General features: G+C 71.5%; 49 protein-coding genes and 1 pseudogene (2 of these 50 only partly in view). 27 read left to right on the top strand and 23 right to left on the bottom strand.

The genetic code is table 11. From position 1 onward, the window contains the following. The 3 genes in view from ACFY36_RS14390 to ACFY36_RS14380 are tightly spaced (each overlapping or abutting the next) and all read right to left on the bottom strand, a layout consistent with a single transcriptional unit that may run on beyond the window. A protein-coding gene (locus ACFY36_RS14390) for an ABC transporter permease (protein WP_499746402.1) crosses the window boundary here: on the bottom strand, nt 1-324 show its 5' end (the start). It extends 681 nt beyond the left edge of the window; the window shows 324 of its 1,005 coding nt (coding positions 1-324); it begins with the start codon at nt 322-324; its stop codon lies off the left edge, out of view. Continuing rightward, on the bottom strand, nt 311-1,834 hold the full coding sequence (locus ACFY36_RS14385; RefSeq protein ID WP_499746401.1) for a sugar ABC transporter ATP-binding protein: 1,524 nt from the start codon (nt 1,832-1,834) through the stop codon (nt 311-313). Before ACFY36_RS14385 ends, ACFY36_RS14390 begins: the two co-directional genes overlap by 14 nt. Next, the gene (locus tag ACFY36_RS14380; RefSeq protein ID WP_499746400.1) at nt 1,834-2,973 is read right to left on the bottom strand and encodes a sugar ABC transporter substrate-binding protein; all 1,140 of its coding nucleotides are present in this window, start codon (nt 2,971-2,973) and stop codon (nt 1,834-1,836) included. The genes ACFY36_RS14385 and ACFY36_RS14380 overlap by 1 nt, the downstream gene beginning before the upstream one ends. A 158-nt stretch (nt 2,974-3,131) precedes the next feature. Between ACFY36_RS14380 and ACFY36_RS14375 the strand changes: the two genes are divergently transcribed. Continuing rightward, on the top strand, nt 3,132-4,265 hold the full coding sequence (locus tag ACFY36_RS14375; RefSeq protein ID WP_499746399.1) for an FAD-dependent monooxygenase: 1,134 nt from the start codon (nt 3,132-3,134) through the stop codon (nt 4,263-4,265). Here the strand turns inward: ACFY36_RS14375 and ACFY36_RS14370 are convergent. Beyond that, the gene (locus tag ACFY36_RS14370; protein WP_499746398.1) at nt 4,225-5,169 is read right to left on the bottom strand and encodes a LysR family transcriptional regulator; all 945 of its coding nucleotides are present in this window, start codon (nt 5,167-5,169) and stop codon (nt 4,225-4,227) included. The genes ACFY36_RS14375 and ACFY36_RS14370 overlap by 41 nt on opposite strands. Before the next feature lie 43 nt (nt 5,170-5,212). Here ACFY36_RS14370 and ACFY36_RS14365 point away from each other — a divergent pair, with 43 nt between their 5' ends. Together ACFY36_RS14365 and ACFY36_RS14360 are read left to right on the top strand one after the other, a co-directional pair. After that, complete coding sequence (locus tag ACFY36_RS14365; protein ID WP_499746397.1) at nt 5,213-6,169, top strand: LysR substrate-binding domain-containing protein; 957 nt, start codon at nt 5,213-5,215, stop codon at nt 6,167-6,169. Between the two features lie 58 nt (nt 6,170-6,227). Continuing rightward, entirely contained in the window at nt 6,228-6,755 is a 528-nt protein-coding gene (locus tag ACFY36_RS14360) for a cupin domain-containing protein (RefSeq protein ID WP_499746396.1), read from the top strand. On the opposite strand, the gene ACFY36_RS14355 is transcribed toward ACFY36_RS14360, so the two are convergent. Together ACFY36_RS14355 and ACFY36_RS14350 are read right to left on the bottom strand one after the other, a co-directional pair. Beyond that, nucleotides 6,752-7,429: a response regulator gene (locus ACFY36_RS14355; protein ID WP_499746395.1), complete on the bottom strand. Its 678-nt coding sequence runs from the start codon at nt 7,427-7,429 to the stop codon at nt 6,752-6,754. The two genes, ACFY36_RS14360 and ACFY36_RS14355, sit on opposite strands and share 4 nt — an antisense overlap. Then, nucleotides 7,426-8,577, bottom strand: a complete 1,152-nt coding sequence (locus ACFY36_RS14350) for a sensor histidine kinase (protein ID WP_499746394.1) — start codon at nt 8,575-8,577, stop codon at nt 7,426-7,428. Before ACFY36_RS14350 ends, ACFY36_RS14355 begins: the two co-directional genes overlap by 4 nt. 215 nt (nt 8,578-8,792) lie before the next feature. Here ACFY36_RS14350 and ACFY36_RS14345 point away from each other — a divergent pair, with 215 nt between their 5' ends. The 4 genes from ACFY36_RS14345 (at nt 8,793) to ACFY36_RS14330 (ending at nt 12,507) form a co-directional block, all read left to right on the top strand. Then, nucleotides 8,793-9,644, top strand: a complete 852-nt coding sequence (locus tag ACFY36_RS14345; protein ID WP_499746393.1) for a polyphosphate polymerase domain-containing protein — start codon at nt 8,793-8,795, stop codon at nt 9,642-9,644. Nucleotides 9,645-9,649: 5 nt separating this feature from the next. Continuing rightward, on the top strand, nt 9,650-10,327 hold the full coding sequence (locus ACFY36_RS14340; protein WP_499746392.1) for a DUF4956 domain-containing protein: 678 nt from the start codon (nt 9,650-9,652) through the stop codon (nt 10,325-10,327). Further along, nucleotides 10,324-11,928 (top strand): CotH kinase family protein, encoded by a 1,605-nt coding sequence (locus ACFY36_RS14335; RefSeq protein ID WP_499746391.1) that lies wholly within the window; start codon nt 10,324-10,326, stop codon nt 11,926-11,928. The genes ACFY36_RS14340 and ACFY36_RS14335 overlap by 4 nt, the downstream gene beginning before the upstream one ends. Nucleotides 11,929-12,078: 150 nt before the next feature. Then, nucleotides 12,079-12,507 (top strand): aminotransferase class V-fold PLP-dependent enzyme, encoded by a 429-nt coding sequence (locus ACFY36_RS14330; protein ID WP_499746390.1) that lies wholly within the window; start codon nt 12,079-12,081, stop codon nt 12,505-12,507. 55 nt (nt 12,508-12,562) lie between these two features. Here ACFY36_RS14330 and ACFY36_RS14325 read toward each other — a convergent pair whose 3' ends face one another. Then, on the bottom strand, nt 12,563-13,345 hold the full coding sequence (locus ACFY36_RS14325) for an SDR family NAD(P)-dependent oxidoreductase (protein WP_499746389.1): 783 nt from the start codon (nt 13,343-13,345) through the stop codon (nt 12,563-12,565). Nucleotides 13,346-13,464: 119 nt separating this feature from the next. Here ACFY36_RS14325 and ACFY36_RS14320 point away from each other — a divergent pair, with 119 nt between their 5' ends. Further along, entirely contained in the window at nt 13,465-14,181 is a 717-nt protein-coding gene (locus tag ACFY36_RS14320) for an SDR family NAD(P)-dependent oxidoreductase (protein ID WP_499746388.1), read from the top strand. Between the two features lie 97 nt (nt 14,182-14,278). Continuing rightward, the gene (locus ACFY36_RS14315) at nt 14,279-15,112 is read left to right on the top strand and encodes an NADPH-dependent F420 reductase (protein WP_499746387.1); all 834 of its coding nucleotides are present in this window, start codon (nt 14,279-14,281) and stop codon (nt 15,110-15,112) included. 158 nt (nt 15,113-15,270) lie between these two features. On the opposite strand, the gene ACFY36_RS14310 is transcribed toward ACFY36_RS14315, so the two are convergent. After that, nucleotides 15,271-16,101 (bottom strand): SDR family NAD(P)-dependent oxidoreductase, encoded by an 831-nt coding sequence (locus ACFY36_RS14310; RefSeq protein ID WP_499746386.1) that lies wholly within the window; start codon nt 16,099-16,101, stop codon nt 15,271-15,273. Between the two features lie 245 nt (nt 16,102-16,346). Between ACFY36_RS14310 and ACFY36_RS14305 the strand changes: the two genes are divergently transcribed. Further along, nucleotides 16,347-17,585 (top strand): reverse transcriptase family protein, encoded by a 1,239-nt coding sequence (locus ACFY36_RS14305; protein WP_499746385.1) that lies wholly within the window; start codon nt 16,347-16,349, stop codon nt 17,583-17,585. A 105-nt stretch (nt 17,586-17,690) separates the two neighbouring features. Next, entirely contained in the window at nt 17,691-18,638 is a 948-nt protein-coding gene (locus tag ACFY36_RS14300; protein ID WP_499746384.1) for a hypothetical protein, read from the top strand. A 40-nt stretch (nt 18,639-18,678) separates the two neighbouring features. Here the strand turns inward: ACFY36_RS14300 and ACFY36_RS14295 are convergent, their stop codons facing one another. Continuing rightward, a complete protein-coding gene (locus ACFY36_RS14295; RefSeq protein ID WP_499746383.1) occupies nt 18,679-19,155 on the bottom strand; it encodes an FBP domain-containing protein in 477 nt (158 codons plus the stop codon). 75 nt (nt 19,156-19,230) lie between these two features. Here ACFY36_RS14295 and ACFY36_RS14290 point away from each other — a divergent pair, with 75 nt between their 5' ends. Further along, nucleotides 19,231-19,818, top strand: coding sequence for a TetR/AcrR family transcriptional regulator (locus ACFY36_RS14290; protein ID WP_499746382.1), 588 nt, complete (start codon nt 19,231-19,233; stop codon nt 19,816-19,818). Here ACFY36_RS14290 and ACFY36_RS14285 read toward each other — a convergent pair. Beyond that, entirely contained in the window at nt 19,811-20,218 is a 408-nt protein-coding gene (locus tag ACFY36_RS14285; protein ID WP_499746381.1) for a RidA family protein, read from the bottom strand. The genes ACFY36_RS14290 and ACFY36_RS14285 overlap by 8 nt on opposite strands. Nucleotides 20,219-20,345: 127 nt before the next feature. Between ACFY36_RS14285 and ACFY36_RS14280 the strand changes: the two genes are divergently transcribed. Continuing rightward, nucleotides 20,346-20,990: a GOLPH3/VPS74 family protein gene (locus tag ACFY36_RS14280; protein WP_499746380.1), complete on the top strand. Its 645-nt coding sequence runs from the start codon at nt 20,346-20,348 to the stop codon at nt 20,988-20,990. A gap of 10 nt (nt 20,991-21,000) precedes the next feature. Here ACFY36_RS14280 and ACFY36_RS14275 read toward each other — a convergent pair whose 3' ends face one another. Continuing rightward, nucleotides 21,001-21,753, bottom strand: a complete 753-nt coding sequence (locus ACFY36_RS14275) for a class I SAM-dependent methyltransferase (protein ID WP_499746379.1) — start codon at nt 21,751-21,753, stop codon at nt 21,001-21,003. Between the two features lie 312 nt (nt 21,754-22,065). Between ACFY36_RS14275 and ACFY36_RS14270 the strand changes: the two genes are divergently transcribed. Further along, nucleotides 22,066-23,286, top strand: a complete 1,221-nt coding sequence (locus ACFY36_RS14270) for a lycopene cyclase family protein (protein ID WP_499746378.1) — start codon at nt 22,066-22,068, stop codon at nt 23,284-23,286. Here the strand turns inward: ACFY36_RS14270 and ACFY36_RS14265 are convergent. Then, entirely contained in the window at nt 23,231-24,466 is a 1,236-nt protein-coding gene (locus ACFY36_RS14265) for a vanadium-dependent haloperoxidase (protein ID WP_499746377.1), read from the bottom strand. The genes ACFY36_RS14270 and ACFY36_RS14265 overlap by 56 nt on opposite strands. A 107-nt stretch (nt 24,467-24,573) precedes the next feature. On the opposite strand from ACFY36_RS14265, the gene ACFY36_RS14260 reads away from it, so the two are divergent. Both ACFY36_RS14260 and ACFY36_RS14255 read left to right on the top strand, forming a co-directional pair. Next, the gene (locus ACFY36_RS14260; RefSeq protein WP_499746376.1) at nt 24,574-25,239 is read left to right on the top strand and encodes a GntR family transcriptional regulator; all 666 of its coding nucleotides are present in this window, start codon (nt 24,574-24,576) and stop codon (nt 25,237-25,239) included. Further along, complete coding sequence (locus ACFY36_RS14255; RefSeq protein WP_499746375.1) at nt 25,236-26,015, top strand: NAD(P)-dependent oxidoreductase; 780 nt, start codon at nt 25,236-25,238, stop codon at nt 26,013-26,015. Before ACFY36_RS14260 ends, ACFY36_RS14255 begins: the two co-directional genes overlap by 4 nt. Here ACFY36_RS14255 and ACFY36_RS14250 read toward each other — a convergent pair. Genes ACFY36_RS14250 through ACFY36_RS14230 form a run of 5 tightly spaced genes read right to left on the bottom strand, consistent with a single transcriptional unit; the run spans nt 26,004 to nt 30,429 of the window. Then, nucleotides 26,004-27,380, bottom strand: coding sequence for a HAMP domain-containing sensor histidine kinase (locus tag ACFY36_RS14250; protein WP_499746374.1), 1,377 nt, complete (start codon nt 27,378-27,380; stop codon nt 26,004-26,006). The genes ACFY36_RS14255 and ACFY36_RS14250 overlap by 12 nt on opposite strands. Then, the gene (locus tag ACFY36_RS14245) at nt 27,377-28,069 is read right to left on the bottom strand and encodes a response regulator transcription factor (RefSeq protein WP_499746373.1); all 693 of its coding nucleotides are present in this window, start codon (nt 28,067-28,069) and stop codon (nt 27,377-27,379) included. The genes ACFY36_RS14250 and ACFY36_RS14245 overlap by 4 nt, the downstream gene beginning before the upstream one ends. A gap of 12 nt (nt 28,070-28,081) precedes the next feature. Further along, complete coding sequence (locus ACFY36_RS14240; protein WP_499746372.1) at nt 28,082-28,504, bottom strand: FMN-binding protein; 423 nt, start codon at nt 28,502-28,504, stop codon at nt 28,082-28,084. A gap of 10 nt (nt 28,505-28,514) precedes the next feature. Next, nucleotides 28,515-29,921: a ferredoxin reductase family protein gene (locus tag ACFY36_RS14235; protein ID WP_499746371.1), complete on the bottom strand. Its 1,407-nt coding sequence runs from the start codon at nt 29,919-29,921 to the stop codon at nt 28,515-28,517. A 55-nt stretch (nt 29,922-29,976) separates the two neighbouring features. After that, the gene (locus ACFY36_RS14230) at nt 29,977-30,429 is read right to left on the bottom strand and encodes a MarR family winged helix-turn-helix transcriptional regulator (protein ID WP_499746370.1); all 453 of its coding nucleotides are present in this window, start codon (nt 30,427-30,429) and stop codon (nt 29,977-29,979) included. Between the two features lie 94 nt (nt 30,430-30,523). Between ACFY36_RS14230 and ACFY36_RS14225 the strand changes: the two genes are divergently transcribed. Then, nucleotides 30,524-30,742 carry a hypothetical protein gene (locus ACFY36_RS14225; protein ID WP_499746369.1) on the top strand — a complete coding sequence of 73 codons (219 nt, stop codon included), beginning with the start codon at nt 30,524-30,526 and terminating at the stop codon, nt 30,740-30,742. Nucleotides 30,743-30,763: 21 nt separating this feature from the next. On the opposite strand, the gene ACFY36_RS14220 is transcribed toward ACFY36_RS14225, so the two are convergent. Beyond that, on the bottom strand, nt 30,764-32,035 hold the full coding sequence (locus tag ACFY36_RS14220; protein WP_499746368.1) for a sensor histidine kinase: 1,272 nt from the start codon (nt 32,033-32,035) through the stop codon (nt 30,764-30,766). After that, the gene (locus ACFY36_RS14215) at nt 32,032-32,706 is read right to left on the bottom strand and encodes a response regulator transcription factor (protein WP_499746367.1); all 675 of its coding nucleotides are present in this window, start codon (nt 32,704-32,706) and stop codon (nt 32,032-32,034) included. Before ACFY36_RS14215 ends, ACFY36_RS14220 begins: the two co-directional genes overlap by 4 nt. Nucleotides 32,707-32,889: 183 nt before the next feature. Here ACFY36_RS14215 and ACFY36_RS14210 point away from each other — a divergent pair, with 183 nt between their 5' ends. The 4 genes from ACFY36_RS14210 (at nt 32,890) to ACFY36_RS14195 (ending at nt 36,502) form a co-directional block, all read left to right on the top strand. Beyond that, nucleotides 32,890-33,807 carry a S66 peptidase family protein gene (locus tag ACFY36_RS14210; RefSeq protein ID WP_499746366.1) on the top strand — a complete coding sequence of 306 codons (918 nt, stop codon included), beginning with the start codon at nt 32,890-32,892 and terminating at the stop codon, nt 33,805-33,807. Nucleotides 33,808-33,968: 161 nt separating this feature from the next. Next, the gene (locus ACFY36_RS14205; RefSeq protein ID WP_499746365.1) at nt 33,969-34,439 is read left to right on the top strand and encodes a MarR family winged helix-turn-helix transcriptional regulator; all 471 of its coding nucleotides are present in this window, start codon (nt 33,969-33,971) and stop codon (nt 34,437-34,439) included. Continuing rightward, nucleotides 34,436-35,197, top strand: a complete 762-nt coding sequence (locus ACFY36_RS14200; RefSeq protein ID WP_499746364.1) for an SDR family oxidoreductase — start codon at nt 34,436-34,438, stop codon at nt 35,195-35,197. The genes ACFY36_RS14205 and ACFY36_RS14200 overlap by 4 nt, the downstream gene beginning before the upstream one ends. A gap of 36 nt (nt 35,198-35,233) precedes the next feature. Then, nucleotides 35,234-36,502, top strand: a complete 1,269-nt coding sequence (locus ACFY36_RS14195; RefSeq protein ID WP_499746363.1) for an FAD-binding oxidoreductase — start codon at nt 35,234-35,236, stop codon at nt 36,500-36,502. A gap of 33 nt (nt 36,503-36,535) precedes the next feature. Here the strand turns inward: ACFY36_RS14195 and ACFY36_RS14190 are convergent. The 4 genes and pseudogenes from ACFY36_RS14190 to ACFY36_RS14175 all read right to left on the bottom strand — a co-directional run. Next, nucleotides 36,536-37,537: pseudogene (locus ACFY36_RS14190) on the bottom strand (acyltransferase family protein); the annotation flags it as partial. A gap of 148 nt (nt 37,538-37,685) precedes the next feature. Then, nucleotides 37,686-38,600, bottom strand: coding sequence for an ABC transporter ATP-binding protein (locus ACFY36_RS14185; protein ID WP_499746362.1), 915 nt, complete (start codon nt 38,598-38,600; stop codon nt 37,686-37,688). Nucleotides 38,601-38,628: 28 nt separating this feature from the next. Then, on the bottom strand, nt 38,629-39,600 hold the full coding sequence (locus tag ACFY36_RS14180; protein WP_499746361.1) for a FecCD family ABC transporter permease: 972 nt from the start codon (nt 39,598-39,600) through the stop codon (nt 38,629-38,631). A 104-nt stretch (nt 39,601-39,704) separates the two neighbouring features. Beyond that, entirely contained in the window at nt 39,705-40,727 is a 1,023-nt protein-coding gene (locus ACFY36_RS14175) for a FecCD family ABC transporter permease (protein ID WP_499746360.1), read from the bottom strand. Between the two features lie 174 nt (nt 40,728-40,901). On the opposite strand from ACFY36_RS14175, the gene ACFY36_RS14170 reads away from it, so the two are divergent. The 6 genes from ACFY36_RS14170 to ACFY36_RS14145 form a co-directional block, all read left to right on the top strand. Beyond that, nucleotides 40,902-41,912 (top strand): ABC transporter substrate-binding protein, encoded by a 1,011-nt coding sequence (locus ACFY36_RS14170; protein ID WP_499746359.1) that lies wholly within the window; start codon nt 40,902-40,904, stop codon nt 41,910-41,912. Further along, a complete protein-coding gene (locus ACFY36_RS14165) occupies nt 41,913-42,512 on the top strand; it encodes a GNAT family N-acetyltransferase (protein ID WP_499746358.1) in 600 nt (199 codons plus the stop codon). Between the two features lie 65 nt (nt 42,513-42,577). Further along, complete coding sequence (locus tag ACFY36_RS14160) at nt 42,578-42,811, top strand: phosphopantetheine-binding protein (RefSeq protein ID WP_498686479.1); 234 nt, start codon at nt 42,578-42,580, stop codon at nt 42,809-42,811. After that, nucleotides 42,808-44,304 carry a tryptophan 7-halogenase gene (locus tag ACFY36_RS14155; protein ID WP_499746357.1) on the top strand — a complete coding sequence of 499 codons (1,497 nt, stop codon included), beginning with the start codon at nt 42,808-42,810 and terminating at the stop codon, nt 44,302-44,304. Before ACFY36_RS14160 ends, ACFY36_RS14155 begins: the two co-directional genes overlap by 4 nt. Then, on the top strand, nt 44,301-44,516 hold the full coding sequence (locus ACFY36_RS14150) for an MbtH family protein (RefSeq protein ID WP_360258146.1): 216 nt from the start codon (nt 44,301-44,303) through the stop codon (nt 44,514-44,516). The genes ACFY36_RS14155 and ACFY36_RS14150 overlap by 4 nt, the downstream gene beginning before the upstream one ends. A 90-nt stretch (nt 44,517-44,606) precedes the next feature. Continuing rightward, on the top strand, nt 44,607-57,671 hold the 5' portion of the coding sequence (locus ACFY36_RS14145; RefSeq protein WP_499746356.1) for an amino acid adenylation domain-containing protein. It continues 1,569 nt past the right edge of the window; only the first 13,065 of its 14,634 coding nucleotides appear in the window; its start codon is at nt 44,607-44,609; its stop codon lies beyond the right edge, outside the window.

Genomic DNA, 57,671 nt, shown 5'->3' with positions numbered 1-57,671 from the left:
CGGCACCAGCGGCAGGCCGTGCCGCGACATCAACCCGGCCGCGAGCACCATCGTGGTGGCCGCCGTCGATCCCAGCGAGAAGTCCATCCGGCCGGTGGCCAGGGGGAAAATGGCCGCGATCGCGACCATCGCGACCGCGGTCTGGCCGCGCAGCACCGCGTTGATGTTCGTGAGTGAGCCGAACACGTCACCGCTGGCCGGGTTGACCGTGAACGCCACGCAGATCAGCACCAACAGGCCCAGCAGGGCGTAGCGTTCCGCGAAGCCCAGCAGCCGGCGCGGGCTGACCGCACTGGCGACTTCGGTCTGCTCAACGGTTGTCATCGGTCCTCCGGGCACGCAGCAGCTTGCGGGTCAGTTCGTCGGGGTCCAGTCCCTCGGCGGCCAGGTCCTCGTCCACCCGGCCTTCCCGGAGGATCAGAATGCGATCGCAGAGGGCGATCAGTTCGCTCTCGTCCGAGGAGGCGACCAGGACAGCGCTTCCGCGCCGGGCCGCTTCCCGGACCGTGCGGTAGATGTCCACCCGCGACATCACGTCGACGCCCTGAGTCGGCTCGTCGAGCAGCAGCAGGACCGGGTCGCGTTGCAGCCAGCGGGCCAGGATCACCTTCTGCTGGTTGCCGCCGGACATCGACGTGAACGGCGCGGACGGGTTGGCGGCCTTGACCCGGAACGCGCCGATCAGCTCCCGGCTGACCGACTGTTCCGCGCGGGTGTCCATGCCACGCCACGACCAGAAGCTGCCCAGCTTGGTCACGGTCAGGTTGTCGGCGATGCTGAGGTCGGCGAACGCGGCCTCACCGCCCCGATCCTCCGGGACCAGGGCGGCCCCACGGCTCATCGCGTCCGCGACGTCGGCCGGGGCGTAGGGCTCGCCGTCCAGCGTGACCCGGCCCGACGCCGGTCGAAGGTCGCCGAAGAGCATGCGCAGCAGGGTCGAGCGCCCCGATCCGGCCAGTCCCGCGATGCCGACGATCTCACCCTCGCGAGCTTCGAGATCGGCCCCGGTGAGCGGTCCTCCGGACAGATTCTCGACCTTCAGCCGTACGGCGGTGCCGGCGCTCGTGGCAGCGACCGGGCGCAACGCGTCCACCGCCCGGCCGGCCATCAGCTCGACGAGCTCGTCCTCGGTCGGTTCGGCGTCCACCAGGGCTGCCACGCTGCGCCCGTCGCGGAAGACGGTGAAGTCGTCGGCGACCGAGAGAACCTCGGTCATCCGGTGACTGACCAGCACGACGGTCTGGCCTTGGTCGGCCAGCCGCCGGATCCGGCGCAGCAGCAGGGCGGACTCGTGGTGCGGCAGCGAGGCGGTCGGCTCGTCGAGCACGAGGACGAGCTGTTCCTGGTCGGGGTCGCTGAGCGCTCGGGCGATCGCCACCATGGTCCGGTCCGCGGGCCGCAGCTCGTTGATCGGCGTACGCGGGTCGGGGTGCAGTTCGTATTCGCCGAGGACCGCGGACACCTTCCGGCGCAGGTGGCGCCACCGGATCCGGGTGCCGGTGTGCAGCGGGTAGCCGGCGCACAGCGCGAAGTTCTCCTCGATCGAGAGCCCGTCGAACAGTCCCAGGTCCTGGTGGACGAAACGCAGTCCGGCGGTGTGGGCGCCGGCCGCCGTCCAGGCGCTGAGCTGGTGCTCCCGGCCGCCCGCGGACAGCCGGCCGGCGTCGGCACGGACCACCCCGGCCAACGTCTTGATCAACGTGCTCTTACCGGAACCGTTGCCGCCGAGCAGGGCGTGCACGGTGCCGGGCCGCACGGTGAGGGTGGTGTCGTCCAGGGCCAGCGTGGCGCCGAAACGCTTGGTCAGACCCTGGACGGTGAGAGCGGAGGTCACTAGCCGATGCCCCACAGCGCGCGGTACTTGGTCTTGAAGTCGACGTCGCCACCGATGTAGTCGCCGGAGGCCGGCATGTTGGTCTTGGCGTCGACCACTTGGAAACCGTCGCCCTCGACGACCGGCTTCTCCCCGTTGAGAACGCGGATCGCCTCGTCGACCGAGCCGTAGGACCCCCACTCGGTGGCATATCCGAGGACGGCGTTGAGCCCGTCGTTGTTGCGGACCAGATCCAGCGCCGAGGCGTCACCGAAGCCGGACGCGACGACCAGGCTGCTCGCCCGGCCGGAAGCCTTGACCGCGGCGGCGAAGCCGGTGCTCATCCATCCGCCCACCGGCACGTAGACGGCGTTGGCGTCGGTGAACTTCTGCAGGGCGGCGGAGAACTTGTCGGTCCCGGCCGAGCTGCCCAGGTCGGCGTTGGCGATGTCCAGCGTGCCGACGATCTTGCAGGTGGAGCAGGTCGCGATCTGCGCCTCGAAGCCCTGGCTCAGCCACGGCCCCCAGACCGGGTCGGTGAACTTGAGCTCCAGCACGTTCGCCTTGCCGTCGGTGGAGCCGATCAGATAGTTCGCGACGGCAGCGCCGGCCTTCTTCCAGTACTCGTCGATGGCGACCCCGTCGAGCTGCAGGCGTTCGGTGGCGAAGACCGCGGTCCCGCCGGTCGCGGTGCAGTCGGAGCCGCCCGCCCCGATGATCTTCACGCCGGCTTTGGCCGCGGCCTCGAACGGCGCCTTGACGCTGGCGCAGTCGATCCCGACCGGGAAGACGACGTCGGCCTTGGCCGTGGCGGCCTGGTCCACGCAGCTGCCCCAGCCGTCCGGGCTGAGCTTGCCGTCGCAGACGTTGACCTCCCAGCCGATCGCCTTGGCCGCCTCGACGATGCCGTTGGTCGGCGTGGTACACGAGGGCAACTGCTGCCCGCACGACACCACCCAGGCCTTGACGCCCTTCTTCGGGGTGGTGCTCGCCGTGGGCGGAACTCCGGTGGCCCCGGTGTAGGCCGCCTGCAGCGCCTGCTTCGCCGCGTCGCTGGTAGCGCCCTGTGCGGCCGAGTTCTCCGCACTGCCGCTGGAACAGCCGGCCGCCGTGACTGCCAGTACCGCTGCCATGGTCGCCAGCCAGGATTTATGTCTCATTGACAGCTCCCTCATGTGGTCGTCATCACCACGAAGCCTGGCCGAAACATGACCCAGCGAGAAAATGCCGTCACAAATGCCTGGCATAGGTGCGAGCAGAGTTCCGGAGTTGCCCGCGCAAGGGTTTCCTGTGAGCGACGGCACACTCAGGAGGAGAAATGTCCCAGAATCGGGCGCGGCGCGTCCTCATCGTCGGCGGCGGGATCACCGGAGGAGTGCTGTCGCTCGCCCTGACTCAGCGCGGCGCGGAGGTTGTACTGGTCGACCTGCGCACCTCCCTGCGCGGCGTCGGCCACGGCATCACGCTGCAGGGCAACGCCCTCAAGGCGTTCCACGAGGTCGGCATCTACGAGCGGCTCGCGCAGCGGGCGTACGGCTTCGACAAGGTTCGCCTGCGCACCGCCGACGGCGGCCTGATCACCGAGATCGAGGCCCCGCCGATGGGCGGCCCCGGGCTGCCTTCGACCATGGGCGCGCGCCGCTCGGACATCGCCGATCTGCTCGCCGACGACCTGCTCAGGGCCGGTGTCGACGTCCGGCTGGGTACCACGGTCACCCGCATCGACGACCACGGCGACGGCGTCACCGCGACGCTGTCGGACGGCACGACCGAACGGGTCGACCTGCTCGTGGGCGCCGATGGCATCCACTCCAAGGTGCGCTCGATGATCGGCATCGAGACGCAGCCGTTCCCGATCGGCATCAGCATCTGGCGCACCGTCGCGCCGCGGCCGGACGGGATGGACTGCTCCGAGTTGTACTACGGCGGACCGAAATACAAGGCCGGCTACACGCCGATCTCCGAGGAACTCTGTTACGCCTACCTGATGGAGGCCAATCTGGACCGCTCGTTCATCGGCGAGGGCCCCCATGGCGCGCTGCTCAAGGACCGGGGCCAGGGGTACGGCGGCACCTGGGGCCGGGTCCGCGACGGGATCGCCGACGACGCGATCGTCAACTACCAGTGGATCGAGGCGATCCGCGTCGACTCTCCCTGGTACCGCGGCCGGACGATCATCCTGGGCGACGCCGCGCACGGCTGCCCGCCGTTGATCGCCCAGGGCGCGGCGATGTGCGCCGAGGACGCGGTGATCCTGGCTGAGATGATCACGGCCGGAGACAAGATCGACGACGTGCTGCCGGCCTTCATGGAGCGCCGCTGTCCCCGGGTCACGATGGTGCTCGACACGAGCCTCACCCTGGCCGAGTGGGAGATCCACCCGCGGACGCCGGGCGCCGACCCCGGCAAGCTCATGGGTGAGACGCTGAACGCCCTGGTGACGCCCGCCTGAGCACGGCGCCCAGCGCATCGAGCCGGCCGAACAGCCACCGGTCGGCCGGGTCGGAGAGCCGGTCCTCGGCGTACCAGTAGCCCTCGGCCAGCAAAGACTGCGGGAACGGCGGTTCGATCATGAGCAGCGGCCCGCCGTCCCGCACGTGCATGCGGGCCAGCATCTCCGGCACGACCGCCACCATGTCGGTGCCCTCGATGACATAGGCCAACGGCAGGTAGCCGAACACCTGCAACGCGACCCGCCGGTCGACGTGCAGGTCGCCGAAGATCCGGTCGGCGTGCGTGATCACGCCGGGGCCGAAGGTGGCCGCCGCGTGCGGCAGCGCGGCGAGGTCGTCGAGGGTGAGCCGGCCGTCGGTCACCCGTGGATTGTCCCGGTCGGCGAGCACCACCATGCGGTCCGCCCACAGGGCCCGCGATGTGCCCGGGAAGCCGAAGCCCATCGGGGCGACGACCGCGTCGTTGTCGACCAGGATCCGGTCCGAGCTGTTCGAGTCCGGCCCGAGGTGGTCGACGACCAGGCGTACGCCCGGCGCCTCGGCCTCGAGCTGCTGGACCAGCGGCTCGTGCAGGATCGCGATGGCGTAATCGCTCATCGTCAGCCGAAAAATCCGCTGGCTGGTAACGGGGTCGAACTCGTCCTCCAGATTCAGCGCCGCGCCGACGAGCCGCGCCGCGTGCTGCACCTCAGGGAGCAGGTCACGCGCGAATGGCGTCAGCTCGTAGTCGCGGCCGGACCGGACCAGCAACTCGTCATCGAACTTACGGCGCAGCCGGGCCAGAGCGGCGCTCATCGCGGGCTGGCTGAGCGACAGGCGCTGGCCGGCCCGGGTGACGTTGCCCTCTTCGAGCAGCACCTTCAGCAGGAGAAGCAGGTTCAGATCGGTACCGCCGAGCGCCATTGCCCGCTGCCTCCTGATCGTTAGGATCGACACGATCGCTGCCATGTTCACACACAAGCAACATTCCCGGGAACGGCTTCGGGAGGTCGACGCCAACCTCCTGCTGGCCCTGCACGCCCTGCTCGAGGAACGCAACCTCACGCTGGCCGGCGAGCGGATGACGATGACCCAGGCGGCGATGAGCGGTGCGCTGGGCCGGCTGCGCCGGCACTTCGACGATGACCTGCTGGTCCGTTCCGGCCGCGGCTTCGAGCTGAGTCCCTTCGCGGAGGGTCTGCGGCCGCTGGTGGTCCAGGCGGTCGAGGCCGCTGACGCGTTGCTCGGCAACCGCCGGGAGTTCGACGCGGGCACCAGCGCCAAGCGGTTCACGTTGAGCATGTCGGAGTACGCGATGACCGTGCTCGCCGCCCCCTTGACTCGCCTGCTGGCGGAGCGTGCGCCCGGATGCACCGTCGCCTTGGACCCGCTCGACCTGACCGGCGACCGGGTCGAGGGCCAGCTGATGCGCCGCGATCTGGTCATCGCCCCGCTCGGCTTCGACTTCCCGGGCCACCAGCAGCCGGTCTTCACCGACAAGCTGGCGTGTCTGGTCGCCCGCAACCACCCGATGCTCGACGACAACGGGGCGCTGGGCCTGGACGACCTACGGCGCATGCCGCACGCGGTGGCCGAGTTCCTGCCGGCCGGACAGCAGCGACGCCCGCTGGAACTCGAACTGGAGCGCAGCGGGCTGGCCGACCGCACCGTCCTGGTCCGGGTGACCAGCCTGCTCACCCTGCCGTACGCGGTGGCCGGCACCGACATGTGCGCGTTCGTGCCCGCCCGTCTCGCCCGGCGCTGCCTCGACGTGCTCGACCTGGTCATCGCCCCTACCCCGCTGAGCCCGGTCGGGATCATCGAGTCGGCGCACTGGCACCCGCGCCGGCAGAAGGACCCGGCCGTCGTCTGGTTGCGGCGCCTGCTCTACGACCTGGCCGTCACCATCTCGGACGACGACTGATACCAGGCATCGGCACGAGCACGTTGCCGCCCGTGGCGCCGTCTGGCTGACTCGGCGCATGACCTTCACCGCGCCGCGCCGTGTCGTGACCGGCCACACTCCCGACGGCGTCTCCGTAGTCGTCTCCGACGGTCCCGTGCCGGTCACCCGGCAGATTCCGGCCGACGGTGTCGCCTTCCACGAGATCTGGAACACCGAGGGAGCACCGGCCCGCATCACCGCGGCCGAACCAGGCGAACCCACCGAGCGGGAACTGACCGTCCCGCCCCCGCCGCGCGGTACCCGGATCCGGATCAACGAGTTCGCACCCGGTCACCTGGACGAGCGCGGCCTGCAATCCCCGGTGCACCGAACCGCCTCGATCGACTACGGCATCGTGCTCGAAGGCGAGATCACGCTCGTGCTCGACGACTCCCAGGTCACCCTGCGCGCCGGCGACGTGGTCGTCCAGCGCGGCACCGACCACGCCTGGGCCAACCGTGGCACGGTCACTGCCAGAGTCGCCTTCGTCCTGGTCGACGGCGAGTTCGACGAGCAACTGGCGGCCTTCGCCGCGGGCCTGATGCTTGGCGGCCCGCGGGATTAGGGTGGCGGGTCGCCGGCGCGCACGAGCCCGCTCTGATAGGCGATGACGACCAGTTGAGCGCGGTCGCGCACACCGAGCTTGGTCATCGCCCGGTTCACATGGGTCTTCGCCGTCAGGGGAGACAGGTGGAGTCGCTGGGCGATCTCCTCGTTCGACCGGCCGTGCGCGACCATCGTCAGCACCTCACGCTCGCGGTCGGTCAGCCCCTGGATCGGATGGGCTTCCGGCAGCGGCGCCAGCTCCGGATGACTGAGGAACCGGCTGATCAGGACCTGCGTGGCGCGCGGCGACAGCAGGGACTCGCCGGCCGCGATGGTCTTCACGGCGCGTACCAGGTCGGGTGGATCGACGTTCTTGCCGAGGAAACCGCCGGCTCCGGCCCGCAGCGCACGCACCACGTTGTCGTCGTTCTCGAACGTGGTGAGGATCAGGATCCGTACGCCGGAGAGGCTGTCGTCCTCGGCGATGAGCTGTGTCGCCTCCAGGCCGTCCAGATCCGGCATCCCGATGTCCATCAGCACCACATCGGCGCGGCTGCTGCGGGCGAGATCGACCGCGTCGCGGCCGTTGGACGCCTCGCCCACCACCTCGATGTCGGGCTCGCCGTCGAGGATGAGCTTGAAACCGCCCCGGATGAGGGCCTGGTCATCGGCGAGCAGCACGCGAATCGTCACAGTTGGTCTTTCGTCTTCGGGGCGGGTAGGACGGCACGCAGCCGGAACTCATCGCCGGAGCGATGTCGTGCTTCCAGCGTGCCCCCGGCGGCGGTGACCCGTTCCCGCATGCCGATCAGACCGTAACCGCTGCCGGTACCGGCCGTCCCGATCGGATTCACCACTTCCAGCACCACCTCGCGCGGGGTGTAACTGACCGTGAGACACGCGGTTCCGGTGCCGTGTTTCTGCGCGTTCGTGAGCGCCTCCTGCACGATGCGGAACGCGGCCAGGTCGACCACGACCGGCAGCGCACGTGCCTCGCCGTGCTGCTGGTGGCCGACTTTCAGGCCGGCGGCGGCGACCGTGTCGAGCAGCGCCGGCAGCCGGGCCAGCCCCCGGACCGGTTCGGTGCCAGGCTCCAGATCACCGGCCTGCCGCAGCACACCGACGATGGAACCGAGTTCTCGCAGCACGGTGTCCGAGGCGTGCCGGATGTGTTCCAGCGCCGAGTCGGCGGCAGCCGGCTGCCGGCGCATGACGTGCCGGGCGGCGCCGGCCTGCACGTTGATCACGGCGATGTGGTGGCTGACCACGTCGTGCAGTTCCCGCGCGATCCGGATGCGCTCCTCGAAGACCCGGCGGCGGGCCTCGTCGTCGCGCGACTGCTCGGCCCGCCGGGCGCGCTCCTCCACTTCGGCGACGTAGGCGCGGCGGCTGCTGGTGGCGTCGCCGACCGCGGTGGCCATCCCGACTCCGGCGAGCGTGGTGATGTTCTGGGGCGCCCACCAGCTCGCGTCGGAAGTGGCGACCAGCGCGAGGTAGAGCGGCAACGCGATGGCCGCGGCGATCAGCCACATCCGCTGTCGCTCGGTGCGGGTGGCCACGGTGTACACGCACACCAGCAGCGCGATCATCAACTCCGGGCCACGCCAGTCGGCGACGAGCGTCTGCACGATCGTCGCGGTAGCGGTCACCGCGAGGACCGGGGCCGGCCACCGTCGGCGAACTGCCACTGCCAGGCAGGCGAGGACGGCGACGATCCGCGCCGCCGGCGCCTCACCGATCGCCATCGCGGGCCCCGCCAGCGCCAGGCCCAGGACCGCGTCGAGCAGCAGCGGATGCCGTACGGCCGTGTCACGGAATCGCTGCACAGCGGGGTTGAACATGCATAGAAGGTAGGCCGTCGGACCGTTCCCGGCGTCGTCCCCTCGTGGGCTGTGTGCCGGCTGTGCAATACCACGGTCGTAGTAGGGATTCGGGCATCACTGACTACCGCTGGAGGACGCGGCGAACCTCGACAGTGGTCCATCGTTGGGCTGCTTCTCGTAAACCTTGTGTTCATGCTTCATTCCCCCGCTCGTCAATCAGATTGGCCCTTCTCATGCGACTGCCGTTCCGCCGTCGTACGGCTGAGGAACCCGCGCCACCAACGGCGGAGGTTCCCGAGCCGGACGCCGATGTCGGCCACGCGCTGCGCGCTCCCAGCAAGCTGCACGCGTTCAACCGGTTCGAGATCAAATACCTGCTTCCCAGTACGGAGGTAGCCCGGCTCCGCACCGTGCTGGAGTCCCGCCTCGACCGTGACAGCCACAGCGGCGACGGTGGCTACGGCGTGTGGAGCACCTACTACGACACCCGTGACCTGCGCTTCTACTGGGAGAAGATCGAGGGCCTGAAGTTCCGTCGCAAACTGCGGGTACGTCACTACGGCGACCGCTTCAGCGTGGACGACGACACCGACGTCCACGTGGAGATCAAGCAACGGGTCAACCGGGTCACCCAGAAGCGGCGCGTCGCCATGCCGTACCACCTGGCCCGTGACCTGTGCGATCGCCGGATCCTGGTCGAGCGCAGCCCGTTCGTCGAGGAGGTCCTCGGACTCGTCTCGGTGCTCGATCTGCGGCCGGTGGCAATGACCGGTTATCAGCGAGAGGCCTACATGGGCCGGGACGCCGACACCGGGCTGCGCGTCACGATCGACAGTCGTCTGCGCGGCCGGGACCGCGATTTTGCCTTCGGAGCCGACGCGGAGAACCGGCTGATCATTCCGGCCCAGCTCTCGGTGGTCGAGTTCAAGGCCAACGAGCGGGTCCCGTACTGGCTCACCGACCTGGCCGCCGAGATGAACATGTCGGTCGTGCGGGTCTCCAAGTACTGCCAGAGCGTCGAGGCCTTCGGCCGCGCTCCTCGTTCGATCTTCCACGTCCCCGACCACGAACTCAGCGAGGCCTGATTCCCATGCAATTCGACGTTCAAGATCTGTCCGGCACATTCAGCGTCGGCGACATCGCCATCGCGCTGCTGCTGTCGTTCGTGCTCAGCACGATGATTGCTTGGGTCTACCGGTTCACCCACCGAAATGTTTCCTACAGCCAGTCCTATGTGCAGACGCTGATCATTCTCGGCATGCTGATCTCGCTGATCATGCTGGTTGTCGGGTCGAACATCGCCCGTGCCTTCGCGTTGGTCGGCGCCTTGTCCGTGGTGCGGTTCCGCAATGCGATCAAGGAGACCCGTGACGTCGGGTTCATCTTCCTGGTGATGGGCGTCGGCATGGCCGCCGGCACCCGCTTCTACACCCTCGCCGTGGTGGCCGCGGTCACGATCAGCCTGATCATCGTGGTGATGTTCCGGTTCAACTGGTTCGCGGCGAACGTGCAGCGGCAGGTCGTCAAGGTGCAGGTCCCGCCGGAGGGCAACTACACCGACGGCATCCAGGACGTGCTGATCGCGCACACCAGCGAGTTCGAGCTGATCAGCATCGAGTCGATCCGCGGCGGGGCGCTCACCGAGCTGATGTACACCGTGCGCCTGAAGAAGGGTCACGAGCCCGGCCAGCTGATCTCCGCGCTCGGCGAGCGGACCGGCGGGCAGCGGGTGACGGTCCTGACCGGATACGACCAGGCGGACCTGTGACCCGCCTGAAGTACCGGATCCCGGTGCGGATCCGGCACTACTGGAAGCTGCTCGCGACCTGCGCGACGGTGGCGCTCACCCTCGTGGTGGTGTTCAGCACCGTTCGCGTCGCGCCGCTGGTGACCAGCTCCAGCGACAACGACGGTGACCAGATCACCCAGGACATCACCGGCACGAAGGACCTGTTCGACGCGACCGTCGCGCACAGCATCAAGCTGACGTTCCGGGACGACGCGTACGAGCGATTGCTCGACTCGTTCTGGAAGGACGGCGAGAAGGAATTCCTGGAGGCCGACCTGACGATCGACGGCACCACTGTCGCGAGCGTCGGGATCCGGCTCAAAGGCAACTCCACCCTGTCCGGTCTGACCCGCAACGGTGAGTCCAATCCGAACGGCTTCGGCGGTGCCGGGCGAGGCCGCGACACCGGGCGAGACGGCGGCGCGCAAGGCGGCGGCTTCCCGGCCGGCGGCTTCCCCGGTGCCGGTGCTCAAGGCGGAGGTCTTCCCGGCGGTGGTGGCTTCGGCGGCATGTCCTCGCTCAAGGCCGAAGAGCCGGAAACCCTGCCCTGGCTGATCCGCTTCGACGAGTTCGTCGAGGGTCGCCGCTACCAGGGGCACCGGGAGATCGCGGTCCGGGTCGCCGGCATGGGTGGCGGCAGCACGGTCCTCAACGAGGCGGTGTCCCTCGACGTGCTCGCCGCCGCGGGTGAGACGGCCCAGCGCTACGCCTACAGCAGCTTCACCGTCAACGACCGCCCGACCACCGCCCGGCTGGTCGTGGAGCACCCCGACGAGAACTTCGCCGACGACATCGACGGCAAGGGCGTGCTCTACAAGAGCCTGGCGACCAGCGAGTTCACCGACCAGGGCGACGACCAGACCGACTACGCCGACGACTTCAAGCAGATCAACAAGAAGGGCAGCCAGGATCTGCAGCCGGTCATCGACCTGGTCAAGTGGGTGAACAACGCCAGTGATGCCGAGTTCGGCGCGCACCTCGGCGACCACGTCGACGTGCAGGCGTTCGCCCGCTACGTGGCGGTGCAGAACCTGCTGCTCAACTCCGACGACATGGCCGGACCGGGAAAGAACTACTACCTCTGGTACGACCTCAGGACCAAGAAGTTCACGGTGGTCGGCTGGGATTACAACCTGACGCTGTCCGGCAACGCCGAGCAGGACCCGAACGAGACCGTCAGCATGTTCGGCGGGGGTGGCGGCTTCCCGGGTGGCATGCAACTCCCCGAGGGAATGCAACTCCCCGACGGAATGCAACTTCCCGACGGTATACAGCCGCCCGCCGGGATGCAGGGGCAAGGCCCTGGCGGCGATGGTGGATTCGGCGGCGGCAACAAGCTCAAGGACCGCTTCCTGGCCAGCGCGGCGTACAAGTCCGTCTACCAGAAGGCCTACCGGGAGCTGTACCAGAAGATCTACGCCGGCGGCACCGCGGCGAACAGCCTGGACGCGATCACCCGGGTCCTGTCGACCGTCGGCGGCTACGACAAGGACGCCACCGCGACCGAAGCCGGCAAGCTCCGGACGCTGATCACGCAGCGATCGGCCTATCTTGCGAGCACCGAGGTGATCAAGGGTTGACGGCAGGTGATGCCGGCCCGCAGGCCCCTCGCGGGCCGGCATCATCCCCGAAAGTCGCGGACCTGACGCTGCACGCAGACCCACCCGCGGGCTCGGTCACGGCGGTCAGGTGCTGCTCCTGCGGAGGGGATCCACTTGGCGAGCCGGACGGTGAACCCCTCGGTCGACTTTTTCGCTGCTCCCACCTATGCGGACGCCCGCCGGTTCGAGTCGGGCATGACCGATGCGCTGGCGAACGTGGCGGCAGCGGCGGGGCTCGCCATGGTGAAGGAAATCGGGCATGCACAGGCCCATGCCCGGGTCGCGACGCACGTGGCCCGCCTCATGAACGGCCTGGCAGCGCTCGAAGACGCAGGAGTGGTCTTGTGGACGCCGGCCGACCCGGAGCGCCGCGCGGGCATCGTGGCTTTCGACATCCCACAGCACAGGAACCTGCACCAGTCGCTGACTCGTGAGGGTTTCCACGTCGGTGACTGGCAAGGGCACATCAGGATCGACCCGGCTTTCTCCAACAGCGCCGGGGAGATCGACGGCGTCCTGGCTGTCGTCGCCGCGCACGCCCGCAAGTACGGAGCCTGAGGGCCTGCTGGGCTTCATCCGCGGGTCTGTGAGCCGCCGAGCATGTCGACGAAGGTCAGGACGCACCAGGAAGGACCGCGGACCACCCGCCGTCCACCATCAGGTTCGCGCCGGTCACGTAGGACGCCTCGTCGGACACGAGGAACAGCGCACACCGCGCGACCTCCTCCGGAACACCGATCCGGCCCAGAGGTATGGCCTCGGCGATCGTGCGCATCGGGTGGTCCGGCGCCAGCAGGTCGGCCTCGGTCGCGGGCGTACGGATCATGCCGGGACTGACGCAGTTCGCCCGGATGCCGTGCCGTGCCCCCTCGGCGGCGAGTTGCCTGGTCATCGCGATCACGCCGCCTTTGGTCGCGGTGTGGGCGATCCGGTTGTTGGTCAGCGATCCGGTCGTCCCGGCGGTCGAGCCGACCAGCAGGATGCTGCCGCCGCCACGGGCGATCAGATGTGGCCACGCGTGCTTGGTGACGAGAAAGACGATGTCGAGCTCGTTGCGCAGGGTGAAGGACCATTCCGCGTACGTCGTCTCGGCGATCGGCGCGAACCGGGTCGCCCCCGCGTTGTTGTAGACCACGTCGATCCCGCCGTGCCGCTGCGCTGCCGTGTCCACCCAGTCGCGTACGCCGCCCTCGTCGTTGAGATCCAGCGGATGAGTGCTGTCCATGACCCCGCCCGCGGCCCGGACCAGCTCGACGGTCTCCTCCGCACCGCCGGCGTCGAGGTCGGTGCCGGCCACGATCGCGCCCTCCGCGGCGAACAACAGCGCCGCCGCCCGGCCCTGACCACCCGCCGTGCCGGTGATCAGCGCAACCTTGCCTGCCAGCCGTCCCGTCATGCCCCCACGGTCCGTTGCGGGGCACCCCGGAGGGAAGGGCGATCTACTTATACGGGCCATCAGCGACGCCGATGCCGCAGACCATGGCGCGAGCGAGCACTGCCGTACCAGGGTGAGTCATGAACGAGGAGAGAGTCGCCGTCGTCACCGGAGGCGCGTCCGGTATCGGAGCCGCCATCGTCGAGCGGCTGCGCGCCGACGGGCACACGGTGGCCAGCTTGGATCTCACCATCCCGGCCCCGGCGCGTGACGGCGTGCTCGACCTCGAATGCGACATCAGCGAAGCGGCAGCGGTCGAGGCGGCGATCGGACGCATTCGGTCCGCGCTGGGCCCGGTGCAGGTGGTCGTGCACTGCGCCGCCTACCAGGTCGTGGCCACGTTCGACCAGCTGGAGCCGGCGCTCTGGCAGCGCACTTTCCGGGTCAACGTCGACGGCGCGTTCCACGTCGTCCGCGCCGCCCTCCCCGACCTTCGCGCCGCCGGCTGGGGGCGCATCGTCGTCATCACGTCGTCCAGCCTGTTCGCGCCGCCGCCCGCGATGACGCACTACGTGGCGACCAAGGGCGCGCTCACCGGCATGGTGCGAGCGCTGGCCACCGAACTGGGCCCGCACGGCATCACCGTCAACGCGGTGGCGCCGGGCCTGACGGCCACCGACAAGGCTCTTGCCGACATCCCCCAAGCCCACTTCCAGGCGGTACGAGCCCGGCAGGCCATCCCGCGCACCGGCCGGCCGGAAGACATCGCCTCGGTTGTCGCCTTCACGGTCTCGGACGACGCCGCGTTCGTCACCGGACAGACCCTGCTGGTCGATGGCGGCGAGAGCCGAATCTGAACGACTGATTGGCTATTGGTACCAGGACTCATAGGGAAACGGGCGCCTGGTAGCTCTCCTCCGCCCCGCGCAATATCGAGTCGCGGGTGACATCCCGTTGCTGTCGGAGGAGAGAGAAACCGTAATGACAAAAACCATCGGCATTATCGGCTCGGGGCTGTCGGGAAGTGGGCTGGCGCGTCTTGCCGTGGCGGCCGGCTACCACGTCGTGATCAGCAACTCCCGGGGTCCGGAGACGATTTCCGGGCTGATCGAGGAGCTCGGCCCGCTTGCTCGTGCGGCGTCCGTCGACGAGGCGATCGCGGCGGGGGACCTGGTGGCGATCCCGATCCCGTTGGCGAACTTCGAGGCGTTGCCGGCCGGCAAGCTCGCGGGGAAGGTCGTGATCGATCAGACGAACTATTATCCGGCGGCCAGTGATTTCCGCCGGGACGATCTCGACAGTGGTGAGATCACGTCCAGTGAGCTGGTGCAGTCCCATCTGCGGGACTCGAAGGTGGTCAAGGCGTTCCACAACCTCGACTGGCATCACCTGTCGTTCAACGCCCGGCCGCAGGGTGACCCGGAGCGTACGACGTTGCCCGTGGCGGGCGACGACGTCGCTGCCAAGGAACTGGTGACGCGGTTCATGGAGGCGGTCGGCTACGACGTGGTCGATGCCGGTTCGCTGGCGGAGAGCTGGCGGATCGAGCCGGACACCGGGATCTACTTCTGGCCGTACGCCCCGAAGATCCCGCAGGGCCTGTCCGATGACGAGCAGAAGCGGTTCTATCTGGAGCACATCGGCGAGCCGCTCTCGCGGGAGACGGCTCGGGAGCTGATCGCCACCGCGAAGCGGCCGTCGCCGATCGGCGGCAGTCTGGAAGGGCTTCCGCCGGCACACGTCGCCATCTTCCTGGACCTCGCGCGCGGCGCGACGTTCAAGAGGTAGGCAATGGGCGCGGGGTGCCGTCCGGCGGCACCCCGCGGGCCCGGCCCCGGAAACTGCGAGGTGAGGAGCCGACGACACGCCGGAATGCTCATTCTCTTGGTGTGTGCTTCCGGCTCGGGTGCTGCGTGGGACCGGCATTCATAGGCAAGGCGTCACGATCAGAGCTTGTACCCGCCGCTGGCCTCGATGACCTGGCCGGTCACCCATCGAGCCTCGCCGGAGGAGAGAAAGGTGACGACCGACGCGATCTCGGCGGCATCGCCGAAGCGTCCCAGCGCGGTTTCCGCTTCTATCGCCGCGACCATCCCGGCATTCTCGCGGACGGCGGTGTTCATGTCGGTCCGAACCCAGCCGGGAGCCACGGCGTTGACGGTGATTCCGCGCGGTCCCAGCTCGATGGCGAGCGTGTGGGTCAGATTGTTGATGCTCGCCTTGGCCATCGAATAGATGGGCGCCGCCGCCATCGGCCGCGAGCCCGCGGCCGAGGACACGTTGACGATCCGCGCGCCGTCGGAGAGGCGGCTCAGCGCCGACTGGACGACGAAGAAGGGCGCGCGGGCCTGGACAGCGAACATCGTGTCCCACGTTTGCGGCGTGGCGTCGGCAAGGCCGCCCCAGCCTGAGTTGCCCGCGTTGTTGACCAGGATGTCGAGGGCGTTGCCGCCGGTGCGCCGGGTGAGTTCGTGGTCGAGCTGCTCGAACAAGGCCGGGATGGAGGCTGCGTCGACGAGGTCGGCGTGCAGGGCGAAGGCGCTTCCGCCCGCCTTCTCGATGGCGGCGACCGTCTCCTCGGCCCCGTCCTTGCTCGCGTTGTAGGTGAGGGCGACGGTCGCCCCCTCCTTCGCCAGACGCTCAGCAATCGAACGTCCGATACCGCGGGAACCGCCGGTGACCAGAGCAGTCTTCGCGGCAAGTGGCTGTGACATCAGAATCTCCTCGAGAAACGTGGGAACCCCTTTACTGTTCCTCTCACGTCCGCGCTGATCCATAACGTCGAGTCCGGCTTTGTTTACCGATCATCCAGCCCCTGGCGACTCGCGGTGGGCCTCTATGCTGGCCGGGTGGCAGCGTGTCCTGAGCTGGCCGTCGCCGTCGTCAGCGGCGGCGAGGGTCTCTTCGGGGCAACCCCGAGGATGTTTGCATGATCACCGCAGCGCATCGCCGGCGCGCCACCGCGCTTCGCGCGAGACGGCGCAGGCACGACCGGGATTCGTCGGGACACGCTGCCCCTTTCGTGGTCGCCGGGGCTCTGGCCGACGCGCTGCTCACCACCGACTGGCAATACAAAAACATGCTTGCGGCTGTACGGGTGGTGACCGTCGGCCGCAGCAAGTGGGCGCGCCGGCTGGTCAAGGCAGTCCTGCTGGCGTACCCGCGGGCGCCGTACGACCGGCCCCGCGAGCTGCGCTCGGTTCTGACCGCCCTGCCCGATCCTCCCCGGCGGACCGTCATCCGGCGCCGGCTTGCGGTGCCGACCCGAGCCGTACGCCTGCGGTGGAATGCTCCTGTCGTTGACGATCTGGCCGGGCTGGCGGCCTTTTTCGGGCTCGGCGGCGACGCGCTTGACTGGTTCGCCGACCGCCGGGAGATCAACCGGCATGCCCGGGACGAGAAACTTCGTCATTACCGGTACGGCTGGCGGCCGCACCGGCTGATCGAAGCGCCGAAACCACGCCTGCGCGCTCTGCAACGCCTGGTTCTCGACCAGATCCTGGCCCGGGTGCCGGTCCACCCGGACGTCCACGGTTTCGTGCCCGGCCGGGGTGTGCACACGTTCGCCGAGGCGCACGCCGGCCAGGAGGTGCTGATCCGGCTCGACCTGCGGGCGTTCTTCTCCAGCATCACGGCGGCCCGGATCTACGGGCTGTTCCTCGGCATCGGCTATCCGGAGCCGGTCGCGCACGCGCTGACCGCCCTGACCACCACCCGCACACCGGCCCGGGTCCTGCGCGCCGCCCCCGGCCCGCACCTGGCCGCCCTGCTGCGGCAACCGCATCTGCCGCAGGGCGCGCCGACCTCGCCCGCCCTGGCCAACCTGTGCGCCTACCGGCTCGACCGGCGGCTCAGCGGGCTCGCCGGCCGCTTCGGCATGACCTACGGCCGGTACGCGGACGATCTGGCCTTCTCGGGCCGCGGCCCGGCCGGCCGGCTCGTCGAGCTGGCCGGTGAGATCGTGACCGAAGAGGGCTTCCGCCTCCACCCGGCCAAGACCAGGATCCGGGGCCGCTCCCAGCGCCAGTCGCTGACCGGCCTCGTCGTCAACGACCGGCCGGCCGCGCCCCGTGAGGAGTACGACCGGCTGCGCGCGATCCTGCACAACGCGGCCACGCACGGCCTGGCCGCGGCCAACCGCGACGGGCACCCCGACTTCGCGGCCCACCTCGCGGGCCGGGTCGCCTGGATGTCCCACCGCCACCCGGCCCGCGCCGCGAAACTCGCCGCCCTCCTCGAGGCCGCTGTCACGGCAGGATGATTCTGGAGGCCGGCGACGCGCGTCCGGTGGGGGCCCGCCGGCGTTGTTCAGGGGAAGAGCGGCCGTCCGATCGGTTCGCGCGATCCTGGAAGAGGACATCCCCCCATGAACGAGAGCACAGGAACCACGGTCAAGCGCGGCCGGACGAGGCGGTACGCCATTGCCGCCACCGTTGTGGCCGTCGTCGCCGGTGGTGGTGTCGCCGCGGTCGGCATCGCCAGCGCGGACACCACGCCTACGCCCTCGAACCCGTACATCGTCGCCCCTCCCGGCACGACCCTGGGCGGCGGTGACGTCACGGCCGTCCAGGTCGCCGGCCGGAGCTTCTCGGGCACCTCGGTGCCGGCGAACGCCACCAGCGCGCTTGTCAAGATCACCAGCGTCAACCCGTCGTCCTCGGGCAGCCTGACCGTCTACACGGGCAAGCGGCCGTCCGGCGCCGCCACCGTCAGCTTCCGGCGGGGTCAGACCGCGTCCGGCACGGCGAACGTCACGCTCGACAGCCGCGGACGACTCGCCGTCTACAGCACGGCGCGGACGCGGTTCACCCTGCAGCTGCAGTCGTACACCACGCCGGCGACCACCCCGCCGACGCCTACGTGCACCGCGACGATCTCCACGATCGCGCCCAGCGCCAAGACGCTGACGAACGTCGGCGGCAGCATCCGGGCCGGGGCCACCGACTTCGGCAGCGTGAACCTGCCGGCCGGCACCTACGACGCCCGCGTCATCGGCGGCTTCACCGGCTTCAACAACAACGACACCTGGCTGCCGCAGGGCGTGTTCCTGACCGGCACGATGACCGTCGTCAAGGGCGCGACGATCAACTCCGACTTCACCAACAACGTCACCGCGGGCGGCGTGATGATCCCCAAGTCGGACAGCGCCACCCTGACCCAGGACCCGACCCTGTCGATCTCCACCTTCCTGGTCCTGGACGCGCCCACCGAGGTCCACGTCAAGCTGTTCGCGTACGCCTCCAACAGCGGGACGGCCGGATCGGGCCAGGTCAAGGCCAACGTGCAGAGCGCACAGTTCCGCAAGGTCTGCTGAGACTGAGAGCGGGGGCAGGCGTGAAGCCTGCCCCCGCGTTCTAGCCGACCCGCTCCAGGAAGGCGGTGAGGTTGGTGGTCAGGCGCTCGATCTTCTCGTCGAGCGAGATCGTCTCGGGCAGGCGGCCGCCGGGCCCCGGGTCGCGCTTGCCGCGGATGTAGAGCGAGCAGCCGAAGTCGTTGCAGAAATAGCTGCCGACGGAGTCGCCGCGCTTGCCGGCCTCACCCGCCCGCGGCGCGACCATCAGCGAGACGCCGGTCAGCGGGCTGACCGTGCACATCGAGCACATGCTGCGCCGCATCCGCTCGGCGCCCGCCTTCGGGGTCCGCAGGACGAACGCCTTGTCGCCGACGGCCAGATAGGCCCGGTGCTCGGCGCGCGGATCGCGCCAGCCCAGGTAGTCGAGATCTTCCCAGTTCTGCTCGCCCAGATTCCGCGGCACGTACAGGCGCTTGGCCTCGCCCTTGCTGCAGTTCACGAACGCGGCCCGGATCTCCTGCTCGGTCAACGGCTTCATGCGGACAACGCTACGGTTGCCTAAATGCTTTAGGCAACGGAATAATGGTCACAGGTTCTTGGAGGGGGTACGCCTGTGGCGCGAGCAGGACTGACACCGGACCGCCTGGCTCAGACCGGAGCCATGCTGGCCGACGAGATCGGCTTCGAACAGGTGACGGCGTCCGCCCTGGCCCGCCACTTCGGCGTACAGGTGGCCAGCCTCTATTCGCACGTGCGCAACACCCACGACCTCAAGGTGCGGATCGCCGCCGTCGCCCTGGCCGAGATGGCCGACACCGCGGCCGTCGCCCTCGCCGGCCGTTCCGGTCGCGACGCGCTGGCCGCCCTGGGCAACGTCTACCGCGACTACGCCCGTGCCCACCCCGGCCGCTACGCCGCCGCCCAGATCAGGCTCACGCCCGCCGAGGCGGCGACCACGGCCGGCCCCCGCCACTCGGAGATGATGCGGGCCGTCCTCCGCGGCTACGACCTGAACGACGAGGACCAGGTTCACGCCGTACGCCTGCTGGGAAGCATTTTCCACGGGTTCGTGAGCCTGGAGCAGAGCGGCAGTTTCGACCACAGCACACCCGGCAGCGACAAGTCCTGGACCCGGATCCTCGACTCCCTGGACGCGACGCTGCGCACGTGGCCGACGGCCGGAACCTCTCGCCTCAGCTGAGGATGGCGGTGGCTTCGATCTCCACCACGAAGTCGGGCGTGAACAGAGCCTGGACGCCGATGATGGAGAGGGGCGGGGCCGGAACGGGCAGACCGTCCTGCTCCTGCACGCGGGTGATGGCGGCCAGCACGTCGTCCCACTTCTCCGCCGTCCAGTCCACGACGTAGAAGGTCAGCCGGGCCAGATCGCCGACATCCCCGCCCGCCCCGCGAACACCAGCGATGATGTTGCGCAGAGCGGCCTCGACCTGGCCGCCCAGGTCCGGCGCGGCGGGCAGGAAGTCGGGGGTGACCCCGGCCTGCCCGGCCAGCAGAACGATCCGGGACCCGGTCCCCACGGCGACCGGCGAGTAGTCGGTCTGCTTGAGCAGTCCTTCGGGGTGCAGGAACTCCACACTCATGGCGATCTCCCGTCGTACGAACGCTGCGGATCTTTCCCCGAGTGCATCGTGTGTTCCCGCAACACAGTCAAGGAGATCCCGCCCAGGGCCTGGACTGTGTTGTCGGGACACCGTTTGTACTGGGTGCATGCCCACCTTGCCGTTGCCCCAACAGCTCTTCCTACTGAGTCATCAGCCCGAGAAGGGACGGCTCGACGACGACAGCGAGGCGGTACGGGGATCGCTGCTCCGCGGTGCCGCGGTGGCCCAGCTGCGCCTGGCCGGATTGCTGCACGACCGCGCCGGCAAGGCGCAGCGGACGAACGCGGCCGGGGCGGAAACGCTCGACCCCTTCCTCGCTGAGGTGCTCGCCGATGTGGCGGCCGATCGTCCGCGCCGCTGGTTCGATCTGCTGGAACAGCGGTGGCAGAAGGCCGAGGAAGCCGTTCAGGAACAGCTCGCCGCGGCCGGGATCGTCACCGTCGAGCAGCGCCGGGTTCTGGGCATCATCCCCGCGAAACAGATCGCGCCGGCCGACCACGGCTCGGTGCGGGCGCTCCGCGACCGGGTACGCCGGGCGGCGCACCGTGAACCCGGATCGGCGCCGCCGCCCGTCGGCGAGGCCGTGCTGGCCGCCCTGGCGATCGACGGCAACGTGAGCACGGTGTTCGGATGGCGTGACCTGTGGGGGCACAAGGCCGCCGTGGCCGAGCTGAAGGACCAGGTCGACCGCGAGCTGCCGGGTCTGCGCTCGGCCCTGATCCAGTCCATCGCCCTGCGCCGCGCCGGGTGAGCCCGCGCCACTACCCTCGCCGGCGGGCGAGATGGACGGTGATGTCGGCGGCGATCTCCACCGTCTCCGGGAGGACCCGCGCGATCTGGCCGAACAGCTGCTCGCGGCGCGGCGCCGGCAGTTCCAGGTACGCGGAGATCGTCGCCAGGTGCTCGACGTAGCCGGCGGCGGTCATGGTGAGCCGCCGCTCGATCACGGCCTGGCGGACATCGGTGAACCACTCGGAGGCCTCAAGCTCGTCCGCGGGCCACTGCTGCACGCCCTGCCCGGCCGGGAGCGGGACGTCGTCGGTCTCCATGAACGGGGACCGGGCCTTTCCCACGGCCTCCTCGACCGCCGGGTCGGCCAGCTCGATCGGGCCTCCGAAGCAGGCGAAGACACCGCCCGGCGCCAGCAGGGCGGCCATCCGCGACCACCGCCCCTCGGGGCGCGTCCAGTGCAGCGAGGCCGCCGCGTAGACCAGGTCGTACCGCTCGCCGAGGGGCAGCTCCTCGAACGCGGACCGCATCGTCCGCACCGACGCCGGCACGTGCTTGCTCAGCTCGGCCAGCATGTCCGGGTCGGGCTCGGTCGCGGTCACCGCGACGCCCGGGCGGGCGAAGAGGCGGGTCGCCTTGCCCGTTCCGGCGCCGATCTCGAGCGCGGTGCGCAGAGGCCGGGCCGCGTAGTCCGTCACCAGGACGAACAGCTCGGCGGGATAACCCGGCCGGAACCTCTCGTAGGCCTCCGCGACAGCTCCGAAGCTCATAGCGCGTCCCGTCATGCCGACCATCCTGCCCGATGAAGGTGTGGCCGGTGATCTCCGCCGTCACCTGGACGCCGGCGCCGTCCGCCATTCGGTGGTCAGCCTCGCGGCCTTCGCCACGGTCTCGCCGAGGCGCGCGAAACCGCGGTTGGAGACTGCCGCGAATCTCTCCGGCCGTAGCGCGAGCAGGCCTGTGTGCCGCGTCCGGAAGTCGTCGTCCGTCGAAAAGTGCTTTCGAAGATCGGCGTGGACCGAGGCTGACAGTCTCGCCCGGTCGTAGCAGTTCGTCTCAGTGCACGTCCTGAGTTGTCGATCATCCCGCCCGATAAGGTGGGGCCGGTGAGTGCTCCCGTTGACGTCGACCTGGTTCTCGTGGGTGGTGGGGGAGCGGCCTCGCTCGTGCTGGCCTCCCTCGGGCGGGAGCGGCTCTCCGGCGTACGGCTGGCGATCGTCGATCCTGTGCGCAAGCGCGGCCAGGACCGGACGTGGGCGTTCTGGGGGACGCCGGGCACGGCCTTCGACCCTCTTCTGAGCGCCAGCTGGGACGAGGTCGATGTGGTGACGCCGGAGCGGCGGCGGGTGCTTGCGCTTCAGCCCTTGCGGTACGCCATGTTGCGCTCGGCGCCGCTCTACGAGATGGCCGCCGGTGTCGAGGAGCGGCTCGGCGCCCTGCGGATCACCGCGCCGGCCGGGGAGCTGGTGGACGACGGTGAGAGCGTCGTCGTCATGGGGCCGGACGGGCAGCCGTTGGTGCGGGCGGGATGGGCGCTCGACTCGCGGCCGCGGAAGCCGCGGCGGCCGGGGCGGACCAACTGGTTGCAGCATTTCCGTGGGTGGTGGCTGGAAGCCGGCAAGGCGGTCTTCGATCCGGGGCGGGCGGTGCTGATGGATTTCCGTACGCCGCAACCGGCCCGTGGGGTCTCCTTCGGCTATGTGCTGCCGGTCAGCGACCGGTTCGCGCTGGTCGAGTACACCGAGTTCTCGCCCGCTGTGCTCGACGGCGACGCCTACGACGCCGCCCTGCGCGCCTACGCCGATCTGATCGGGCTCGACTTGGGGGAGTTGCGGGTCCGTGAGGTCGAGGACGGCGTCATTCCCATGACCGACGGCGTCTTCGACGCCCACCCCACACCCCGGGTGGTACGCCTCGGGACCGCCGGCGGGGCCACACGGCCGTCGACCGGGTTCACGTTCTCCGCCATGGCCCGCCAAGCCGAGGACGTGGCCCATGCGGTTGCGGGCGGCCGTTCACCCGTACCGCAAGCGCCCTATCCGCCCCGTCATCGATGGATGGACGGCGTGCAGTTGCGGGCCTTGGATAAAAACCTGGTCGACGGGGTGGCCTTCTTCGACCGCCTCTTCGACCGCAACCCGGCCGAGCTCGTGCTGCGGTTCCTCGACGGCACCACCTCGTGGGCCGAGGACCTGCGCCTGATGGCGTCGAGCCCGCTCCTGCCGATGACGCGGGCCGCCGCCGGGGACGCCGTCAGCCGGCTCAGCGCGGGCAGGCGCCCACATGGGTCGGGCCGTGCCGGAGCAGCAGGCGGGTAGCCAGCACCTCGGCCGCGACACCCCGGCCCGTGTACAGGCCGGCCTGGTTGCTGAACTCGAAGTGCTGACCGCCGTACACCCGGGAACGTCCGGCCTCTGAAGCCGCCGAGGAGAAACCGGGGTAGGACCGGGCGGCACCGCCCGGCGCCGAATCGGTCGTGTGGGTGAAGGCGATGGCGTCGTCGCAGAAGAAGCCGGCCAGGACGGCCGAACCGGCGCCGCTGTACGAGCTGTGGCCGGACACGTATTCCGGGGTGCTGCCGACGCTGCCGGCGCGGGCCGACCACGTGGGATCGGTCGTCTCGCGGATCGCCGTGGTGGGGCGCCAATGACGGTAGCGGTATTTGGTGCCGACCGTGGCGACGGTCGTGTCGGCCAGGCCCATGGTGAGCAGCGCGGTCAGCCGGGTCTGCTCGGCCAGCGGCAGGTGGCGGGCGGTGGCGACACCCAGGCCGATCCGCAGCCACTCGCCGGGCGGCTGGTCCGAGCCGGCGGGCAGCGACCAGTACTGATAGGTGGCGAGCAGCTCCGCGTCGGGCAGGGCGGCGTTGCCGAGGACGGCCACCTCGGCGTAGGCGGCGGCGTAGGGCACGCTGGTCAGCGCGGGCGGACCGGCCGGGATGTAACGGTTCGGATCGGCCACGGCGAATGGTTGCACGTTGCGATATTGGGTGCCCGACCAGGCGGCCCGGAAGACGCCCGGGCCCTCGCCGGCGGGCTGGGACTCGACCGGCGTGGAGCCGTCGCCGGTGCGCACCGAGACCACGGCCCGGCCGACGTGACGGCCCCAGGCGGCGCCGGACTGCGGCTTGGTGAGGCGGGCCAGGTCGGCCGCGAGCCGGGCGTCATAGGTGGCGGCGCGGGCCGGGTCGAGAGCGACCAGCACCTCGTGCGCGGCCGACGCGGCGGCGGCCTGCGCGTCGGCGTGGCGCGGCCCGGAGCCGGGGACCAGGGCGGGGGTCCGGGCCCGCGCTCCGGCGAGCCCGTTCACCGCGTCGTACATCGCGACGTTGACCATCGCGTACATCCGGGCCGCGTCCGCGTCGGTGGCGCGCGTGACCCGTACGGCGTCGAGGGCGAATCCGTTCCACACCCGCACACTGTCGATGTCGGCCGGCGCCTGAGCGCCCGCGAAGCCACCGGCCAGACTCAGCGCGACCACGATCCAGGTCTTCCTCATCGACACACCCTCCACCCGGCGCCCATCCGGCGGCGTCGATGCGTCCTCGATCAGACTCGGCGGGGATTGTTGACAATGTTGTCGCCGTGGTGCGATAGGCTGCGCTGATGCAGCCCGAGAAACACCGCGCAACGGCCGCCGCGCAGGCGAGGGACGGGTTGCGCGAGGCGATCCTCCGCGGCGAATACTTGCCCGGCGAGCGGCTCGTCGAGGCCCAGCTGATCGAGCGGTTCGCGGCCAGCCGGTTCAACGTGCGCGCGGCCCTGCAGGACCTGGCCGGCGAGGGCCTGGTTCAGATGGAGCGCAACCGCGGCGCCCACGTGCGCAAGGTGTCCATCGAGGAGGCCGTCGAGATCACCGAGGTCCGCATGGTGGTCGAGGGGCTGATCGCCGCCCGCGCCGCCGAGCGGGTCACCGGCGAGCAGGCGGGCGAGCTCGACGAGATCGGCCGGCTCATGCGCGCGGCCGTCGCCGAGGGGGAGTACAGGGCGTACAGCGATCTCAATCAGCGCCTGCACGCGCTGATCCGGAGCATCGCCGGGCACGGCACGGCCGACCGGATCGTCGAGACGCTGCGCGGCCAGCTGGTGCGCCACCAGTTCATGCTGTCGCTGCTGCCGGGCCGCCCGCAGACGTCGCTGCCGCAGCACGAGCGCGTCATCGCGGCCATCCGCGACCGCGACGCCAAGGCGGCCGAGGGCGCGATGCGGGAACACATCGCCAGCGTCATCGAGGCGCTGCGCTCCATCGACTACCTCGGCGGCCCGGCGTGACCGCGATCGCCGTGCTCGGGCTGGGCGAGGCGGGCAGCCGGATCGCGGCCGGCCTCGTCGCGGCGGGCGCCACCGTCCACGGGTTCGATCCGCTGGTCGGTGCGCCTGACGGCGTACGGCCGGCGAAGAGTGACGCCGACGCCTGCCGCGAGGCCGGCCTGGTGTTGAGCGTGAACAGCGCGAGCCAGGCCCTCGACGCGCTGCGGCAGTCGCTGCCGTCCTGCCGGCCGGGGACGCTGTGGGCCGACCTGAACACGTCGGCGCCCGGTGTGAAGGAGCAGCTGTTCGCGGCGGCGGACGGGGCCGTGGAGGTCGTGGACGTGGCGTTGATGGCGCCGGTGCCCGGCCGTGGGTTGCGGACCCCGATGACGGCCAGCGGCCCGAGTGCGGCGAAGGTCGCCGCGGTCCTGACGGGCTACGGTGCCGACATTCAGGTCATCGAGGGGCCGGTGGGCGCGGCGGCCACCCGCAAGCTGCTGCGCAGCGTCTTCTACAAGGGCATGTCGGCCGCCGTGACCGAGGCCCTGGCGGCGGCCCGGGTGGCCGGGCTCGAGGAGTGGCTGACCGAGAACATCCGCAACGAGTTCGTGCGCGGCGACGCCGCCACGCTCGACCGCGTCGTCGAGGGTTCCCGGGTGCACGCCGTGCGCCGCCGCGAGGAGATGGCGGCGGCGGCCGACCTGCTCGACTCGCTGGGCGTGCCGGCCCGGGTGGCCCGCGCCAGCCGCGACTGGCTCGGCGATCTAGCGGATAGGCGAACCGACCTAGCGGGGTAGGCGGACCGTCACGACCGTGCCGTGCGGCTCGTTCGCGGTCGCGGCGACCGTGCCGCCGTGCTGGGACGCGGTCTGGGCGACGATGGCCAGGCCCAGCCCCGAGCCGGGCATCGCGCGGGCGGCCGGCGCCCGGTAGAAGCGGTCGAAGACGTGCGGCAGGTCCTCGGCGGCGATGCCGGGGCCCTCGTCGGCGACGGTCAGCGCCCACCAGTGCGGCCCGTCGGCCCGCAGGGTGGCCGTCACGGTGCCGCCGGCCGGGCTCCACTTGGCCGCGTTGTCGAGGATGTTGACGACCATGCGTTCCAGCTCGCCCGGCCGCCCGTTCACGGTGGCGGGGGCGAGGCCGGTCGTGAAGACGAGGCCGGGGGCCCGGGTCCGTACCCGGTTGGCGGCCGCGGTGACCACGTCGGCCAGCTCGACCGGTTCGACGGCCTCCCGGGTGGTCTCCTCCCGGGCCAGTTCGACCAGCTCGGTGGTCAGGGTGGCCAGCTCGCGCACCTGGGCGTCGAGGTCCTCCAGCAGCGACGCCCTCTCCTCGGGCGGCAGCCGGTGGGCCAGCTCCGGCCGTCGTTCGACTTCCAGGAGCAGTTCCACATTCGTACGGATGCTGGTGAGGGGCGTACGAAGCTCGTGCCCCGCGTCCTCGACCAGGGTGCGCTGCGCCCGCCGGGCCGAGTCGATCGCCGCCAGCATCGTGTTCACCGACCGGCCGAGCCGCGCCACCTCGTCGACCCCCGACACCTCGACCGGTCTGGTCAGGTCGGTCGTGACCGCCACCTGCTCGACCGACGCGGTGAGCTTCTCCACCGGCGCCAGGCCGGCCCGCGCCACCAGCCGCCCGAGCCAGGCCGCGCCCGCGATCCCGAGCACGCAGGCCGCCGCCAGCACCCCGGCCAGCAGGGTGAGCAGATCGCGGGTCCGCTCCTGGTTGATGGCCACCTGCACGGCGCCGCCGCCGTACTTCACGGGCACGGTGAGCATCTGATGGTGGTCCCCATCGATGATCACCTCCTCCTGGAAGGGCGGCCGCTTGCCCGCCGCGATCTCCTTGGCCGCGGCGGTCACCGGCAACGTCTCGGCCGAGCCGCTGACGATCGCGCCCGACGAATCCAGGAGCTGCCAGGTCGGCCCGAGCGGCTTGTGGTTGCCGTAGCCCTTGGGCATCCCCTCCTGGATGTCCTGCCACTCACTCGGAGCGGCCGCGATGGACCGGGCATCGGAGTTGAGCGCGGCCTCGAGCTGATGCGCCTGCAGAGCGGCCACGGTGAGCAGCGCCGCCCCGGCCATGACGACGACGGCCGCGGCCACCGCGCACGCCACCATCAGCGACAGCCGCGCGTGAAGGGTCCGCGGCCGCTTGATCACAGCGGATCCTCGCGCAGCACGAAACCCACCCCGCGCACGGTGTGCAGCAGCCGCGGCTCGCCCTCGGCCTCCAGCTTGCGGCGCAGATAGCCGAGGTAGACGTGGATGCTGTTCGACCCCTCGCCGAAGTCGTAGCCCCACACCTGCTCGAACAGGGCGGCCCGGGTCAGCACCTGCCGCGGGTGCCGCAGAAAGGCCTCGAGGATCGCGAATTCCGTACGGGTGAGACGCAGCTGTCGCTGTCCGCGCCACACCTCGCGCGTGACCTCGTCGAGCCGGACGTCATCGAACACGAGCCGCTGCTCGTCGGCGGCCGGGCCGCCGCCCAGCGCCGACCGCCGCAGCAGAGCCCGGATACGGGCCAGCAGCTCCTGAAGAGCGAACGGCTTGACCAGATAGTCGTCGGCCCCGGCGTCGAGCCCGGCGACACGGTCGCCGACGCTGTCGCGGGCCGTCAGCATCAGCACCGGAAGCAGCAGACCCTCGGCCCGCAGCCGCCGGCACGCCTCGAGGCCGTCCATGACCGGCATGCTGACGTCCAGGATCATCGCGTCCGGCCCGGCCGTCTTGGCCACGTCGATCGCCTGCTTGCCGTCACCGGCCGTGTCGACCTGGTAACCCTCGAACCGCAGCGTCCGGGCCAGGGAGTCCCGGACGGCCGCGTCGTCATCCACCACGAGTATGCGCATCGTGCGTTCAGGCTAGATGTGCGCCGCGTCCAGGGCGGCCTGGAGGGACTGCTTGTAGGCCTCGCTGGTGAAGGTCGCGCCCGAGACGCCGTCGATGGAGGCGCTCTGCGCGGCCAGCACCTGCTCGCGGAGCTGGGGAAGGGCGCCGGCGGTGACGCCCGCGTCGGCCGGGTTGTCGGCGGGCGAGGTGGGCGCGGTGATCTCGGTGATCTTGCCGTTGGCGACGGTGATGTGGACCTGGAGCGGGCCCCACTGCGTCTGGACGGACGACCCGTCGTACTCCTTGGAACCGCTTGTGCCTCCGGTCGCGGTGGGCTCGGACAGTGGCGCCTCGGCGGCGGCGGGCGTGGCGGGGGTGTTGGTGCTCGTGCGATAGCTGAACAGCAGCACGAGCGCGGCGATCGTGGAGAAGGCCCACAGGGTGATCCGGCGCATCATTCCTCGCTTACCAGGAGAAGAGTTCGGTGTGCAGGCGGGCGGCGGGCACCCCGGCGGCCCGGGCGGCGCTGTGCGCGGCCTCGGTCCAGGCGTCGGGGCCGCACAGGTAGACGTCGGCCTTCGCGACGGCCGGGGCCAGGCGGCGCAGGGCGTCCACGTCCGTATCGCGGTGGCCGGCCGGAAGCCACGAGCCGTCGGCGGCGCGCGGGCCCACCAGATACTTGACCGCCACGCCGCGCTTGGCCGCGAACCATGTGAGCTCGGGCCGGAACGCGACCTCGGCCTCGCTACGGGCGCGGTAGACGAGCGTCGCCTGTCCGTGCTTGTACGGCAGCTCGCCCAGCAACGACAGCAGCGGCGTGATGCCGATGCCGCAGGCGAGCAGCACGACCGGCCCTCCCTGGTACGACTCGCCGGTCAGCCGCCCGTAGGGACCCTCGATCAGGGCCCGGGTGCCGCGCTTGAGCGAGCCCACCCGGGAGCTGCCGTCACCCGAGTCCTTCACCGTGATGCGCAGGTGCTCGCCGTCCGGCGCGGCCGACAGCGAGAACGGGTGCGACCTGGTCCAGCCCGGCCCGTCCAGGAAGCGCCACTGGAAGAACTGCCCGGCCCGCGCCGGCAGACGGCCGAGGTCGCGCCCGGTGAGGTAGACCGACGTCAGGCCCGGCCCTTCAGGGACCACCCGGTCGACCACCAGGCGGTGGCGGCGGTTGCGCAGCAGCGGCAGGCCCAGCCGGAAGAGCAGCACCGCCCCGGCCGCCACGCCCCAGAGCGTCCACCAATAGGCGGCGGCCCAGGCCGAGCCGACGAAGTCGGAGCCCGACCACAGCTGGTGCGGCAGGGCCAGGCCCGCTCCCAGGTACGCGTAGAGGTGCAGCAGGTGCCACGACTCGTACCGGAGGCGGCGCCGCGCCGCCCGCACCGACGTCACCACCACCATGACCAGGGCGAGCGTGCCCGCCGCGGCCAGCAGCATGCCCGGGAAGTTCCAGATCATCGTCCAGAGCTGGGCGAACGGGTTGGTCCGGGCGGTGCCCGCGTAGCCGGCGGTGATCAGCACGACGTGCGCCACCATCATCCAGAACGAGGTGAAACCGGACCAGCGGTGCCAGCGGGCGAGCTTGTCCTGGCCGAAGGCGCGCTCCACCATCGGGACGCGGGCCATGGTCAGCACCTGCAGAAGCAGCAGATCGGAGGCCCAGAGGCCGAAGAGGCGGCCGATCGAGGAGACGGCTCCGGCGCCGCCATCGCCCACCGACTGGAGTCCGCCGTGGCTCACCCAGAGCGCGGTCACCACGAGCAGTGTGGCGCCGGCGAGGACGCCACCGGCGTCACCCCACCAGCGTGGCGTCGCGGGAGGCCCGGATCGGGGTGGCGCCTGTCGTCCGGCGCCGGGTCTGGCCGTGATCGTCATGAGGCAACCATGACCCGGTTAGATGAAGCCTCAAGTAAACGAGACTAAGAGCTCCCTAAGAGTCCGACTCCAGCACGGCGAGCAGCCGCCGGACCGCGGGCAGCGCCTCCCGCACGGCGTCCCGGTCGGCCTCGTCCAGCCCCTCCAGCGCCGCCGCCAGCACCGCGTCCTGCGTCTCTCCCCACGAGGCCAGGTGTTTCTCACCCTGGGCGGTCAGGTTCAGGCGGGCGACACGACGATCGGTTTCATCCCGTACGCGGGTGATCAGCCCCGCCGTCACGAGCTCGCCGATGATGGTCGAGACCGTGTTCGGAACCAGCTGGAGCAGCTCGGCCGCCGCGCGCGTGCCGATGCCCGGATGGGCCTCGACGGCCCGCAGCACCTCGACCTGGGCCATCGAGAGCCGGTCGACCGAAGCGACCCGCCGGACGGCCCGCCGCAGCACCCGGCCCAGCGCGCCGAAGACGGTCATCTGCCGGGCCAGCTCGAGGGAGTCGTTCTGTGCCATCATCACTACCCTACGGCTCCGTGCAAATTGCATGCGGTTGACCCTTTTGCAAGAGCTCTGGACTGATCTTCGTGTGGCTGGCACACTGCGCCCTGTGACTAGATCACTGATTGTGCTGGGTTGCGAGCTTCCCCTGAGCTCGGGCGTGAAGTGCAATGTGGTGACGCATCGCCGATGCGCCGACTGCGGGCGGCGCATCTGCCGCTCCCACTCGGCGCTGATGGCCGATCAGCTCACCGTGGCCGCGCAGTGCAAGGAGTGCGAGGCCCGCCCCAGGGTCCCCCGCAACCGGGGCTGGTTCCGCCGCCGCTGACGACGCTGTTCCCGGCGCCCGTCACCGGCGCCAGGCGAAGTCCCGCCGTGGGTGGATCGGGAAGAGGCGCCGCGACGAGCGCGGGGAACGCTGGGGGTTGAGCGCCGGCAGCCGTACGGTGAAGGTCGCGCCCAGCCCGGGACGGCCCTCGGCCGTGATGGTGCCGCCGTGGCTGGTCACGACCTCCTTCAGGAGGGCCAGGCCCAGGCCGAAGCGGCGTTCGCCCGCGCCGGCGCCGCGGTGGAAGCGGTCGAAGATGTGGTCGGCGTCGGCCGGGTCGAAGCCGTCCCCGGTGTCGGCCACCACCACCTCGGCCCGGTCGCGGTCGGCCCGCACGCTCACCGTGATGCGGCCGCCGGCCGGTGTGTGCTTCAAGGAGTTGGCCAGCAGCTCGCAGACGACGCGCCGCAGCGCCGATTCGACGCCGGCCACCAGCACCGGGCCGCCGGGCGTGGAACAGGTCAGCGTCACCTCGCGTTCGGCCGCCCGCTCGGCCTCGCCGGCCGCGGCCGCCGTGGCCAGGGCGGTCAGGTCGACCGCCTCGGCCGCCGGGCGGTGCCGGGGGTCGGCCGCGAGCTGCGCCGACAGCAGCAGCTCGTCGACGATCTCGCCCAGCTGCCGGGTGGTGCCGATGAGCCGCTCCAGGTCGCGCCGCTCGGGCCGCCCGGTGCGGCGGGCCAGCATCTGGGCCCGGGTGTGGACCTGGGCGATGGGCGTGCGCAGCTCGTGGCTGGCGTCGGCCACGAAGCGCCGCTGCCGCGACAGCGCCTCGGCCAGCGGCGCCACCGAGCGCTGGGCCACGACGGCGCCGGTGGCCATGGCGGCCAGCAGGCCGGCCAGGGCGGCCACGGCGAACGCCCACAGCAGGTGCCGCCGGTCGGCCAGCTGGTAGCGGGCGTCGAAGACGACCTGCACGACGCCGCGGGCGGTGGACTCGGTCCGTACGTGATAGGTCGTGCCGTTGCGGGCGACCGTCGTGATCTCCCGGTCGCCGCCGGCCGCCACCCGGTCCAGGGCGGCCCGCAACGGGAATCCGGTGGGCGGTGCGACCGGCCCGGCGCTCACGACACCGGACGACAAGGTGATGATCCAGTTGCAGCCGACCGGGCCCGAGACCGTGCCGTGCTCGGCGCCCCAGGCCAGCTCCCGCTGGATCTGCCGTTCCTGGTTGGCGACCAGCGTGGCGTACGCGATGCCACCGACCAGAGTCAGCAGCACGCCCACGGCGAGCCCCACGAACAGGCCCATCCGCAGCCGGGCCCGGCGCACGAGGGCACGTTCCGAGCCGGTCACAGCGAACCCAGCCGATAGCCGAGGCCGTGAACGGTGCGGACCACGGCCCGCCCGAGCTTGCGCCGCAGGTAGTAGACGTACGTGTCCACGATGGACGCGGCGGCGGCCTCGTCGAAGACGCGGCTGCGCAGCTGCGAGCGCGAGTGCACGTTGTGCGGCCGGGCGGCCAGCACCCGCAGCAGCTCGAACTCGCGGGCCGACAGGGCCACCCGCCCGCCGTCGGGCAGCACGACGTCGCGCAGGGCCAGATCGAGCAGCCCGCCGCCGCCGATGCGCAGCACGTCGGCCGGCTCCGGCGTGCGCCTGCAGAGGGCGCGCAGGCGGGCGCTGAGCTCGTCGAGGTCGAAGGGCTTGGCCAGATAGTCGTCGGCCCCCGCGTCCAGCCCGGCGATGCGGTCGCCGACGGTGCCGAGCGCGGTGAGCATCAGCGCCCGGGCCGGCACCGCCCGCGCCCGCAGCCGGGCGAGCAGATCGAGCCCGTCGAGCGCGGGTAAGAGACGATCGATGACCATCACGTCGTACGGCCGGGTGAGCCCCAGATGCAGCCCGCGCTGCCCGTCCGGGGCCCGGTCGACCTCGTAGCCGTCGTCGGTCAGCACGTCGGAGAGCATCTCGCTCAGCTCCACGTCGTCCTCGACGAGCAGAAGCCGGTGTGATCGTCCACCTCGCACCGATTGACGATGACATATCCGGCTGGTCTCTGACCAGAAGAATGTTGTCATCTCAACTTTTCCCAGTCCGACCCGGCACCGCCTCACCCCGCCGGTCGAGCTCACCTGACCCCGAGCGTCAGGCGCTCCGCCTGCCCCTGAAGCGCGGCAGCGGTCCTGAACGCGGAGCGTAGGCTGCGTTCCATGATCCAAGGGCAGCGTCTGGTAGCCGGCGACCTGGTCGCGCTGGTGTCCCCATCGGGGGCCATCGACCCGGCACGGACGGAGGCCGCGGCAAGCACCCTGGAGAAGTGGGGCTTGCGAGTCCGGGTAGGCGCCAACGCTCACAGCCGCCACGGAAACCTGGCCGGCACCGACGACCAGCGCCTGGCCGACTTGAACAACGCCTTGCGCGACCCGTCCGTGCGAGCCATCCTCTGCCTGCGAGGCGGCTACGGAATGCAGCGCATAGTCGACGGCGTCGACTTCAACGCCGTACGAGCCGACCCCAAGCTGATCGCCGGCTTCTCCGACATCACCGCCCTCCACGCGGCCCTGTGGCACGAGACCGGCTTGGCCACGATCCACGGCCCCACCGCCGGCCAGCTCGACCGGGGCCCCGACACCCTTTCCGCCCAGTCCTTGCGACACGCCCTGATGACCTCCACTCCAGTGCAGGTCGAAGCCGACAGCGCGGAGGACACGTTCCCGGTACGTGTGCCCGGCCTCGCCGAGGGCCCTTTGCTGGGCGGCAACTTGGCCATGCTGACCTCCACGATCGGCACCCCACACGCCCTGAACACCACAGGCGCGATCCTCTTGCTGGAGGACGTGAACGAGGAGCCCTACCGGGTAGACCGCATGCTGGTCCACCTACGCCGCGCCGGTTGGCTCTCCAACCTGGCCGGCATAGCCATAGGCCAGTTCACCGACTGCACGGACCTCGACCCAAGCCCTCCGGTGATCGACTACCTGTCAGCCGAGCTGGGCCAGTTGGGCGTCCCCGTCCTGGGCGGCCTCCCGATAGGCCACGGCCCCGAACAGACAGCCGTAGGCCTAGGCGTCCACGCCCACCTGAACGCAACAGCCGGCTCCCTAACCGTCGCCGCCCCCGCCCTCTAACCCACCCGCGCCCCGCGCTGCACCTCCTGCGCCGCCCGGCGCCGTCGTCTCGCTCGCACTGCCCCACCCCTCTGCGCCCGGTTCGCGCGGGGCCGCCCCTCACTCTGCCGGGCGATGCACATCACTTGCTGACGTGTCAGCAAAGTTCTAGGTTTGCTGACGTGTCAGGAAGAATGACGGCCGCGGAGCGGCGTGTGTGGCAGAACTTCATCGTTCTGGGCGAGGTCGTGCGACGGGAGGTGGGCCGGGACCTGTGGGCCGACGCGCAGCTCTCGGAGGCCGATTTCACGGTGCTCGCCCAACTCGCTTCGGCGCCCGACGGCACCATGCGCTCCACCGGCTGCGCCCGGGCCCTCGGCTGGGACACGGGCCGCCTCTCCCATCAGCTGCGGCGCATGGAGGAGCGCGGTCTGGTGCGCCGGGGCCGCGGCGAGGCCGGCGACGGCCGTGCCGCAGTGGTCGCCCTGACCGATGAGGGCCGCACCGCCTATCGCAAGGCGCTCGGCCCTCACCTGCGCTCGGCCCGGAGCTGGTTCACCGAGGCCCTCGACCCCGAGCAGCTCGACCATCTCGACACCACCCTGCAGACCTTGCTCGACCACGTGCAGAAGAAAGCTGAGCACACCAAATGAGCACAACCACCTTCGAGTCGCCCACTTGGGCAACCTCAGGCACCGACCTCACCGGCAAGACCGTGCTGATCATCGGCGGCGCCGGCGGCGTCGGCGAGGGCGTCACCCGAGCCCTGCTGGACAGGGGCGCCACCGTCGTCGTCACCTCACGGCGGCAGGGCACGCTCGACGACTTCGCCGCCCGTGTCGGCGACCCTCGGCTTCACGGCGAGACCCTGGACCTGCTCGACCCGGCGCTCGGTGAACGCGCGACCGAATTGAAGACCGCGTACGGACAGTTCGCCGGTGTGGTCCTGAGCGTCGCCGACTGGGGCCGCCAGGGCCGCAAGCCGTTGCTGGCGCTCACCGACGCCGAGTGGGACGAGCTGATCCTGCAGAACCAGACCACGATCTTCCGCGCCTACCGTGCCTTCCTCCCGGTGCTCGCCCCCGGCGGGATGATCGCGCAGCTCAACGGCCTGAGCGCCGACCTGCCCTTTCCCGGTGCCGGCGGCGTAGCGCTGACCGCGGCCGCCACCAAGTCGATGACCAGGACCATCGCCGCCGAGCTCGGCGGGCGCGGCCCCCGGGTCTACGAGGTGATCCTCGGCGTGATCCGCACCCGAGCCCGTCAGCTGGCCGGCGTCGACGACGAGCGCTGGATCCCGGCCACCCACGTCGGCACCCACATCGCCGAACTGGTCGCCGGCTCCAGCCCGCTCGCCGGCGAGGACCTGCACTACTTCGTGGACCTCACCGAAGGCCCGCACCCCGCCTGAACCGCCATCCGGCGGGTACGTTCGAGGAGCTTTCCGATGCTTGAAGTCGTCAGGCCCGGCGACCGGCTCTACCCGGCCGTCCGGGATGTCTACACCGCCACCGGCCGACCGGCCGCCGTGGCCCGGCCGTCCTCCACCGCCGAGGTCGTCGAAGCCTTGCGCCTCGCCCGTGACGCCGGCGGCCCGCTGTCGGTGCGCAGCGGCGGCCACGGGATCAGCAGCGTCGCCACCAACGTGGACGGCACCGTCATCGACCTCGGCCGCCTGAACACCGTCGAGCGAATCGACGGAGATCTGGTCCGCATCGGCCCAGGAGCTCGATGGGGCGACGTCGCCGCCGCGTTGCACCCATGGGGTCTGGCGATCAGCTCGGGCGATTCCGGCGACGTCGGTGTCGGCGGCCTCGCCACCACCGGCGGGATCGGCCTCATGGGCCGGGCGCACGGTCTCACGATCGACCACCTGGTCGCGGCCGAACTCGTCACCGCCGACGGCATGACGCGGCGGGTCGACGCCGAGCACGACCCTGACCTTTTCTGGGCTCTCCGCGGCGCCGGGGCGAACATCGGCATCGTCACATCGTTCGACTTCCGGGCCGACCGCGTGCCTGTGGTCGGCCACGCCACCCTGCAGTACCAGATCGACGACGTCGAGCGATTCCTTCGCGCCTGGGGCGAGACGGTCGAGTCGGCGCCCCGTGAGATCTCGGCTTTCCTCTACCTGATGGGTGGCGGCTTCGCGCTCGCCACCGTCGTCTACGCCGGGGACGACCCGCAACGGGCCGGCCGCGCCTTCGGGCCCTTCACGGCCGTCGCGCCCGTGCTCGGCCAGCGCGCGCAACTCGTGCCCTACGCTGGGGTGGTCGCACCCACCCACGCCCCGCACCGCGGACAACAGGGAGCGACCACGCACACCGGACTCGTGGTCCACCTCGATGATCCGATCGCCGCCCGGCTGGCCGAGCTCGCCGGGTCCGGCGCCGCCGAGATGCTCCAGATCCGCTCGACCGGCGGTGCCGTCAACGACATCGCGGAGGACGCCACCGCGTACGCCCACCGCCACCAGAACTTCTCGGTGACCGCCATCTCCAGCACCGGAGGGCGGACCTTCGACGAGGCCTGGGAGCGGGTGCGGCCGGTGGTGGACGGGCTCTACCTGAGCTTCGAGACCGGCTTCTCCAGCGAGCTGCTCGACGCCGCCTTCCCGGCGGCGACCCTCAGCCGCCTGCGGGACATCAAGCAGCTGGTCGACCCGGACGACGTCTTCAACCAGAACTTCCCGGTGGCGGCGCCGGTCCGGACCTGAGGAACGACGCTCCAGGCGGCGGAAGGCGAGGCAGAAGACCACGAGAACCGCGGCCAGGACGGGCAGCCACACGAGCCGGGCGAGGATCCAGCCGGGGCCTGCCGGCATGGTGTGCAGGCCCGGCACCGCCCGGCCGGCCGTCAGCGCCACCGCGGTCAAGGTGATCAGAGCGCTCTGGTGCCAGAGAAAGACAGTCATGGCGTGCAGGTTGGTCAGGGCCACGGGCAACCACGCCGCCGGGCGCGAGAGCCATCGGCGCAGCGGATCGAGCAGGAGGCCGGCGGCGCCGCACTGAGCCAATCCGAACGTCACGGCCGCGAGACTCGGCGGGTCGAGGTTGGAGAAACCGTCGCCCGGGACGCCGACCATCGACGCGGGATAGCCACACCAGCGAACCAGCACGACGGTCGCCGCGATGCCACCGAGAAGCAGCATCCAGAGGGTGGCTCGGTCGCGGAACCGGCCCCGCGCCCACGCCATTCCGAGCGTGAAGGGGACCGCCCAGCCGGCAGCCACATTGACCAAGCCGAGCTCGGCCGGCCCGTCGAGTCCGAGCCGGACGAGGTCGATCGCCGCGACAGCGGCCAGCGGCCACACCGGATGGACATGGCGGAGCAGGGGCGCAGCAGCCGTCAACGCGGCGAACACCAGCAGGAACCACAGCGGGCTCAACACAAGCCTCACCGGCGCGCCCGGCGCGAGAAGGGCGACCACGCTCCACACGGCCACCAGAGCGCCGACCGGGCGGAACAATCTGGAGAGCCGCGCCGAGATCCACGGGCCATAACGCGCGCCGGGCCGCGTCATCAGGCCGCCCACGAGGAAGAAGACCGCGAGGGTCTGGAACAGCCAGCTCACCGGCACGAGGCGAGGCTCGTAATGCAACGGGCTCGACGTGTGGAAGCCGGCGTCGAGCGCGGTGACCAGCCAATGACCGAGCACCACGCCCAGCACGGCGACGGCCCGCAACCCGTCGACGCCACGGTCGCGTCCTGGTGGCGTCGCCGCAGAGATTCGCCGAACCAGTGCCTTCATCGCCGCCCCTCACGCCGGATTGGTCTTGCCGACGAAGGTACGGAGAAGGACCGGAGAAGTCGTCAGACCACGGTATGACCGACCCAGGTATGACGACAGGCGAGGCGCGCGGTGTGAGGCTTCAGGGGCGACAACGACAGGAGGCAGATCATGCGGACCGAGGGAGAGGCACGACAAGCGGCGTTCCCGTCGCCGGGTCCGGAACAACCAGCGCCGCCAGCCCGAAAACATCGGCCAGCAGCTCCACCGTGAAGACCGACTCGGGGGAGCCCTGCGCCACGATACGGCCGTCCTTCATGGCCACCACGTGGTGGGCGTAACGAGCCGCCAGGTTCAGATCATGCAGGACCATGACGATGGTCCGGCCACGCTCCCGGTGGAGGCGGGCCACCAGATCGAGCACGTCGATCTGGTGACTCAGGTCCAGATAGGTCGTCGGTTCGTCCAGCAGAAGGACCTCTGTGCCCTGGGCCAGGGCCATGGAGATCCAGGCGCGCTGGCGCTGGCCTCCGGAGAGGGCGTCCACCGGGCGCTCGGCCAGCTCCCGCATGTCGGTCCACTCGAGGGCCTCGGTCACGACGCTCTGGTCGGTGGGCGACCACTGGCGGAACCAGTTCTGGTGCGGGTGCCGGCCCCGCATGACCAGGTCGGCGACCGTCAGGCCGTCGGGTGCGACCGGGCTCTGGGGCAGCAGGCCGATGATGCGGGCGACTTCGCGGGTGGGCATCTTGTCGACGCGCCGGCCGTCGAGGAGCACCTCGCCGTCGCGGGGGCGCAGCAGGCGGCCGAGGGCGCGCAGCAGGGTCGACTTGCCGCAGCCGTTCGGCCCGACCACCGCGGTGATCGCGCCGTCCGGGATGTCCAGGTCGAGCCCGTCCACGACGATGTCCTCGCCGTAGCCGAGCCGAAGGCCACGCGCCCGCAGCCGCGGCTCGCGCGACGCGGCCGGGGCCGGGGCCGCGATGGAGGGGGTCACATCGACCGAGAGCGGGGCCTCGGGGGAGGGCGCGGTGGACTGCGGGGCGGGCTGGGCGGTGAGGTGCTCGTTGTTGGCCGCGGTCATCGGTGACGCTCCGAGCTCGTCAGGACGGTCATGCGGACACCCTTCGATTGACGCGTACGAGCAGCCAGAGCAGATAGGGGGCGCCGACGACAGCTGTCACCAGGCCTACCGGCAGTTCGCGGTTGGGCAGGACCGTTCGGGCGGCCAGGTCGGCGGCCACGACCAGCAGGGCGCCGAGAATCGCGGAGACCACCAGCGGCGGGCGTGAGCCGCCGCAGAGACGGAGGGCGATCTGGGGGACCACGAAGGCGACGAACTCGATCGGGCCGGCGGCGGCCACCGCGGCCGCGGCCAGGGCTACCGCGGTGAGGACGACCGCCAGGCGGGCCAGTTGGAGACGTATGCCCAAGGCCTGGGCCACGTCGTCGTCGAACTGCATCGCCTGCAGGGTGAAGGCCGTGGCCACGGCCAGGGGGAGGAGGACGACCAGCGCTATCGAGAGGGGGCGGACCTGGGTCCATTCGGCGCCGGCGACCGAGCCGTTGAGCCAGATCGTGGCTCGGGTGGCGTCGACGATCTCGGCGCGGACCAGGAACCAGGAGATGCCGGCGGTGAGGATCTCGCCTACGCCGATGCCTACGAGCACCAGGCGGAAGCCGTCGATACCCCGGCGCCAGGCCAGGACGTAGACGAGCACGGCGGTGACCAGCGCCCCGGCCAGCGCCGCCACCGGCACCGCGGAGGAGGAGTAGCCGAGGACGATGACGGCGACCGCGCCGAGCGACGCCCCGTGTGTCACCCCCAGGACGTCGGGGCTGGCCAAAGGGTTGCGGGCGAAGGTCTGGGTGAGCGCGCCCGAGACGGCCAGGGCCGCGCCCACGAGCAGGGCGACGAGGATGCGGGGGAGGCGCAGGTCGAGCACGATCAGCTTCTGGGCGGGGGTGCCACCGCCCAGAAGCACCTGGACGACGTCGCCGGGGGCGATCGTGAAGCTGCCGTGGCCGATGCTGAAGACGGCGATCGCCAGGGCCGCGACCAGGCCGGCTGCGCCGACGGCCACGGCGCGCGGTGAGACTGTGCCCGAGATGGGGCCTGCCTGGACCACGCGCCGGCCGGCGGGGGACAAGGGGGCCGCGGGTGCGGGGGGTGCGGGGGGTGCTTGGGTCACAGCTTGACAACCCCTCGGCGGCGGCGGACCAGGGCGATGAAGAAGGGGGCGCCTACGGCGGCCAGGACGATTCCGGTCTGCAGCTCGCCCGGGCTGACGACGATGCGGCCCAGGACGTCGGCCAGCAGCAGCAACGTGGCGCCGGCCAAGGCCGAGCAAGGGATCAGCCAGCGGTGGTCGGGGCCCGTGAAGGTGCGGGCCACGTGCGGGACGATCAGGCCCAGGAAGCCGATCGGGCCGCAGGCCGCGGTGGCGGCGCCGGCCAGCAGGACGATGGCTGTCACGCCTACCACCCGGGCCGTCATCACCCGCTGGCCCAGGGCGCGGGCCACGTCCTCGCCCAGGCCCAGGGCGTTCAGGGCCGGTGCGTTCACGAAGGCCAGCAGCAGGCCGAGCACGATGAACGGGAGCACCTGCACCGCCACGTCGGCGTCGCGGCCGGACAAGGAGCCGACCACCCAGAAGCGGAAGACGTTCAGGCTGGCGTCGTCCGACAGGAGCAGGGACTGCGTGAACGATGCCAGCAGGGCGCTGATCGCCATGCCGGCCAGGGCCAGCGTCACCGGGGTCGGGCCTCCGCGGCGGCCCGACGCTATGCCGAAGACGGCCACGCTCGCGGCCAGGGCGCCGGCGAACGCGAACCAGATGTAGCCGGTGAGCTCGGCCGTGCCCCACTGGATGCCGATCACCACCGCGAAGGACGCCCCGGCCGAGATGCCCAGCAGGCCCGGGTCGGCCAGCGGGTTGCGGGTGTGACCCTGGATCAGGGCGCCCGCCGCGCCCAGCGCCAGTCCGACCAGGACGCCCAGGACGGTACGGGGCAGGCGCAGCTCCCGCACGATCGCCGTGGCCGGCGCGGCCGGATCCGGGTCGGTGACCGCCTGCCACACCGCGGCGGGGCTGAGCCACTGTGCACCGATCGCCAAGCTCAACACCACGGCCACGGTCACCGCCGCGAGCAGTGTGACCAGCACCCACACCCGACGGGACGGACCGGCGAGCCGGACATCGACCGACAACTGTCCCTCCCAAGAAAACCCAGCACAGTGGGCATCCGTGCCAACTAACAGTGCACAGTCTCGTGCAATCCGTCGATGGAAGGTTAGCCTTACCAAAACCGGGACCCGGCCTTGCCCCCACGAACGGACGTCGCTTAGCTTAGGCAAACCTAACCTGCGAACGTGAGGTCCGAAATGTCCTTAGCCAGACGTGTCTTCGCGGCGGGAATCGCCGCCAGCGCCGGGCTTGCCCTGCTCAGCGGGTGTGGAGGCGATGACGCCGACGGCGCCGCGGCGCCCGGTGCGTCCACTGCGGCCGCCGCCAGTTTCCCGGTCTCGCTGACCCACAAGCTGGGTACCGCCGAGGTCAAGGCCGCTCCACAGCGGATCGTGGCGCTCTCCGACGCCGACCTCGACGCGCTGCTCATGCTCGGCGTGCAGCCCGTCGGCGTGGCCGAGTCGTCCGGGCCGGACGGCATCACCGAGTGGGCCAAGCCCCTGCTCACCTCCAAGCCCACCGTGCTCACGGCCGGTGACACCGGCTTCGACGTGGAGAAGATCGCGGCGCTGGCGCCCGACCTCATCCTGGCCGGCGGCGACTACTACATCGACGACGAGTACGCCAAGCTCAGCAAGCTCGCGCCGACCACCGCCTACGAGACCACCGGCGCCTTCGAGGACCCGTGGCAGACCACCCTCAAGCAGGTGGCCAAGGCGATCGGCCAGGACGCCAAGGCCGACCCGATCATCGCCGACGTCGAGGGGAAGATCGCCAAGGCGAAGACCGACCACCCGGAGCTGGCCGGCAAGGAGTTCACGCTCAGCCAGATGTGGGAGGCCGGCTCGATCGGCGTGCTGCGCTCCGACAAGGACGCCGGCGTCAAGATGCTCAACGACTTCGGCATGAAGCTGGCGCCGGCCGTGGCCGCGCTCAAGGGTGACGACTTCGCCGTCCAGCTCAGCCTGGAGAAGGTCGGCGTGCTCGACGCCGACACCACGCTGATCTACTACGCCGAGCCGTCGCTGCAGCCCACCCTCGAGGGCAACACGCTGTTCAAGAACCTCGCCTCGGTCAAGCGCAAGTCGTACGTCGCCCTGACCGGCCCGCAGTTCAGCTCGCTGCGTACCCCGACGCCGCTGTCGGTGCAGTACATCATCACCGACGTGCTGCCGACGATCGCCACCGCGGCCAAGGCAGCTTCCTGAGTGTCCACCCGTGAGGTGACGGTCGGTCTCGCCGCGGCCGTGGTCGCGGCGGGGCCACCTCCGGCCCCCGTACTGACGCCACCCTGGTCCCTGCGCCTCATCGACCCCGGCGGCGGCGATCCCGAGCTCGTCAGCCGCTGGATGAACGAGCCGCACGTCGAGAAGTTCTGGGAGCAGGCGTGGCCGCCCGCGCGGTGGGCCGATGCCATCGCCGAGCAGCTCAAGGGCGACTTCTCCAGGCCTTACATCATTTTGTACGACGGTGAGCCGCTCGCGTACGTCGAGATCTACCGGACGCCGCGGGACGTCGTCGGGCAGGTGTACGACGCCGGCCCGTACGACCTCGGAATCCATCTGGCCATCGGCGACAAGACCCGAACCGGGCGCGGGCTCGGGCGCGCCATGGTGCGGGCCGTCGCCGCCGGCCTCCACCAGAGTGATCCCCGTACGGGAAGGATCCTGGCCGATCCTGACGAGCGGCACGTGGTGGCCCGGCGCATGTTCGAGGGCGCGGATTTTCAGTTGATGGGTGTCCGAGATCTTGGACACAAGCGGGCTGCGCTGCACATCTACGACTTATCCGCAGAAAGAGGGAGATGAATCCTTTACTCACGCGAAACGATCAGGTAAGCCTTACCTAACAAACCCCCGAAGGAAGAGCGCTGATGACCGCATCCCTGAGCCTCGAACGTCTGCGCAGCGACGTCGCCGAGGTGCTCGCCGAGGAGCCCGGCACGTTCGCCGACGACGACAACCTCATCGACCGCGGCCTCGACTCGATCCGGCTCATGAGCCTCGCGACCCGGTGGCGTGAGGCCGGATTCGAGGCCGGATACCTCGATCTGGCGCAGGAGCCCACTGTGAAGGCCTGGTACACCCTGGTGGAGGCGCAGCGATGAGCCCGGTTGTCGAGAACGCCGACGTGGTCGTGGTGGGCGGTGGCCCCGGCGGCTCGACCGTCTCCACCCTGCTCGCCAAGCGCGGTCACAGCGTGGTGCTGCTGGAGAAGGAGAAGTTCCCGCGCTACCAGATCGGCGAGTCGCTGCTGCCGTCCACGGTGCACGGCATCGGCCGCCTGCTGGGCGTCACCGAGGAGCTCGAGAAGGCCGCGTTCACGGTCAAGCGCGGCGGCAGCTTCCGCTGGGGCACCAACCCGGTCCCGTGGAACTTCCTGTTCGCGGTCGCCCCCGAGCTGTCCGGCCCGACCTCGTACGCCTACCAGGTCGAGCGCATGAAGTTCGACGAGATCCTGCTGCGCAACGCCGCCGCCAACGGCGTCGACGTGCGCGAGGAGAGCGCGGTCACCGAGGTCATCGCCGACGATGAGCGGGTACGCGGCGTCCGGTACACCGGCACCGACGGCGTGCAGCGCGAGATCCGGGCGTCCTTCGTGGTCGACGCCTCCGGCAACCGCAGCCGGATCCACCAGAACGTGCGCGGCGAACGGATCTACTCCGACTTCTTCAAGAACATCGCCATCTTCGGCTACTTCGAGGGCGGCAAGCGCCTGCCGGCACCCGACTCCGGCAACATCCTGTGCGCCGCCTTCGACGAGGGCTGGATCTGGTACATCCCGCTGTCGGACACGCTCACCAGCGTCGGCGCGGTCATCTCGCGCGAGCACGCGGCCAAGCTCCAGGGCGACCAGGAGACCTCGCTGCGCGGCTTCATCGACCGCTGCGAGATCGTCAAGGGCTTCCTGAGCGACGCGACCCGGGTCACCGAGGGCACGTACGGTGAGATCCGCACCCGCAAGGACTACTCGTACACCAACAGCTCGTTCCACCGCCCCGGCATGGTGCTGGTGGGCGACGCGGCCTGCTTCATCGACCCGGTCTTCTCGACCGGGGTGCACCTGTCGACGTACGCGGGCCTGCTCGCCGCCCGTTCCATCAACAGCGTGCTGGCCGGCGACATCACCGAGGACCGCGCCTTCGAGGAGTTCGAGGGCCGCTACCGCCGCGAGTACCGCGTGTTCTACGAGTTCCTGTCGGCCTTCTACGACATGCAGAGCAACGAGGACTCGTACTTCTGGAAGGCCCGCAAGGTCACCAACCTGGAGGCGACCGACCTCGAGGCGTTCGCCACCCTGGTCGGAGGCGTGCACTCCGGCGAGCAGGCCTTCACCAACGCCGGCGCGCTGGTCGAGGAGTTCCAGAAGTCGTCGGCCGGCCTGGCCGACGCGGTCGAGCGCACCGGCAGCATGCAGACCGAGTCCGGCGAGCGCATGCACCACCTGTTCGGCACTCCCGTGGTGCGCGAGGTGATGACCGAGATGAACAACATCCAGGTCCGCGGTGTGCGCGGCGAGGACGCGTTCGAGGCTCCGCTGCTCGAGGCCGGCCTCGTGCCCAGCCCGGACGGTCTGGCGTGGACGGAGGAGGCCAAGTGACGACGAATCCCTTCGAGGACGAGGACGGCCGCTACCTCGTGCTGGTCAACGACGAGAACCAGCACTCGCTGTGGCCGGTCTTCGCCGAGGTCCCGGCCGGCTGGCGGATCGTGTTCGGCGAGGACAGCCGGGCCGCCTGCCTCGAGTACGTCGAGAAGAACTGGACCGATCTGCGCCCCAAGAGCCTGATCGACCGGATGGACGCGGCCTAACCGCTGCCCTGTTCCGCGGGACCGCCGCGCCGACCGACACCGGCGCGGCGGGCTCCGCCCTGCGCTCAGCACCGCAAGGAGCCCACGACCGTGCCCGATCCCCTCGAACTCTCCGCCGCCCAGGCCGGTGTCTGGTACGCACAGCACCTCGACCCGGGACCCGCCTTCACCACCGCCGCCGCCGTGGACATCGACGGCGACATCGACCCCTCGCTCTTCGAGCGGGCCTTGCGGTGGGTGCTCGGCGAGGCCGAGGCGCTGCGCGCTCGATTCGGGGGTACGCCCGAGGAGCCGCGCCAGGAGATCGTGGCCGACCCGGACTGGCGGCTCCAGCTGCTCGACCTCGGCGACGCCGAGACCGACCAGTGGATGCGGGCCGATCTCGCCACCCCTATCGATTTAGCAGCGGGCCCGGTCTTCGCGGAGGCGCTGATCCGCCGCGGCCCCGGGCGCTGGACCTGGTACCAGCGCTGCCACCACATCGTCATGGACGCCTACACCTCGGCGCTTGTGGCGCAGCGGGTCGCGGCCGTCTACACCGCCCTGGCCAACGACGAGACGCCCTCGCCCAACCCGTTCGGTTCGCTGGCCGACGTGGTCGCCGAGGACGCCGCCTACCGCTCGTCGGCCAAGCGGGAACAGGATCGCGCATTCTGGCGGGACCGGCTCGCGGGAGTCGAGGTTCCCGACCTGGCGGCCGGGCCGGCCCGGCCCAGTCCCACTTTCCTGCGCCACCGCGTCACGCTTGCGGCCACCGCCGGCCTCAACGGGCTCGGCGCCACCCGGGTCGAGGCGATCCTGGCCGCCACGGCCCTGTACGTGCACCGGCTCACCGGAAGCGACGAGGTCGTGCTGGGCCTGCCGATGATGGGACGGCTCGGCTCGGTCGCGGCCCGGGTCCCGGTCACCGCGGTCAACGTGGTGCCGTTGCGGATCCCGGTCAGCCCGGCACAGAGCGTGGGCGACCTGGTCCGCCGGGTCGCCGGAGAGGTGAAGGCCATCCGGCCGCACCAGCGCTACCGCGGCGAGGACATCCGCCGCGACCTCGGCCTGGTCGGCGGCGAACGGCGGCTCGTCGGGCCGTGGGTGAACATCAAGCCGTTCGGCGCCTCGCTGAGCTTCGCCGGCCGGCGTGGCACCCCGCGCTACATCGCGGCCGGACCGGTCGACGACCTGTCGATCACCGTGGACGACCGGGGCGGTGACGTCCTCGAGGTGGTCCTCGACGGGAACCCGGCCCGCTACTTCCCGGACGAGCTGGAGGCGCACGCCGCGCGCTTCACCGCGCTGCTCACCACGCTCGCGGCGACCGGCCCGGACGTTCCCACCGGCCGCATCGGGCTGGCCGGCCGTCCGGCGGTCGACGGCACCGTTCAGCCACTGCCGTCCGAGGGCTTCGATTCCCTGTGGCGGGACCAGATTTCCCGTACGCCGTCGGCGGTGGCCGTGACGACGCCGGACGGTCCCACGCTCACCTACGCCGAGCTGGGCGCGAGGGTCGAGGAACTCGCGGCCCGGCTGTCCTCGCTCGGCGCGGCACCGGGCCGTATCGTCGCCGTCCGGCTGCCGCGCACGGCCGATCTGCTCGTCGCCCTGCTGGCGGTGCAGCGGACCGGCGCCGCCTATCTGCCGCTCGATCCGTCGTTCCCGGAGGAGCGGCTGGCCTGGATGCTGACCGACAGCGCCCCGGCCCTGCTGGTCGGCGAGGACGGCGTCTCCTCGCTCGAGCGGCCCGGATCCGTCAGCGAGGATGCAGCCTACGTTCTCTACACCTCGGGTTCGACCGGCCGGCCCAAGGGCGTGGTGGTCACCCGGCGCAACCTCGTCAACTTCCTGCTGTCGATGCGCGCGCTGATCCCGCTGACGGAACGGGATCGGCTCCTGGCCGTGACGACGGTCAGCTTCGACATCTCCGCGCTCGAGCTCTACCTGCCCTTGCTGAGCGGGGCCGCGGTGGTCATCGCGGCCAAGGAAGCGGTCCAGGACCCGGCCGTGCTGGCGGAAATGGTCGCCTCGACCGGCGCCACGGTCGTGCAGGCGACGCCCACGCTGTGGCGGGCGCTGACCGACGTGCCCGGGGGAACCTCGGCCGTGTCCGGGCTGCGCGTGCTCGTCGGCGGCGAGGCCCTGCCGCCGGACCTGGCGGTCGCCCTGCGCGAGACGGCGGCCTCGGTCACCAACCTGTACGGGCCGACCGAGACGACGATCTGGTCGACCGCCTCGCCCGTCGAGGCGGACGAGGTCACCGTCGGGCGTCCTATTTGGAACACCCGGGCCTACGTCCTCGACGCGGCGCTGCGGCCGGTGCCGGACGGCTTCCCGGGCGAGCTCTACCTCGCCGGTGAGGGCGTGGCGCTCGGATATCTGAACCGGCCCTCGCTGACAGCCTCCCGCTTCGTGGCCGACCCGTTCGTGCCGGGTGAGCGCATGTACCGCACCGGCGACCTGGCCCGGCGGCGGGCGAACGGCGATTTCGACGTGCTCGGGCGCGTGGACCACCAGGTGAAGCTGCGCGGCTTCCGCATCGAGCTCGGCGAGATCGAGGCCGCGCTGGCCGCCGCCGAGGGCGTGCGGCGGGCCGTCGCCCTGATCCGGGAGGACCGGCCGGGCGACCGGCGTCTCGTCGCGTATTTCGTCGGCACCGCCTCGCCGGCCGGGCTGCGCGAGACCCTCGCCTCGGCGCTGCCGGACTACATGGTGCCGGCCGCCTTCGTGGCGCTGGACGAGTTGCCGGCCACCCCCAACGGCAAGCTCGACCGCAACGCCCTGCCCGAGCCCGAGCTGGCCGGCGGTGGCGCCGAGGACGCGCTGCGCACCCCGCAGGAGGAGATGCTGGCCGGCGTCTTCACCGAGGTGCTCGGCGTGCCCGCGGTCGGCCGCCGCGACGACTTCTTCGCGCTCGGCGGCCATTCGCTGCTCGCGGCCCGGGTCGCGGCCCGGGTCCGTACCCTCTTCGGCGCCGACCTGTCGTTGCGCGACGTCTTCGACGCCCCGACGGTGGCCGCCCTGGCCGCCCGCCTCGGCACCGCCCGCCCGGCCCGGGCCATCACCCGCGGGTCCGGCGACGCGATGTCCTCGGCTCAGCGCCGCCTCTGGTTCCTGTCCCGCCTGGACGGCCCGAACCCGACGTACAACCTGCCCCTCGCCCTGGAATTCTCCGGTCCCCTCGATGTCGAGGCCCTGCGGGCCGCGCTGGGCGACCTGGTGGCCCGGCACGAACCGCTGCGGACGGTGTTCGCCGACCGCGACGGCGAGCCGCATCTGGTGGTCCGGGAGGCCGCGGTCGAGCTGCGGACCGGGACGCCGATCGCCGAGGCCGTGCGTGAGCCCTTCGACATCGCCGTCGAGGCCCCGATCCGGGCCCACCTCGTCGACAACGTCCTTCTCCTCGTCGTGCACCACATCGCCGGTGACGAGTGGTCCCTCACACCCATGCTCGACGATCTGGCCACCGCCTACGCGGCCCGGCTGGGCGGCGAGGCGCCCGCGTGGACGCCGCTGCCGGTCCGGTACTCCGATTACGCCGCCTGGCACAACGGGCTCGACCTGGACGGGCACGTCGACTACTGGCGTACGGCCCTCGCGGGCGTACCCGAATCGCTGCGCCTGCCCACCGATCGGCCCCGGCCGGCCCGCGCGAGCGAAGAGGGCGGCACGGTGACCTTCCCGGTCGGCGAGGGGCTGCGCGATCTGGCCCGGCGTCACGGCGTCACGCTCTTCATGACCGTGCAGGCCGCGGTGGCCGCGCTGCTCAGCCGGATGGGCGCCGGGGACGACATCCCGCTCGGCACGCCGGTCGCCGGCCGTGGCGACGACGCGCTCGAACGGCTCGTCGGATTCTTCGTCAACACCGTCGTTCTCCGTACGGACGTGAGCGGCGATCCCTGCTTCTCCGATCTGCTCCAGCGGGTCCGGGAAACCGATCTGGCCGCTCTGGCCCACCAGGATCTGCCGTTCGAGCGGCTCGTGGAGGAGCTCAACCCGGCCCGGTCCCTGGCCCACCATCCGCTCTTCCAGGTGATGGTCTCCTATCAGGCCGCGCTGCCCGAGGTCGCCGGATTCCCGGGCCTGACCGTGAAGCCGCGGCTCGTGGACACCGGCACGGCGAAGTTCGACCTCACTTTCGACGTCGCCGAACGGCCCGAGGGCCTGGCCGGCACCCTGGAATATCGGTCCGACCTGTTCGACCGGGAGACGGCGGAGGCGCTGGCGTCGCGGTTCACCCGCCTCCTGGCGGCGGTCACGGCCGCGCCGGACCGTCCCATCGCCGACATCGACCTGCTGACCGACGGCGAGCGCCGGGCGGTCACGTCCGGCTGGCAGGGTGTACGCCGGGAGGTCGCACCCCGGACCCTCGCCCAGCTCTTCACGGCCCAGGTCGCCGAACGGCCCGACGCCGTGGCCGTGGAGGACGGCGACCGCACGCTGACCTACCGCGAGCTCAACGCCCTCGCCAACCGCCTGGCCCACCGGCTGATCGCCTCCGGCGCCGGGCCGGAGCGGGTCGTCGCCGTGCGCCTGCCCCGCTCGGCCGAACTGCTGGTGGCCCTGCTGGCCGTCACCAAGACCGGCGCCGCCTGTCTGCCGCTCGACGTGCACCACCCGGCCGGCCGCGTCGCCCACCAGATCGCCGACGCCGCACCGGTTCTCACCGTCGAGTCCCTCGACGACCTGAGCGACGACGACTCCGAGCCCGCCGTCGAGACCGACCCGGCCACCGCGGCGTACGTCATCTACACCTCGGGATCGACCGGCCGCCCGAAGGGCGTCGTCGTCCCCCACGCCGGCCTGGCCGCGCTGGCCGAGTCGGTGCGGTCGGTCTTCGGCACCGGACCCGGGACCCGGGCCGCCCAGTTCGTCTCGCCCGCCGTGGACGTGGCCTTCAGCGAGCTCGCGGCCTCGATCCTGTCCGGCGGCACGCTCGTCGTCGTTCCCGAGGAGGCCCGGCTCGGCGCCGCCCTCGGCGAGTTCATCACCGAGCGCCGCCTGACCCACGCCGACCTGCCGCCCGCGCTGCTGGCCGCGCTGCCCACCGGCGCCGTCCCGGCCGGTGTCACCCTGACCGTCGGCGGCGAGGCCATCTCGCCCGAGGAGGTGCGCCGCTGGCGCGCCGGCCGCAAGCTCATCAACGCCTACGGCCCGACCGAGGCCACCGTCACCGCCACCACGTGGGAGGCGGCCGGCGGCCCGGTGCTCATCGGCCGCCCCGAGCTCAACCGCACGGCGCACGTCCTCGACGGCCGCCTGCGCCCGGTGCCGCCCGGCGTTCCCGGCGAGCTCTACCTGGGCGGCGAGGGCCTGGCCCGCGGATATCTGGGCCGGCCGGCGCTGACCGCCTCCCGGTTCGTGGCCGACCCGTTCGGCGCTCCCGGAAGCCGCCTCTACCGCACCGGCGACCTGGTCCGCCGCACCGCCGCCGGCGAGCTGGAGTTCCTGGGCCGCACCGACGACCAGGTCCAGATCCGTGGCTTCCGGGTCGAACCGGCCGAGGTCGAAGCCGTCCTCGGTGGACACCCCGATATCGCGCAGGTGGCCGTGGTCCCGCGCGGCGGTCATCTCGCCGCCTTCGTGGTCCCGCGCCGTCCCGCCCCGGCCCTCGACGAGGCGGCGTTGCGCGATTTCGCCGCCGCGACGCTGCCGGCGCCGCTCGTCCCGGTCGTCGTGCTGCTGGACGCGCTGCCCGTCACGGCGAGCGGCAAGGTGGACAAGCGGGCACTGCCGGACGTGACGGCGGCCGCCGCGTCCGAGCCGCCCGTGGGCCCGGTGGAGACCGCGCTGGCCGAGATCGTCGCTGGCCTTCTGGGGCTGGAGAGGAACGCGGTGGGGCGGCACGACGGCTTCTTCGCGCTCGGCGGCGACAGCATCCTGTCCATCCAGCTGGTGTCCCGGGCCCGCACCGCGGGGGTGCGGATCGCACCGCGTCAGGTGTTCGAACACCAGAGCGTCGCCGAACTGGCCCGGGTCGCCGAGGCCGTCGACACGACGGCGGTGGCCGCATCCGGCGCCGGGACCGTCCCCGAGACCCCGATCATCGCCTGGCTGCGTGAGCTGGACGCGCCGGTGGACCGCTATTCGCAGGCGCTGCTGGTCCGGACGCCGGCCGGCGTGGACGTCGCCCACGTGGCGCGCACGGCCCTGGCGCCGCACGACATGCTGCGGGCCCGGCTTGTACCCGGCGCCCAGCGCTGGTCTCTCGAGGTCCCGGAGGAACCCCTCGATCTGAGCGTGCGGGTCGTCGACGCGCGGGGACGGGACCTGGCCGGGCTCGTCGCGGCCGAGCGGGACGCGGCCGCCGACCGGCTCGACCCGGCGTCGGGTGTGATGGTGCAGGCGGTCTGGTTCGACCGGGGCGACGAAGCGGGGCGGCTGCTCCTCGTCGCGCATCACCTTGTCGTGGACAGCGTCTCGTGGCGGATCCTCGCCGAGGACCTGGCCGCCGCGGCCCGCGGTGAGCGGGTCGTGGCGTCCGGCACGCCCTTCCGGGCGTGGGCGATCGGCCTCAACGCCGCGGTGGCGGAGCGCGAGGCGGAGGCGGACCGCTGGCGCACCACCCTGGACGGCCCGGTCAGCCGGCTCGGCGGACGGCCGCTCGACCCGGCCCGCGACACCGCGGGGAGCCTGCGGCAGGTCACCGTCACGGTCGACGCCGCCATCACCGCGCCGTTGCTGACCACGGTTCCCGAGACGTTCCGGGCCGGCGTGCAGGACGTGCTGCTGGCCGGACTGGCCCTCGCCCTCTCGCGGCGCACCGGCACGGGCGCCGAGCCGCTGATCGGCCTGGAGGGTCACGGCCGCGAGGAGCAGATCGTCCCCGGCGCCGACCTGGTCCGCACGGTCGGCTGGTTCACCAGCGAATATCCGGTACGTCTCCCGGCCGCGGCCGGCGGTCCGGCCGCCGTGGTGCGCGGCGTCAAGGAGCGCCTGCGCGCCGTCGCCGACGGTGGCGTCGGTTACGGCCTTCTCCGCTACCTCGGAGCCTTCGAGCCGGCGAACGAGCCCGAGGTGCTCTTCAACTATCTCGGTCGCTTCGGCGGCGCGGAGACGGCCGACTGGGCGCCCGCCGCCGAGCTTCCGGCCGCGCACGCCGTCGCGGAGCCGGAGATGCCCGTACGGCACCGGATCGCCGTCAACGTGGCGGCCGTGGACACCCCGGACGGGACGGTTCTGCGGGCCTCGTTCGACTATCCCGGCGGGGCCGTCGACGAGCAGGACGTGCGACGGCTGGCCGACGACTGGCTGGCCGCGCTCGTCGCCGTGCGGGCGGCGGCCTACGAGCCCGGCGCCGGCGCGCTGACGCCGGCCGACGTGCTCGTCGCGGGGATCGGCGCCAAGGAGCTGGCCGAGCGCTGGCCCGGTGCGGCCGACGTCCTTCCGCTGTCGCCGTTGCAGGAAGGGCTCCACTACCTCGCCGGGCTCGACGACGACACCGACGTCTACACCGTGCAGCAGGTCTTCACGCTCACCGGGCCGGTCGACGCCGGCCGGCTGCGGGACGCGGCGGCGAGGCTCCTCGACCGCTATCCGAACCTGCGCGGGGCCTTCGACCGCACCGAGGACGGCCGGCCCGTGCAGGTCGTCCCCGGTGCGGTCGAGGTGCCGTTCGATGTGGTCGGCGCCGGAGACCTGGACGCCGGTGACCTGGACGCGCTGCTGCGCCGGGAACGGGCCCGCCGCTTCGACCTGGCCGCGCCGCCGCTGCTGCGGTTCGTGCTGGCCCGGGCCGGCGAGAACGACCACCGGCTGATCCTGACCCAGCACCACTTGCTCATGGACGGCTGGTCGGGGCCGCTCGCCATGCGCGACCTGTTCGCCTTCTACGCCGGAACGCCGGCCGCCGCGCCCCGGCCCTTCCGGGACTATCTGGCCTGGCTGGCCGAGCAGGACCCGGCCGTCACCCGGGCCGCCTGGCAGGACGCCCTGCGGGGCCTCGAGGAGCCGACCCTGGTCGCGCCCGGCGCCCCGGCCGTCGCCGCACTGCCCGAGGTCGCCGAAATCGTCCTGGACGAGAACGAGACCGCGGCGCTGTCCGCGGCGGCCCGCACGCACGGCCTGACGCTCAACACCGTCGTGCAGGGCGCCTGGGCGCTGCTGCTGGCCGAGGTCACCGGGCGGACCGACGTCGTCTTCGGCGCCACCGTCTCCGGCCGGCCGGCCGCGCTTCCCGGCGTCGAGGACATGGTGGGCCTGTTCATCAACACCGTGCCGGTGCGCGTGCGGTTGCGGCCCGAGGAGAGCTGGCCCGAGCTGCTGCGCCGGGTGCAGGCCGAGCAGGCCGCGCTCCTGGACCATCAGCACGCGAGCCTGGCCGACATCCAGCGGCGGGCCGGGATCGGCGACCTGTTCGACACGCTGACCGTCTTCGAGAGCTACCCGACGGGCACGACTGTGCCCGACGCCGGCGACCTCCGGATCGGCGGCGGCATCCCGGTCGACGCCACGCACTACCCGCTGAGCCTGGTCGTGGTGCCGCAGAACCGGCTGCGCCTGCGCCTGGAGCACCGGCCCGACCTCTACGACACGGCCGCCGCCGAGCGCCTCCTGCGCCGGTTCCGGGCGCTGCTCGACGCTTTCACGGCGGCGCCCACGACCACGATGGCGGCGCTGCCGATCAGCGGACGGCGGGCCGAGGCGACCCTCGACATCCCGCCGACCCTGCTGCTGGACGAGTTCGACGCGACGGTCCGGGAGACCCCTGGCGCGATCGCTCTGCGTTTCGGTGCGGCTTCCTTGACGTACGCCGAATTGCAAGCCCGCGTGGAGCGGCTGGCTCGCGTGCTGGTGTCGCGCGGTGCCGGCCCGGAGAAGGTCGTGGCGGTGCTGTTGCCGCGCACCGAGGACGCGGTGGTGGCGTGGCTGGCCGCCCTGAAGTCGGGTGGCGTCTATCTGCCGATCGACGTCGACTATCCGCGGGAGCGCGTCGAATATCTGCTGGAGGACGCGGCTCCGGCGGTGGTGGTGACGCCTTCGCTGCTCGCCGAGACGGCCGAAGCGCCGCTTCCGGTCATCGATCCTCGGTCGGGCGCCTATCTCATCTACACCTCGGGCTCGACCGGGCGGCCCAAGGGGGTCGTGGTCGAGCACGCGAGCCTGGCCAACCTGTTCCACCACCACCGCGTGGCCATCATCGAGCCGACGGCGGACGGCCGCCGCCGCCCGGCCGCGCTGAGCGCCGCTCTGGTCTTCGACACGTCGTGGGAGGGCCTGCTCTGGCTCGTCGCCGGGCACGAGCTGCACCTGCTCGACGACGAGACGCGCCGCGACCCGGAGCTGTTCGCCGATTACGTCGACACCCACGGTATCGACTTCCTCGACGTGACGCCGTCGCTGGCCGGCCCCCTGGTCGCGGCCGGGCTGCTCGCGGCCGGGCGTCATCACCCGGCGATGGTCGCGCTCGGCGGTGAGGCGGCCGACCCGCGCATCTGGGCCGCCCTGCGTGAGGCGCCGGACACTAACGGCATCAACCTGTACGGCCCGACCGAGTGCACTGTGGACACCCTGATGGCCACCGTGGCCGAGAGCGGGACGCCGGTGGTGGGCGGCCCGATCGGCAACACCCGGGCCTACGTCCTCGACGACTGGCTGCGGCCGGCCGAGACCGGTGAGCTCTACCTGTCGGGTGCGCAGCTCGGCCGGGGTTACAAGGACCGGGCCGGTCTGACGGCGACCCGTTTCGTGGCCGATCCGTGGGCGCCGGGGGAGCGGATGTACCGCACCGGCGACGTCGTGCGGTGGACGGCCGACGGTCGCCTGGAGTATGTCGGCCGGGCCGACGACCAGGTGAAGATCCGGGGTTTCCGGGTCGAGCCGGGTGAGGTGGCCGCGCTGCTGAGCGAGCATCCCGCGGTGTCTCAGGCGGTCGTGCTCGCGGTCGAGGGGCGCTTGGTGGCGTACGTCGTGGGAGGAACCGGCGGTCTGCGGGAGTGGGCCGCCGAGCGGATGCCCGACCACCTGGTCCCCGCGGTCGTCGTCGAGCTGGACGCCCTGCCGGTCACCGTGGCCGGCAAGGTGGACAGGCGGGCCCTGCCGGTGCCCGACTTCGGCGCGCTGGCCGGCGACGACACCCCGCGCACCCCGGCCGAGGAGATTCTCTGCGGCCTGTTCGCCGAGGTGCTCGGCCTCGCGAGCGTCGGCACGAACGACGACTTCTTCGCGCTCGGCGGGCATTCGCTGACCGTGACCGCCCTCGCGGCCCGGGTCCGCGCCGCGTTCGGCGTCCCGCTGGCCGTGCGGACCGTCTTCGACGCGCCGACCGTGACCGCGCTCGCCGCGCACCTGGAGCGCACCGGCCCGCAGGCCGGGCTGCCCGAGCTCGTCGTGGCCGAGCGGCCCGGCCCGCTGCCGGTCTCGCCGGCCCAGCACCGCCTCTGGCTGCACCACCAGCTCAACGGCCCCGGCCCGACCTACAACGTGGCGTTCGCGGTGCGGCTGGACGGCCGGCTCGACGCGCCCGCCCTGCGCGCCGCCCTGGACGACGTTCTGACCCGCCACGAGAGCCTGCGCACGGTCTTCCCGGCCGTCGGCGGGCGGCCCGTCCAGCGGATCCTCCCCGAGGCCCGGCCGTCGTGGCGGCAGGCCGGGGTGGAGCGCGAGGACGAGCTGCCGGAGCTGCTCGCGGACGCCGCCCGCCACGGCTTCGACCTCGCGGCCGAGCTGCTCGTGCGCCCGCACCTGTTCGTCCTCGGCCCGGACCGGCACGTGCTGCTGCTCCTGCTGCACCACATCGTGACCGACGAGTGGTCCGAGGGCCGGCTGATGGCCGACCTCGGGATCGCCTACGCGGCCCGGGCCCGCGGCGCCGCCCCGGACTGGGCGCCGCTGCCCGTGCAGTACGCCGACTACGCGCTCTGGCAGCACGAACTGCTCGGCCACGTGCGGGAGCGGCAGCTCGGCTTCTGGCGGGACGCCCTGGCCGGCGTGCCGGCCGAGCTGGAGCTGCCCACCGACCGGCCCCGCCCGGCGGTGGCCTCGCACGGCGGCGGCATCGTCCCGTTCGAGGTCGCGGCCGACGGTCATCGCCGCCTCCGGGAGCTGGCCCGCCGTACCGGGACGACGCCTTTCATGGTCGTCCAGGCCGGATTGGCGGCCCTGCTCAGCCGGATGGGCGCGGGCGCCGACATCCCGCTCGGCAGCCCGGTCGCCGGGCGGGCCGACCAGCGGCTCGACCAGCTCGCCGGCTTCTTCGTGAACACGCTGGTGCTGCGGGCCGACGTGAGCGGCGACCCCACCTTCGGCGAGCTGCTGCACCGGGTGCGCGCGGCCGACCTGGCCGCGTTCGGCCACGCCGACGTGCCGTTCGAGCAGGTCGTCGAGGCGGTCAACCCGGAGCGGTCGCTGGGCCGCAACCCGCTGTTCCAGGTGATGGTCGCCTTCCAGCACGTGCCGTCCGAGGTGCCCGGCCTGCCGGGCCTGACCACCTCGCCGCTGCCGATCGACACCGGGGTGGCCCAGTTCGACCTCGGCGTGGTCGTCACCGAGCAGGACGGCGTGGACGGCCTCCAGGGCATCATCGAGTACAGCACCGACCTGTTCGACCGGGAGACCGCGGCCACCCTGGCCGAGCGGCTGGCCCGGCTGCTGGCCGGCGCCGTCGCCGGACCGGACCGTCGGGTGTCCGAACTGGACATCTTCTCGGCCGCCGAGCACGAGGCGCTCGCGACCGGATGGCAGGGCGTCCGAGCGCCCACGCCATCGTTGACGCTGCCCGAACTGTTCACGGCTCAGGTGCGGCGGACCCCGGGCGCGACCGCCATCGAGGATGGCGAACGCGCGTTGACGTATGCGGAGCTCGACGCGGTCACCAACCGGCTCGCGCGACGGCTCACGGAGCGCGGGGTGGGGCCGGACCGGATCGTCATGGTGCTGCTGCCGCGCTCAGCCGACCTCTTCGTGGCCGAACTGGCGGTCGCCAAGGCGGGCGGCGCCTATCTGCCGGTCGACCCGTCGTATCCGGCCGAGCGGGTCGCGGCGCTCGCCGAGGACGCCACGCCCGTGCTCGTCATCGCCGGCCGGGACGCCACGACCGTGCCCCCGGGCGTGCCCGTCGTGCATCCGGACGACCTCGACGAGGACGGCACCGCGGTGGCCCGCCCCGATCTGCGGCCGGACCACGCGGCGTACGTCATCTACACCTCCGGCTCGACCGGAAAGCCCAAGGGCGTGGTCGTGCCGCACGCCGGCCTGGCCGACCTGGCCGAGACGTTCGCCGCCCTGTGGCGGGTGGGCGAGGGCAGCCGCGTGGCCCAGTTCGCCTCGCCGAGCTTCGACGTCACCGTGGCCGAGCTGGCGGTGTCGCTGCTGCGCGGCGCCACCCTTGTCATCACCCCGGAGGCCGACCGGCTGGGCGCGCCGTTCGCCGCCTTCGTCCGGGAGCGGCGGATCACCAACTTCGCGCTGCCGCCGGCCGCGCTGGGCGCGCTGCCCGAGGGCTCGCTGCCGTCCGGAGTGACCGTGGTGACCGGCGCCGACCGCTGCCCGCCCGAGCTGGTCCGCCGCTGGGCGGCCACCCACCGCATGCTCAACGCCTACGGCCCGACGGAAGCCACCGTCAACTCGACCTATTGGGAATGCGCGCCGGACGGGCCGGTGCTGATCGGGCGCCCGGACCGCAACAAGAGCGCGTACGTGCTCGACGCCACGCTGAAGCCGGTGGCGCCGGGCGTCGCGGGCGAGCTCTACCTGGCCGGGGCCGGCCTGGCCCGCGGCTATCTCGGCCGCCCGGCGCTGACCGCCGAGCGGTTCGTGGCCGACCCGTTCGGCGCGCCCGGCGCCGCCATGTACCGCACCGGCGACCTGGTCCGGCGCACACGTGACGGGCAGCTCGAGTTCCTCGGCCGCGCCGACGACCAGGTGAAGATCCGCGGCTTCCGGATCGAGCCGGGCGAGGTCGCCTCCGTGCTCGTCGAGCATCCCGGCGTCCGCTACGCCGTCGTGGTCGCCCGCGAGGGCCGCCTCATCGGCTACGTGGAGGGCGACGCGGCCGGCGACGAGCTGCGTACCTGGCTCGCGGCCCGGCTTCCCGACTATCTGGTTCCGGCCGTCGTGGTCGTGCTGGACGCGCTGCCCCGGACGACCGCCGGAAAGATCGACCGGACCCTCCTGCCCGAGCCCGTCCTGGAACGGGCCGTCGAGCGGCCCGTCACCGTGGTGCAGGAACTG

This window comes from Actinoplanes sp. NPDC000266, assembly GCF_042899005.1.
Lineage (GTDB): Bacteria > Actinomycetota > Actinomycetes > Mycobacteriales > Micromonosporaceae > Actinoplanes.
Note: the sequence above shows the minus strand (reverse complement) of the source record. Positions and strands in the feature narration are given on the sequence as shown.

Coding starts and splice junctions, on each gene's coding strand:
- ACFY36_RS14380 (WP_499746400.1), bottom strand. CDS start 2,973: ATGAGACATAAATCCTGGCTGGCGACCATGGCAGCGGTACTGGCAGTC.
- ACFY36_RS14375 (WP_499746399.1), top strand. CDS start 3,132: ATGTCCCAGAATCGGGCGCGGCGCGTCCTCATCGTCGGCGGCGGGATC.
- ACFY36_RS14370 (WP_499746398.1), bottom strand. CDS start 5,169: ATGGCGCTCGGCGGTACCGATCTGAACCTGCTTCTCCTGCTGAAGGTG.
- ACFY36_RS14365 (WP_499746397.1), top strand. CDS start 5,213: ATGTTCACACACAAGCAACATTCCCGGGAACGGCTTCGGGAGGTCGAC.
- ACFY36_RS14360 (WP_499746396.1), top strand. CDS start 6,228: ATGACCTTCACCGCGCCGCGCCGTGTCGTGACCGGCCACACTCCCGAC.
- ACFY36_RS14350 (WP_499746394.1), bottom strand. CDS start 8,577: ATGTTCAACCCCGCTGTGCAGCGATTCCGTGACACGGCCGTACGGCAT.
- ACFY36_RS14345 (WP_499746393.1), top strand. CDS start 8,793: ATGCGACTGCCGTTCCGCCGTCGTACGGCTGAGGAACCCGCGCCACCA.
- ACFY36_RS14340 (WP_499746392.1), top strand. CDS start 9,650: ATGCAATTCGACGTTCAAGATCTGTCCGGCACATTCAGCGTCGGCGAC.
- ACFY36_RS14325 (WP_499746389.1), bottom strand. CDS start 13,345: ATGACGGGACGGCTGGCAGGCAAGGTTGCGCTGATCACCGGCACGGCG.
- ACFY36_RS14320 (WP_499746388.1), top strand. CDS start 13,465: ATGAACGAGGAGAGAGTCGCCGTCGTCACCGGAGGCGCGTCCGGTATC.
- ACFY36_RS14310 (WP_499746386.1), bottom strand. CDS start 16,101: ATGGATCAGCGCGGACGTGAGAGGAACAGTAAAGGGGTTCCCACGTTT.
- ACFY36_RS14300 (WP_499746384.1), top strand. CDS start 17,691: ATGAACGAGAGCACAGGAACCACGGTCAAGCGCGGCCGGACGAGGCGG.
- ACFY36_RS14295 (WP_499746383.1), bottom strand. CDS start 19,155: ATGAAGCCGTTGACCGAGCAGGAGATCCGGGCCGCGTTCGTGAACTGC.
- ACFY36_RS14285 (WP_499746381.1), bottom strand. CDS start 20,218: ATGAGTGTGGAGTTCCTGCACCCCGAAGGACTGCTCAAGCAGACCGAC.
- ACFY36_RS14280 (WP_499746380.1), top strand. CDS start 20,346: ATGCCCACCTTGCCGTTGCCCCAACAGCTCTTCCTACTGAGTCATCAG.
- ACFY36_RS14275 (WP_499746379.1), bottom strand. CDS start 21,753: ATGACGGGACGCGCTATGAGCTTCGGAGCTGTCGCGGAGGCCTACGAG.
- ACFY36_RS14265 (WP_499746377.1), bottom strand. CDS start 24,466: ATGAGGAAGACCTGGATCGTGGTCGCGCTGAGTCTGGCCGGTGGCTTC.
- ACFY36_RS14260 (WP_499746376.1), top strand. CDS start 24,574: ATGCAGCCCGAGAAACACCGCGCAACGGCCGCCGCGCAGGCGAGGGAC.
- ACFY36_RS14245 (WP_499746373.1), bottom strand. CDS start 28,069: ATGCGCATACTCGTGGTGGATGACGACGCGGCCGTCCGGGACTCCCTG.
- ACFY36_RS14240 (WP_499746372.1), bottom strand. CDS start 28,504: ATGCGCCGGATCACCCTGTGGGCCTTCTCCACGATCGCCGCGCTCGTG.
- ACFY36_RS14235 (WP_499746371.1), bottom strand. CDS start 29,921: ATGACGATCACGGCCAGACCCGGCGCCGGACGACAGGCGCCACCCCGA.
- ACFY36_RS14230 (WP_499746370.1), bottom strand. CDS start 30,429: ATGGCACAGAACGACTCCCTCGAGCTGGCCCGGCAGATGACCGTCTTC.
- ACFY36_RS14210 (WP_499746366.1), top strand. CDS start 32,890: ATGATCCAAGGGCAGCGTCTGGTAGCCGGCGACCTGGTCGCGCTGGTG.
- ACFY36_RS14200 (WP_499746364.1), top strand. CDS start 34,436: ATGAGCACAACCACCTTCGAGTCGCCCACTTGGGCAACCTCAGGCACC.
- ACFY36_RS14195 (WP_499746363.1), top strand. CDS start 35,234: ATGCTTGAAGTCGTCAGGCCCGGCGACCGGCTCTACCCGGCCGTCCGG.
- ACFY36_RS14185 (WP_499746362.1), bottom strand. CDS start 38,600: ATGACCGCGGCCAACAACGAGCACCTCACCGCCCAGCCCGCCCCGCAG.
- ACFY36_RS14170 (WP_499746359.1), top strand. CDS start 40,902: ATGTCCTTAGCCAGACGTGTCTTCGCGGCGGGAATCGCCGCCAGCGCC.
- ACFY36_RS14160 (WP_498686479.1), top strand. CDS start 42,578: ATGACCGCATCCCTGAGCCTCGAACGTCTGCGCAGCGACGTCGCCGAG.
- ACFY36_RS14155 (WP_499746357.1), top strand. CDS start 42,808: ATGAGCCCGGTTGTCGAGAACGCCGACGTGGTCGTGGTGGGCGGTGGC.